This window comes from Streptomyces flavusporus (assembly GCF_046267975.1).
Classification (GTDB): Bacteria; Actinomycetota; Actinomycetes; order Streptomycetales; family Streptomycetaceae; genus Streptomyces; species Streptomyces flavusporus.
In genome coordinates this window covers 3,517,710-3,573,256 of record NZ_CP176503.1, presented here as the reverse complement: position 1 = coordinate 3,573,256, position 55,547 = coordinate 3,517,710, and the positions used below count along the sequence as shown (strand labels likewise).

At 70.7% G+C, this 55,547-nt stretch carries 55 protein-coding genes and 1 pseudogene (2 of these 56 cut by a window edge); 31 read left to right on the top strand and 25 right to left on the bottom strand.

Annotated elements, in window-relative coordinates; translation table 11 throughout:
- Positions 1-1,995: the 5' portion of a S9 family peptidase gene (locus ACKTSN_RS16825; protein WP_409469877.1), read on the bottom strand. 126 nt of this gene lie to the left of the window's left edge; only the first 1,995 of its 2,121 coding nucleotides appear in the window; it begins with the start codon at positions 1,993-1,995; the stop codon falls past the left edge of the window.
- Positions 1,996-2,172: 177 nt separating this feature from the next.
- On the opposite strand from ACKTSN_RS16825, the gene ACKTSN_RS16820 reads away from it, so the two are divergent.
- A complete protein-coding gene (locus tag ACKTSN_RS16820; protein ID WP_385264876.1) occupies positions 2,173-2,367 on the top strand; it encodes a hypothetical protein in 195 nt (64 codons plus the stop codon).
- 184 nt (positions 2,368-2,551) lie between these two features.
- On the opposite strand, the gene ACKTSN_RS16815 is transcribed toward ACKTSN_RS16820, so the two are convergent.
- Together ACKTSN_RS16815 and ACKTSN_RS16810 are read right to left on the bottom strand one after the other, a co-directional pair.
- Positions 2,552-2,755: a DUF397 domain-containing protein gene (locus tag ACKTSN_RS16815; RefSeq protein WP_224734224.1), complete on the bottom strand. Its 204-nt coding sequence runs from the start codon at positions 2,753-2,755 to the stop codon at positions 2,552-2,554.
- Positions 2,752-3,627, bottom strand: a complete 876-nt coding sequence (locus ACKTSN_RS16810; protein ID WP_409469876.1) for a helix-turn-helix domain-containing protein — start codon at positions 3,625-3,627, stop codon at positions 2,752-2,754. The genes ACKTSN_RS16815 and ACKTSN_RS16810 overlap by 4 nt, the downstream gene beginning before the upstream one ends.
- Before the next feature lie 362 nt (positions 3,628-3,989).
- On the opposite strand from ACKTSN_RS16810, the gene ACKTSN_RS16805 reads away from it, so the two are divergent.
- Complete coding sequence (locus ACKTSN_RS16805) at positions 3,990-6,980, top strand: AAA family ATPase (RefSeq protein ID WP_409469875.1); 2,991 nt, start codon at positions 3,990-3,992, stop codon at positions 6,978-6,980.
- A 451-nt stretch (positions 6,981-7,431) separates the two neighbouring features.
- Here ACKTSN_RS16805 and ACKTSN_RS16800 read toward each other — a convergent pair whose 3' ends face one another.
- Positions 7,432-8,439, bottom strand: a complete 1,008-nt coding sequence (locus ACKTSN_RS16800; RefSeq protein ID WP_409467772.1) for an IS110 family transposase — start codon at positions 8,437-8,439, stop codon at positions 7,432-7,434.
- Positions 8,440-8,534: 95 nt separating this feature from the next.
- Between ACKTSN_RS16800 and ACKTSN_RS16795 the strand changes: the two genes are divergently transcribed.
- Positions 8,535-9,098, top strand: coding sequence for a WD40 repeat domain-containing protein (locus ACKTSN_RS16795; protein ID WP_409469874.1), 564 nt, complete (start codon positions 8,535-8,537; stop codon positions 9,096-9,098).
- A gap of 8 nt (positions 9,099-9,106) precedes the next feature.
- Here ACKTSN_RS16795 and ACKTSN_RS16790 read toward each other — a convergent pair whose 3' ends face one another.
- Positions 9,107-9,406 (bottom strand): NIPSNAP family protein, encoded by a 300-nt coding sequence (locus ACKTSN_RS16790; RefSeq protein ID WP_409469873.1) that lies wholly within the window; start codon positions 9,404-9,406, stop codon positions 9,107-9,109.
- 303 nt (positions 9,407-9,709) lie between these two features.
- Here ACKTSN_RS16790 and ACKTSN_RS16785 point away from each other — a divergent pair.
- The 6 genes and pseudogenes from ACKTSN_RS16785 to ACKTSN_RS16760 form a co-directional block, all read left to right on the top strand.
- A pseudogene (locus ACKTSN_RS16785) lies at positions 9,710-10,003 on the top strand (helix-turn-helix domain-containing protein); the annotation flags it as partial.
- Between the two features lie 72 nt (positions 10,004-10,075).
- Positions 10,076-11,011, top strand: coding sequence for a hypothetical protein (locus tag ACKTSN_RS16780; protein WP_409474847.1), 936 nt, complete (start codon positions 10,076-10,078; stop codon positions 11,009-11,011).
- A gap of 263 nt (positions 11,012-11,274) precedes the next feature.
- Complete coding sequence (locus ACKTSN_RS16775) at positions 11,275-11,868, top strand: hypothetical protein (RefSeq protein WP_409469872.1); 594 nt, start codon at positions 11,275-11,277, stop codon at positions 11,866-11,868.
- A 54-nt stretch (positions 11,869-11,922) separates the two neighbouring features.
- Entirely contained in the window at positions 11,923-12,780 is an 858-nt protein-coding gene (gene mshB / locus ACKTSN_RS16770; protein ID WP_409469871.1) for an N-acetyl-1-D-myo-inositol-2-amino-2-deoxy-alpha-D-glucopyranoside deacetylase, read from the top strand.
- Positions 12,777-13,187 (top strand): DUF6113 family protein, encoded by a 411-nt coding sequence (locus ACKTSN_RS16765; RefSeq protein ID WP_409469870.1) that lies wholly within the window; start codon positions 12,777-12,779, stop codon positions 13,185-13,187. The genes mshB and ACKTSN_RS16765 overlap by 4 nt, the downstream gene beginning before the upstream one ends.
- Before the next feature lie 158 nt (positions 13,188-13,345).
- Positions 13,346-15,625 (top strand): hypothetical protein, encoded by a 2,280-nt coding sequence (locus tag ACKTSN_RS16760; protein ID WP_409469869.1) that lies wholly within the window; start codon positions 13,346-13,348, stop codon positions 15,623-15,625.
- Between the two features lie 78 nt (positions 15,626-15,703).
- Here ACKTSN_RS16760 and ACKTSN_RS16755 read toward each other — a convergent pair whose 3' ends face one another.
- Positions 15,704-16,555, bottom strand: a complete 852-nt coding sequence (locus ACKTSN_RS16755) for a transglutaminase-like domain-containing protein (RefSeq protein WP_409469868.1) — start codon at positions 16,553-16,555, stop codon at positions 15,704-15,706.
- A 23-nt stretch (positions 16,556-16,578) separates the two neighbouring features.
- Positions 16,579-17,631 carry a GNAT family N-acetyltransferase gene (locus ACKTSN_RS16750; RefSeq protein WP_409469867.1) on the bottom strand — a complete coding sequence of 351 codons (1,053 nt, stop codon included), beginning with the start codon at positions 17,629-17,631 and terminating at the stop codon, positions 16,579-16,581.
- Positions 17,632-17,771: 140 nt separating this feature from the next.
- Here ACKTSN_RS16750 and fdxA point away from each other — a divergent pair, with 140 nt between their 5' ends.
- Positions 17,772-18,092: a ferredoxin gene (gene fdxA / locus ACKTSN_RS16745; protein WP_018089397.1), complete on the top strand. Its 321-nt coding sequence runs from the start codon at positions 17,772-17,774 to the stop codon at positions 18,090-18,092.
- 149 nt (positions 18,093-18,241) lie between these two features.
- Positions 18,242-19,336, top strand: coding sequence for a bifunctional succinyldiaminopimelate transaminase/glutamate-prephenate aminotransferase (locus ACKTSN_RS16740; RefSeq protein WP_409469866.1), 1,095 nt, complete (start codon positions 18,242-18,244; stop codon positions 19,334-19,336).
- Positions 19,337-19,544: 208 nt separating this feature from the next.
- On the opposite strand, the gene ACKTSN_RS16735 is transcribed toward ACKTSN_RS16740, so the two are convergent.
- Positions 19,545-20,003 carry an ATP-binding protein gene (locus ACKTSN_RS16735; RefSeq protein ID WP_409469865.1) on the bottom strand — a complete coding sequence of 153 codons (459 nt, stop codon included), beginning with the start codon at positions 20,001-20,003 and terminating at the stop codon, positions 19,545-19,547.
- A gap of 310 nt (positions 20,004-20,313) precedes the next feature.
- Complete coding sequence (locus ACKTSN_RS16730) at positions 20,314-21,288, bottom strand: heavy metal transporter (RefSeq protein ID WP_409469864.1); 975 nt, start codon at positions 21,286-21,288, stop codon at positions 20,314-20,316.
- Positions 21,289-21,372: 84 nt separating this feature from the next.
- On the opposite strand from ACKTSN_RS16730, the gene dapE reads away from it, so the two are divergent.
- Both dapE and ACKTSN_RS16720 read left to right on the top strand, forming a co-directional pair.
- A complete protein-coding gene (gene dapE / locus ACKTSN_RS16725) occupies positions 21,373-22,452 on the top strand; it encodes a succinyl-diaminopimelate desuccinylase (RefSeq protein WP_409469863.1) in 1,080 nt (359 codons plus the stop codon).
- A gap of 108 nt (positions 22,453-22,560) precedes the next feature.
- Entirely contained in the window at positions 22,561-23,319 is a 759-nt protein-coding gene (locus ACKTSN_RS16720) for a TIGR00730 family Rossman fold protein (protein ID WP_224735858.1), read from the top strand.
- A 110-nt stretch (positions 23,320-23,429) separates the two neighbouring features.
- Here ACKTSN_RS16720 and folP read toward each other — a convergent pair whose 3' ends face one another.
- Positions 23,430-24,290 (bottom strand): dihydropteroate synthase, encoded by an 861-nt coding sequence (gene folP / locus ACKTSN_RS16715; protein WP_409469862.1) that lies wholly within the window; start codon positions 24,288-24,290, stop codon positions 23,430-23,432.
- A gap of 145 nt (positions 24,291-24,435) precedes the next feature.
- Here folP and ACKTSN_RS16710 point away from each other — a divergent pair, with 145 nt between their 5' ends.
- Together ACKTSN_RS16710 and ACKTSN_RS16705 are read left to right on the top strand one after the other, a co-directional pair.
- Positions 24,436-24,786: a DivIVA domain-containing protein gene (locus tag ACKTSN_RS16710; protein WP_409469861.1), complete on the top strand. Its 351-nt coding sequence runs from the start codon at positions 24,436-24,438 to the stop codon at positions 24,784-24,786.
- Complete coding sequence (locus ACKTSN_RS16705) at positions 24,783-25,370, top strand: DNA-3-methyladenine glycosylase I (RefSeq protein WP_409469860.1); 588 nt, start codon at positions 24,783-24,785, stop codon at positions 25,368-25,370. The genes ACKTSN_RS16710 and ACKTSN_RS16705 overlap by 4 nt, the downstream gene beginning before the upstream one ends.
- 110 nt (positions 25,371-25,480) lie before the next feature.
- Here the strand turns inward: ACKTSN_RS16705 and ACKTSN_RS16700 are convergent, their stop codons facing one another.
- Complete coding sequence (locus tag ACKTSN_RS16700) at positions 25,481-26,290, bottom strand: enoyl-CoA hydratase/isomerase family protein (RefSeq protein ID WP_409469859.1); 810 nt, start codon at positions 26,288-26,290, stop codon at positions 25,481-25,483.
- Between the two features lie 377 nt (positions 26,291-26,667).
- On the opposite strand from ACKTSN_RS16700, the gene ACKTSN_RS16695 reads away from it, so the two are divergent.
- Positions 26,668-26,835, top strand: a complete 168-nt coding sequence (locus tag ACKTSN_RS16695; RefSeq protein WP_003966491.1) for a DUF3117 domain-containing protein — start codon at positions 26,668-26,670, stop codon at positions 26,833-26,835.
- Between the two features lie 111 nt (positions 26,836-26,946).
- On the opposite strand, the gene ACKTSN_RS16690 is transcribed toward ACKTSN_RS16695, so the two are convergent.
- The gene (locus ACKTSN_RS16690; RefSeq protein WP_409474846.1) at positions 26,947-27,645 is read right to left on the bottom strand and encodes an O-methyltransferase; all 699 of its coding nucleotides are present in this window, start codon (positions 27,643-27,645) and stop codon (positions 26,947-26,949) included.
- A gap of 181 nt (positions 27,646-27,826) precedes the next feature.
- Here ACKTSN_RS16690 and sigE point away from each other — a divergent pair, with 181 nt between their 5' ends.
- The 5 genes from sigE (at position 27,827) to ACKTSN_RS16665 (ending at position 32,959) form a co-directional block, all read left to right on the top strand.
- Positions 27,827-28,600 (top strand): RNA polymerase sigma factor SigE, encoded by a 774-nt coding sequence (gene sigE / locus ACKTSN_RS16685; RefSeq protein ID WP_224739053.1) that lies wholly within the window; start codon positions 27,827-27,829, stop codon positions 28,598-28,600.
- Positions 28,597-29,592, top strand: coding sequence for an anti-sigma factor family protein (locus tag ACKTSN_RS16680; protein WP_409469858.1), 996 nt, complete (start codon positions 28,597-28,599; stop codon positions 29,590-29,592). Before sigE ends, ACKTSN_RS16680 begins: the two co-directional genes overlap by 4 nt.
- 134 nt (positions 29,593-29,726) lie before the next feature.
- Positions 29,727-31,517: a S1C family serine protease gene (locus ACKTSN_RS16675; RefSeq protein ID WP_409469857.1), complete on the top strand. Its 1,791-nt coding sequence runs from the start codon at positions 29,727-29,729 to the stop codon at positions 31,515-31,517.
- A 165-nt stretch (positions 31,518-31,682) separates the two neighbouring features.
- Positions 31,683-32,114, top strand: a complete 432-nt coding sequence (locus ACKTSN_RS16670) for a sec-independent translocase (RefSeq protein WP_409469856.1) — start codon at positions 31,683-31,685, stop codon at positions 32,112-32,114.
- 188 nt (positions 32,115-32,302) lie between these two features.
- Positions 32,303-32,959: a hypothetical protein gene (locus tag ACKTSN_RS16665; protein WP_409469855.1), complete on the top strand. Its 657-nt coding sequence runs from the start codon at positions 32,303-32,305 to the stop codon at positions 32,957-32,959.
- 90 nt (positions 32,960-33,049) lie between these two features.
- On the opposite strand, the gene ACKTSN_RS16660 is transcribed toward ACKTSN_RS16665, so the two are convergent.
- The 3 genes from ACKTSN_RS16660 to ACKTSN_RS16650 are packed head-to-tail and all read right to left on the bottom strand — an operon-like array spanning position 33,050 to position 36,105.
- A complete protein-coding gene (locus ACKTSN_RS16660) occupies positions 33,050-34,183 on the bottom strand; it encodes an Mrp/NBP35 family ATP-binding protein (protein ID WP_409469854.1) in 1,134 nt (377 codons plus the stop codon).
- A gap of 43 nt (positions 34,184-34,226) precedes the next feature.
- Complete coding sequence (locus tag ACKTSN_RS16655; RefSeq protein WP_409469853.1) at positions 34,227-34,826, bottom strand: DUF1003 domain-containing protein; 600 nt, start codon at positions 34,824-34,826, stop codon at positions 34,227-34,229.
- Complete coding sequence (locus ACKTSN_RS16650; protein ID WP_409469852.1) at positions 34,816-36,105, bottom strand: magnesium transporter MgtE N-terminal domain-containing protein; 1,290 nt, start codon at positions 36,103-36,105, stop codon at positions 34,816-34,818. Before ACKTSN_RS16650 ends, ACKTSN_RS16655 begins: the two co-directional genes overlap by 11 nt.
- Positions 36,106-36,306: 201 nt before the next feature.
- On the opposite strand from ACKTSN_RS16650, the gene ACKTSN_RS16645 reads away from it, so the two are divergent.
- A complete protein-coding gene (locus tag ACKTSN_RS16645; protein WP_409469851.1) occupies positions 36,307-37,059 on the top strand; it encodes a hypothetical protein in 753 nt (250 codons plus the stop codon).
- A gap of 6 nt (positions 37,060-37,065) precedes the next feature.
- Here ACKTSN_RS16645 and ACKTSN_RS16640 read toward each other — a convergent pair whose 3' ends face one another.
- Together ACKTSN_RS16640 and ACKTSN_RS16635 are read right to left on the bottom strand one after the other, a co-directional pair.
- Positions 37,066-37,578 (bottom strand): hypothetical protein, encoded by a 513-nt coding sequence (locus ACKTSN_RS16640; RefSeq protein ID WP_409469850.1) that lies wholly within the window; start codon positions 37,576-37,578, stop codon positions 37,066-37,068.
- A gap of 22 nt (positions 37,579-37,600) precedes the next feature.
- Positions 37,601-38,716, bottom strand: a complete 1,116-nt coding sequence (locus ACKTSN_RS16635) for a magnesium and cobalt transport protein CorA (protein ID WP_409469849.1) — start codon at positions 38,714-38,716, stop codon at positions 37,601-37,603.
- A gap of 462 nt (positions 38,717-39,178) precedes the next feature.
- On the opposite strand from ACKTSN_RS16635, the gene ACKTSN_RS16630 reads away from it, so the two are divergent.
- The 4 genes from ACKTSN_RS16630 to ACKTSN_RS16615 all read left to right on the top strand — a co-directional run bounded on the left by ACKTSN_RS16630 (position 39,179) and on the right by ACKTSN_RS16615 (position 42,297).
- Positions 39,179-39,763, top strand: a complete 585-nt coding sequence (locus tag ACKTSN_RS16630) for a suppressor of fused domain protein (RefSeq protein WP_409469848.1) — start codon at positions 39,179-39,181, stop codon at positions 39,761-39,763.
- Between the two features lie 107 nt (positions 39,764-39,870).
- Positions 39,871-40,512, top strand: coding sequence for a DUF6758 family protein (locus ACKTSN_RS16625; RefSeq protein ID WP_409469847.1), 642 nt, complete (start codon positions 39,871-39,873; stop codon positions 40,510-40,512).
- Positions 40,513-40,777: 265 nt separating this feature from the next.
- Complete coding sequence (locus ACKTSN_RS16620) at positions 40,778-41,635, top strand: PHP domain-containing protein (protein WP_409469846.1); 858 nt, start codon at positions 40,778-40,780, stop codon at positions 41,633-41,635.
- A gap of 56 nt (positions 41,636-41,691) precedes the next feature.
- Entirely contained in the window at positions 41,692-42,297 is a 606-nt protein-coding gene (locus ACKTSN_RS16615) for a MarC family protein (RefSeq protein WP_409469845.1), read from the top strand.
- 120 nt (positions 42,298-42,417) lie between these two features.
- Here ACKTSN_RS16615 and ACKTSN_RS16610 read toward each other — a convergent pair whose 3' ends face one another.
- Positions 42,418-43,680 (bottom strand): IS701 family transposase, encoded by a 1,263-nt coding sequence (locus tag ACKTSN_RS16610; RefSeq protein WP_409467247.1) that lies wholly within the window; start codon positions 43,678-43,680, stop codon positions 42,418-42,420.
- A 312-nt stretch (positions 43,681-43,992) separates the two neighbouring features.
- Positions 43,993-44,145, bottom strand: a complete 153-nt coding sequence (locus ACKTSN_RS16605) for a hypothetical protein (RefSeq protein WP_129801357.1) — start codon at positions 44,143-44,145, stop codon at positions 43,993-43,995.
- A 216-nt stretch (positions 44,146-44,361) separates the two neighbouring features.
- Here ACKTSN_RS16605 and ACKTSN_RS16600 point away from each other — a divergent pair, with 216 nt between their 5' ends.
- Positions 44,362-45,264, top strand: coding sequence for an NYN domain-containing protein (locus tag ACKTSN_RS16600; RefSeq protein ID WP_409474845.1), 903 nt, complete (start codon positions 44,362-44,364; stop codon positions 45,262-45,264).
- On the opposite strand, the gene ACKTSN_RS16595 is transcribed toward ACKTSN_RS16600, so the two are convergent.
- Positions 45,261-46,130, bottom strand: coding sequence for an alpha/beta fold hydrolase (locus ACKTSN_RS16595; RefSeq protein ID WP_409469844.1), 870 nt, complete (start codon positions 46,128-46,130; stop codon positions 45,261-45,263). The two genes, ACKTSN_RS16600 and ACKTSN_RS16595, sit on opposite strands and share 4 nt — an antisense overlap.
- 94 nt (positions 46,131-46,224) lie before the next feature.
- Positions 46,225-48,639, bottom strand: a complete 2,415-nt coding sequence (locus ACKTSN_RS16590; protein ID WP_409469843.1) for a DEAD/DEAH box helicase — start codon at positions 48,637-48,639, stop codon at positions 46,225-46,227.
- A gap of 330 nt (positions 48,640-48,969) precedes the next feature.
- Between ACKTSN_RS16590 and ACKTSN_RS16585 the strand changes: the two genes are divergently transcribed.
- The gene (locus ACKTSN_RS16585; RefSeq protein WP_224735562.1) at positions 48,970-49,722 is read left to right on the top strand and encodes a ferritin-like fold-containing protein; all 753 of its coding nucleotides are present in this window, start codon (positions 48,970-48,972) and stop codon (positions 49,720-49,722) included.
- Positions 49,723-49,785: 63 nt separating this feature from the next.
- On the opposite strand, the gene ACKTSN_RS16580 is transcribed toward ACKTSN_RS16585, so the two are convergent.
- From ACKTSN_RS16580 to ACKTSN_RS16565, 4 genes are all read right to left on the bottom strand, one after another.
- Complete coding sequence (locus ACKTSN_RS16580; RefSeq protein WP_224735561.1) at positions 49,786-50,055, bottom strand: hypothetical protein; 270 nt, start codon at positions 50,053-50,055, stop codon at positions 49,786-49,788.
- A 194-nt stretch (positions 50,056-50,249) separates the two neighbouring features.
- Positions 50,250-50,477: a DUF3107 domain-containing protein gene (locus tag ACKTSN_RS16575; RefSeq protein ID WP_129802277.1), complete on the bottom strand. Its 228-nt coding sequence runs from the start codon at positions 50,475-50,477 to the stop codon at positions 50,250-50,252.
- 146 nt (positions 50,478-50,623) lie between these two features.
- Entirely contained in the window at positions 50,624-51,271 is a 648-nt protein-coding gene (locus ACKTSN_RS16570) for a TetR/AcrR family transcriptional regulator (RefSeq protein WP_409469842.1), read from the bottom strand.
- Between the two features lie 197 nt (positions 51,272-51,468).
- Positions 51,469-51,693 carry a hypothetical protein gene (locus ACKTSN_RS16565; RefSeq protein ID WP_409469841.1) on the bottom strand — a complete coding sequence of 75 codons (225 nt, stop codon included), beginning with the start codon at positions 51,691-51,693 and terminating at the stop codon, positions 51,469-51,471.
- 219 nt (positions 51,694-51,912) lie between these two features.
- Between ACKTSN_RS16565 and ACKTSN_RS16560 the strand changes: the two genes are divergently transcribed.
- From ACKTSN_RS16560 to ACKTSN_RS16550, 3 genes are all read left to right on the top strand, one after another.
- Positions 51,913-52,935: an alpha/beta fold hydrolase gene (locus ACKTSN_RS16560; RefSeq protein ID WP_409469840.1), complete on the top strand. Its 1,023-nt coding sequence runs from the start codon at positions 51,913-51,915 to the stop codon at positions 52,933-52,935.
- Between the two features lie 110 nt (positions 52,936-53,045).
- Positions 53,046-54,278: a DUF3152 domain-containing protein gene (locus ACKTSN_RS16555; protein WP_409469839.1), complete on the top strand. Its 1,233-nt coding sequence runs from the start codon at positions 53,046-53,048 to the stop codon at positions 54,276-54,278.
- 207 nt (positions 54,279-54,485) lie between these two features.
- On the top strand, positions 54,486-55,547 hold the 5' portion of the coding sequence (locus ACKTSN_RS16550) for a DUF3492 domain-containing protein (protein WP_409469838.1). It continues 681 nt past the right edge of the window; only the first 1,062 of its 1,743 coding nucleotides appear in the window; the start codon lies at positions 54,486-54,488; the stop codon falls past the right edge of the window.

Genomic DNA, 55,547 nt, shown 5'->3' with positions numbered 1-55,547 from the left:
GGCCAGAAGGGCGGTGGACAGTCGCAGCGAGTGGGCCACGACCACGTTGTCGTCGGCGAAACCGTGGACGATCATCATCGGCCGGGCCGGCTCCCCGGCGTCCACCAGCCCCGCGTCGTCGACCAGCGAGTTGCGCCGGTAGACGTCCGGCTGCTCGTCCGGGTGGCCGAGGTAGCGCTCCTGGTAGTGGGTGTCGTAGAGCCGCAGATCCGTGACCGGCGCGCCCACGATCCCGGCGTGGAAGACGTCCGGCCGGCGCAGCACCGCGAGCCCGGCCAGATAGCCGCCGAAGGACCAGCCGCGGATCGCGACCCGGCCGAGGTCGAGCGGGAAGTCGGCGGCGAGGGCCTGGAGCGCGTCCACCTGGTCCTGGAGGACCACCGCCGCCAGGTCGTCCCGGACCGCCTTCTCCCAGGCGGGTGAGCGGCCCGGGGTGCCCCGTCCGTCGGCGACGACGACCGCGAACCCCTGGTCGGCGAACCACTGCGAGGTGAGATACGGGTTGTGCGCGGCGACCACCCGCTGGCCGTGCGGTCCGCCGTAGGGGTCCAGGAGGACCGGCAGGGGAGTGTCACCGGGGTAGTCCTGCGGCATAAGCACGGCGCACGGAATCCGCCGTGCGCCCCCCTCGGTGAGAGTCACGCGCGGGGACAAACCGGGATCCTCGGCGTACGAGGGGATGGTCGCCGCCGGCTTTCCGTCGTGCAGCACCTGCACCCGTGCCCCCGGCCGGTCGAGCGTCGCCGACACGAGGACGGTCACCTCCCCGGCGCGCACCGCGGAGTGCACGCCGGGCTCCTGCGACACTCGCTCCAGGCCGAGTTCGTTGACGCGATAGACGTGCACCTCGCCGATCTCCGGCTCGGCCGCTTCCTCGCCCGCCGAGGCCGAGACCAGTACGTCGTCGTCCGACACGTCGAGCACCGCACGCACATGCAACTGCGGGCCGGTCAGCGGACGTTCACCCACCGCGAGCACCCGCGCGCCGCCCTCGTCGGCGATCCGCACCAGCTGCCCGGAGGGGGTCCAGCACGGCACTCCGGGGAAAAGATCCAGCCAAATCGGATCTTCGTCGGCGTGCACCATCCGGGTCGCCCCCGTGCCCGGATCCACTGCCAGGTACAGCTGGCTGCGCTGGTCACGGGCCTGCACCAGAACCAGTGGCGCACCCGCCGCTGACCAGTGCACTCGCGCCAGATACGGGTAGCGCGCCCGGTCCCAGACGACCTCCGTGCGCACCCCGTCCAGGCCGATCACGAACAGCTGTACGTCCGCGTTGCGGGTGCCGGCCGCCGGATAGGGAACGTGTCGTGGGTCACGCTCCGGATGGGCCGGATCGGAGATCCACCACCGCTGCACCGGCGTGTCGTCCACCCGCGCCACAAGCAGCCGGTCCGACTCCGGCGCCCACCAGAAGCCCCGGTCACGGTGCATCTCCTCGGCCGCGATGAACTCGGCCAATCCATAGGAAACCGACTCCGACTCCGGCTCGGCGAGCGCCCGGTCGCCCGCACCCTCGGCGCCCACGACCCGCAGGGCGCCGCCGGCGACGTACGCGATGTGCCGGCCGTCGGGGGCCGGGCGCGGGTCGATCACCGGTCCGGGGACGGGGAGTTCACGGGCGGTGCCGGCCCGTAGCTCCGCCGTGAAAAGCCGCCCTGACAAGGCGAAGGACGCCAACTCGACGGCGGTGTCGGTGGCGTAGCCGACGATGCCGGCGCCACCCTCACGGCTGCGTTCACGGCGCGCCCGCTCCTCGGGCGAGAGGTCTTCCGCGGCCCCGCCCAGCAGCGTGCGCGGGTCGGCCGCCATGCGTTCCGCGCCGTCCGCGAGGTCGAGGACCCACAGCGCGTTGGCCCGGTCCGTACCGGACCCCGAGCGCAGGAACGCGACACGGGAACCGTCGGGGGCCACGGTGAACGAACGCGGCGCGCCGAGCGTGAAGCGCTGGGTGCGGGCGTGCCGTCGGGGGAAGGAGACAGGCTCGGTCGTCATGCCACGACCATATTGGCCATGCGCCCCCTTGTGCGGCCGTGCGCCGATCGATGCGCACGTACGGATAGTTATGATCACTAGCGCTGCGTGGGTATGAACCTGCTGGCTGCTGTATGGATTTACACGTTCCCTCGCACTGTTTCCCCGACGATCCCGGGTTCTTGGAGGTGAGCCGCCGTGGCACTCTCGATTTCGGCGGTGGTGCTGCTGGCGATCATCGTCTTCCTGCTGATCAGGAAGTCTGGACTGAAGGCGGGCCATGCGGTCGTCTGCGTCCTGCTCGGGTTCTATCTGGCCTCGTCCACGATCGCGCCCACGATCAGCGAGCTGACGACCAACATCGCCGGGATGATCAGCAGCATCAAGTTCTGACCGGCGCCTGCACGTGGGCTCCGGGCCGTCAGCGACCGGAGCCCGCCCCTGGCCGACCTGTCAAGGCAGCGCCCGCTGACCCGCGCCACCTCGACGACTTCGTGGCGGCCTGTCGGCCGGCGAGCCCCGGGTTCCTGGGCGGCGAGGTCGACGTACCGGAGGGCGAGGTCGAGTAACCGGTCGGTCAGCCTTCGGACGCGTAGGGCAGGAAGTGGGCCCAGGCCTCCGGCATGAGGGCGAGTCGGGGGCCAGCATCGCGGTACTTGGAGTCGCGGATGTGGACGGTGCCGGGGGTGGTGGCGATCTCGACGCAGCTATCGCCCTCGCTGCCACTGCTGTAGCTGCTCTTGAACCACGCCAGGTCGGAAGCCGACGTGTTGCGGATCATGTTTCCCCCAGCAGTTGCTCGATGAAGGCTGCTGACTCACGCGGGGTGAGAGCCTGAGCCCGGATGATGCCATACCGCAGTTCAAGGATACGAAGCTGCCTCGGCTCGGACACCGGTCGGCCGCCGGCCACCACTGATGAGCGCCCCACCGCCGAGCCGTCAGCGAACTTCAGCACCTCGATGCCGCCATCCACACCGGCGTGCTCCTCGCGGTCCATCGGCATCACCTGAAGCTCAACGCTGCGCAACTGCCCTGCTTCCAGCAGGTGTTCAAGCTGAGAACGCAGCACCGCCTTCCCGCCCAGTGGGCGCCTCAGCGTCCACTCCTCCAGGACGAAGCTCAATTCGGGAGCCGGGTCGCGCTCGAAGACGGCCTTGCGGGCCACTCGTGCCGTGATGAACCTCTCTACCTCTTCCTGGGTGTACGCGGGGCGCCGCATCAGGAGCAGCGCTCGCGCGTACTCCGGGGTCTGCAGCAACCCGTGGATGTTCAACGGGTCGTAGAGCTGCAGCTCGACTGCCTGGGCCTCCAGCTTTGCCAGGTCCCGAACCTTCTTCGGGTACCGGACCTTCTTCATGTCCTCCTTCATCGCGGCGAGCAACCCGCCCGCCTCCAACACCTCGTCCGCCATGTCCAGGTACTCGGGCCGGGGAATCCGCTTCCCGCTCTCGATCTTGTAGACCATGTCCTCGCCGTACCCGACCACATCCCCGAACTCGGCGGCCCGCATCCCCCTCGCCTCGCGCCGCAGCTTCAGCTGCCGCCCGACGGTAGCGACGACCGCCACGCCCCAGTCGTCATCCGGGTCCACCTCCCAACCAGGCTCGTCCGCTTCATTCTTGAGTCGCCCCGCGTGCGCTTCCACCGACATCCCGCACCCCTCCGTCGTACGACCGTGCCGCCCGACGCCCTACCCCTAAGGCCCTTCTCGATAGCGCGGACACGACCGGACAACGTCCGGACAGTCACGCACCGCATCGGCGTCGTCACCGTTCACGGTAGGCAGGCGCCGCCACACCGCGTGACGTGATCCACGAAACCAGTGCCGCTGAAGGTTTCTGTTGGACCTGGTCCACCCCTGCGCATGGCCGAAAGCGGTACGCACCGTTGAACGCTCCTGGGAGGCCCCAGAAGATGGTCATGGGCGGATGATGCGATGCCGGCCTTTCGGGTGCGGTGGAACGGGGGTTGAGCGGTGCTGGTGGGTGGCGGCGCGGTCATTCGTGGTGTCCGATGAGGAACCGTGTGCAGGTCGGGCTCCAGATCATGCTGGCACTGCTCGCCTGCTTACTCGGGATCGTCACCAACTACGCGACCAGCACCGACAACGCTCCCTGGGCGCTGGAGGCGATTCGACGACTCTCCGTTCCGGCCATCGGCGTGCTGATCGTGGCGCTTGTGGTCGGGCAGGTCGTCGTCTATCGGCTGGAGAATCCCGCACCGCCCCGGATCGAGTGGCCGCGTGAACGGGTGCCGTACCCGGGGCTCGACGCATTCGACGAGGACGAGGCAGCCGTCTACTTCGGCCGGGAGGCGCAGGCCGCTGAACTGACGCGTAGGCTGCACGCCACCGCGGCCCGTCCTGCAGAGCGGTTCCTGGTGCTGGTCGGGGCGTCCGGGAGCGGAAAGTCCTCGCTGGTCAGGGCAGGGGTGATGCCTCGGCTTCGGGAACGCCGCTGGACGGTCGTGCCGGCCTTCGCCCCCGGCGCCAACCCGCTGGGCGCCCTCGCGGGTGCACTGACGGCTGCCGCCGACGGGCAGGAACCGGCGAGCGCCGTGCTGCGCAGGCTGCGCCAGGGGCCGGACGCGCTACGAGGTGAGCTGTCGCGACTGCGCGGTGGCCGGTTCCGGCGGGTGCTTCTCGTGGTCGACCAGTTCGAGGAGGTCGTCACCCTGACGGGGGAGCGTGAACGTGCCCAGTTCCTCGAAGCGCTGCGTGCCTGCGTGGAACAGGACCCGGCGGTCCGCGTACTGGTCACCCTCCGGGTGGATCTGCTCGGCAGGCTCCTCGGCAGTGGGCAGGCGGATCTCTTCCAGCACCCTGTCGCCATCGGCACATTGGGCAGAGCACAGCTCGTCGAAGTCGTGGAGCGCCCCGGGGCTCTCGTCGGGCTCCGCTTCGAGTCCGGGGTCGTCGACTCCATCGTGAGCGAGACCGGCACGGACGACGCGCTGCCGCTGCTCGCCTACCTTCTCCAGGAGCTGTACTTCGCCTCCGGTCCCGGCGGGACGGTCACCGAGGAGCTGTACCGGCGGCTCGGCGGAGTCTCCGGCGCGCTGGCGCGCCAGGCAGACAACACCGTGACCGGGCTCGGTTCAGGCGTGGGCATCGACTCCGTCCTCCGCGTCCTGCTCAGGTTCGTCACCGTCGAAGGCCAGGAGGTGGCCCGCCGCCATGTGCCGTTGTCGGAGCTCGACGAAGGGGACCGACATGTCGTCGATGCCTTCGTCGAGGCGCGGCTGCTGCGCACCGACGTCACCGGCGGTGGCTCCACGAACAGCGGTGAGCCTTACGCGCAGGTGACGCACGAGGCCCTGTTCCGCCAATGGGCCCCGCTACGGCAGGAGGTCGAGGCGCGGGCCGAACGACTGCGTGAGCGCGCCGAACTGGAGCGGTGGGCGGCCGACTGGGAGCGGGCCGGACGCAGCGACGACTATCTCCTCACTGGGGAACGCCTCACGGCGGCCCGGCGCTGGCTCGAAGCACTGGAAGAATCCGGGCAGGCGTCCGCACCTGCCCGCGCGCTCGTCGAATGCTCGCAGCGCCGCGATCTGACCTTCCTCAGCCGGGTCTCCGACAGTATCGGCCGTCAGGTCCTCCTGAGCGCGGAGAGTGAACCAGAGCGTTCCCTGCTGCTCTCACTCGCCGCGCTCGGCGAGTGCACGCCCACGCCCTCGGCCAGGCGGGGGCTGATGGCGGCGCTGGCGGCGAGTCACCTCCGCGCTCGGCTCGACGGACACACTGACACTGTCCGGCACATCGCCTGGTCCCCCGACGGGCGCATGCTGGCCACGGCGTCCAGGGACGGGACGGCTCGCGTTCACGACGCGCGGTCCGGACGCACACTGCTGGTGCTGCCCTGCGACGGTGTCATGGTCGAGTCGGTTGCCTGGTCACCGGACTCCGCGAGGGTGGCGACCGTCGGCCGTGACCGTGTCGTACGGATCTGGGATGCCGCCTCGGGGGAGCCAGTCCGCCTGCTCACCGGCGCCGGAGACCTCAACAGGCAGGTGGCTTGGTCTCCCGACGGCCGGCATGTCGCGGCGAGCTCCAAGGACCGGATCGTACGGGTCTGGGAGGCCGATACCGGGCGGCTCGTGCACGAGCTGCACGGGCACGGCGAGGACGTGTGGGGTGTGGCCTGGTCTCCGGACGGCAACCGTCTCGCCTCCGCCGCACACGACCAGACCGCGATCGTGTGGGACCTGACGACCGGGAGAGCGGCCACCACACTCACCGGGCACTCGGACTTCGTCGAGGGCATCGCCTGGTCACCGGACGGACGGCACATTGCCACCGGCTCCGGGGACCATACCGCCCGCATCTGGGACGCCGGGACCGGCGACCTGCGCCTGTTGTTGCGAGGACATACCGACTACGTGTGGAACCTCGCCTGGTCCCCGGACGGACGGATGCTGGCCAGCGCCTCATCCGACCGCACCGTGCGCATCGTCAGCACAGAGGACGCGAGCATCCTGGCCGTGCTGCGTGGCCACGCCGACACTGTGTGGGGCGTCACCTGGTCACCCTGCGGGACCATGCTCGCCACCAGCTCCACCGACGGCACCGGCATGGTGTGGGACCTGCGCCCGCGTGGCGCCGAGGCCGTACTGGCTGACGGACACCGCGGCCCGGTGAATCAGGCCACGTGGTCCGGCGACGGCGGCCGGTTCGCCACGGCCTCGGACGATGGCACCGTACAGGTGTGGGACGCGGTCACCGGCTTTCCGGCCGGACCGGTGATGGAGTTGGACGACCGGGTCTGGGCCGTCGCCTGGGCGCCGCAGGGGGAACGGCTCGCGATCAGCACCAACGACGGCCTGTTCCGGATCAGCGACGGACGCGGCGGCACGTTGTTCGAACGACACGGCGAGGTCGTCGAGGGGTGCGCCTGGTCCCCGAACGGCGGCCGGATCGCCACCGGTGGCCACGACGGCGCCGTGCGTGTCCTGTCCGCGTCGGACGGGACCGAGCTGCTGAAACTGACAGAACACCACCCATGAGGGCCGGGCCTGTCAAGGGGGCGTAGACGGCCCCCGCCTGCGGCTTTTCGGTGGGATGCCGGGGCGTTTTTCCTTGCGGACCTTCCTCGCGGTCTTTGTGGGGGGCCGCCGCGTGGGAGGGGTCCAGTTGGAGCGCCCGGAGCCCCGCGAGGGACGAGCGGGGCGAGGACGAACGAGCTGGACGCCGACGAGCGGCGGCCGAGAATGGAGGCCGAGGAAGCGTCACGGATGTTGGCAGAAACGGTCGTTGTCATCCCCGGTACCGGCTGGTCGGCGGAGTGGTCTCACACACACCCATTCGGCGTCCGGCCGCAGGCCGGCGCCATGACCATGGTGCGGGGATCCGGGTTGCTCAGTCAGGTCATCGAGCGCGGCCACAGGGCCGTCTCATGGTGTTTTGCGAGCTCGCCCGGGGTTTGCGACCGCCTGTGGCGGTTGTCGTGTGCTGCTGTCATCGCGCCCCCCGGTGGTCCTGCCGGGCCGGGACGGCGCGCAGCAGGTGGTAGGCGTGGGTGAGCAGTTTTCGGGCGATCGCGGTGGTGGCGATCTTCTTGCCGCGGCGGCGGGCCAGGCGCTGGTAGGCGGGGGCGAACTGCGGGGACCGCTTGGCGCTCTGTGCGGCCTCGCACAGGATCCATCGCAGCCAGTTGGAGCCCTGCTTGGAGATGTGTCCGTGCCGCACGGTCAGGTCCGAGGCGCGGACGGTGGGGGTCAGTCCGGCCCAGGCGGCGAGCTTGCGGGCGGAGGGGAAGCGGGTGACGTCACCGATCTCGGTGACCATGACCTGCGCGGTGAGTACGCCCACCCCCGGCAGCCGGGTGAGCGCTTTGATGCGGGGGTCGCCCCGTGCGGTGGCGAGCAGCTGCCGGTCCACCGTGTCGATCGGCTCCTTGAGGGCGTCCATCAGGACCAGGAGGTCGTCGACCACGCGGCGCGAGGCGTCGGGCAGATCAAGGCTGTCGAGCCAGATGCGGCCCGGAGCGGTGAAACAGCTGCCGGGACGGTCGCAGCCGTAGTCCGCCAGGACGGCGTGGACCCGGTTGCGCAGCAGGGTGCGCAACCGCACCAGCTGGCAGCGGTGCCGCACCAACGCGCGCTGCTGCCGCACATCCAGCGGGGCGATCCACGCCTCCGGCAGCAGATCGGCGCGCAGCAGCTGGGCCAGGGTGGCCGCGTCGACCTTGTCGTTCTTCAGCCGCGCGGAGGCGATCGCCTTGCAGCGCAGCGGGTGGACCAGATGCGGCTCGAAGCCGTAGTCCTCCAGCAGCTGAACCAGCCAGCCCCAGCCGTAGGCGGCCTCGAAGGCGACCGGGGCGCCGATCGGCAGATCCCCGATCACCGACAGGACCGGTTCGACCCCGTTGGGCACGTTGCGGTTGGCCCGCACCGCACCGTCGTCCTCGACCACCGCGATCTGTGACCGCTTGCGGTGCACGTCGATACCGACGTAGACAGACATCGAGGGCCTCCTTCCTGAGCCCGTACATACCCGGACGATAGGTATCGCCGGGCTGAGCAGGGAAGGGGGCCCGGCCCTCATAGGGTCAGGACTGGGTGGGGCGCGTGGCCTGGTCACCCTGCAGGACCATGCTCGCCAGCTGCTCCGACGACCGTACGTGCCGCCTGTGGGACATCGGGGAGGGGCGGCAGTTCACGGTGCTGCGCGGCCACGACAACTACGTGGAGGACGCGGCTTGGTCCCCGGATGAGACGAGGATCGCCACCGCTTCCGGCGACTGGACGGCCGCCGTGTGGGACATCGTCACCGGACGGCGCATCGAGGTGCTGAAGGGGCACGAGGGACGGCTTCGCGCTGTCGCCTGGTCACCCGACGGCCGGTACATCGCCACCGGCGCCGACGACCGCACCATACGGGTCTGGTCCGCCACCACCCTCGAGGAGATCGCCGTCGTCGGCGTGCACCAGGACAAGGTGACCTCCGTGGCCTGGTCACCGGACGGCACACGGCTGCTCACGGGATCGGCCGACGGGACGGCGCGCGTGTGGCGAGCGGAGCCGGATTACGACCGGCTGGAGGCGACTGCCCGAGGAAGGGTCTTCCGCACGCTCACCCAAGAGGAACGGCGGCAGCACTTGCTGCCGCTCGACTCCGCGTGACCGTGTGATCAATAGACACCTTCGACCGTGCGGTCGTCGGTGTGGACGAGGTAGTCGTCCGGGTTCAGGCCCATGGCCTTGCGCTCGGGCGACGACCAGTACAGCGCGTTGCGCTCGGCGAAGGTCTCCGGGCCCTCGTACGAGATCAGCCAGATGAACTGGTTGCTCTCCCGGTCCACCCAGGCCCCTCCGATCGCGAACCCCAACTCCAGTCGCAACGGCACGATTTCCTCCCGCCACCGCTCCACCCACTCGTCGAGCAGGCCGTCCCGGACGGTGTACGTACGCAACTGTGTGGTCTTCGGCATGGCCGACATCCTCTCCGAGCAGAGGGCTGTGGCGCCATGGGCCGGCGTGGAGACGGACATGATCCCTATCGCCTCCCGGCATGACGCTTCACTCGTCAAGTGGCCTGTAATCGAGGAGGGTTGGATTCCCGTAACGCCGAATACCGACCCTCACCCACGCGAGTGAACATCACCAACTCGGCTGGATGCGGGAGCCGTTGCCTGCCCTACGCTCAGCGCAACAACCGCAGACATGCGACGGCCCCCGCCGGGACGGCAATCCCAGTGCGAGGGCCTGACCACCGAGGAAGAGAGAGCTTCCCGATGGATACGCAGGACCCTAGCGTGCCCCCGCACGCCCAGTCCCGCCCTGCCGCCAACAAACACCCGAACCGGCGGTGCCCCTGCTCCGGATCCGGCGGATGGTCCACGACGACACCCGTCACACCACCCGCTTCAGGGTGATCGGCAATCACCTCGCCCAGCACGAGGAGCTGTCCCTCCTCGCCATCGGCCTGGCCGTACACATCCAGTCGCTGCCCGGGCGCCCGCGTTGACATCAAGTCTCTCGCCGCTCGCTTCCCTGAGTGCGCGACCCGCATCGAGGCAGCGGCCCGAACCCGGCCGCTGCCGCGACTGCCAGGCCCTGTCACCTGCGCCCGTCTGACGAGCCCCAGAGCAAGGACCCACATGGTCAGCCCGCCTCACGAGGCAATGCATCGCATCTTCCAGGAGTATCCGGGACTGTTCACCGGCGTCTCCCGAGCCCTTGACCTCCAATTCGCCCCGCCCTCGTCCGTCAGGGTTCTGCCGACGGATCTCACCGAGGTCCGGCCTGTCGAGCGCCGCGTGGACACGCTGCTGCGCTTCGACTCCGACCGCGACGGCTCGTTCCTGCTGGCCGTCGAGTCGCAGGGCAAGAAGGATCCGGACAAGCCTTCCAGCTGGGCCTATTACTTGTCCTTCCTGCACGCCAAGTACAAGATTCCGGTCTTGTTGCTCGTCGTCTGCCAGGACCGGGCGACGGCCGAGTGGGCCGCCCAGCCTGTGTCCCTCAGCCCCCGGCAGTGGCCCGCGCTCTTGCTGCGTCCCCTCGTGGCGGGTCCGCACAACATGCCGGTGATCACCGACCCGGACGCGGCCCGCGCCGACCTGCCGCTGGCCACGCTGTCCGCCATCACCCACGCGAAGGATCCGGAGGTCGATGTGATACTGAAGGCCCTGTCCACCGCTCTGCAGGGCGTGCCCGAAGCCGTCGCCGACCCGATCATCGAATTCACCGCACAAGGGCTTGGCAGTAACTGCCGGGCCGCAGAACTCTGGAGGAACCTGGTGGCCGTGGACCTCTCCTTCTACACGTCGTACCTCGCCGAGGAGATCCGGAACGAGGTGCGCGAGAAAGTCTTCGCAGAAGCTCGCGAAAAATTCTCCGCAGAAGCTCGTGTCGAGAGCCGTGCCGAGGACGTCCTGCTCGTCCTGGAGGCGCGCGGCATCGAGGTCCCTGCCGAGATCCGCGAACGCATCACTGGTTGCGACGATCCAGACCTCCTCCGCCGCTGGCTCACCCGGGCTGCCACCGCCCCATCGGCCGAAGAGATCTTCACTGACGTGGCGGAAGACGGCTGAGCCCTGCGGGAGCCGTCTTGGCCTGCACCCGTCGGCCCCGGTGGCTCCCGCATCCGGAGAAACGTGATCCGGAAACCGAAGGACCGGAATCGGCCACCTTCCTCTGAGCAGCCCCTTCTCGCTTGACTGACCCCCGTACCGCTCGGGAATCGTGCACGTAGAGATCGTGACGGAGAGTTCCTCGGGGGTCACCCATGGCCGTTCCCAGACCGCAGACGCGTCAGTTCGAGGCGTTCATGACGAACCTGTCGTAGGCCCGGCGCATGGTCGAAGCGGGCCGGATGCTGACCCCTTTCAAGTCGCCCACGATCGACATCGACGACTTCTACCGGGCGGCCTGGGTCCAGGCGGTCGCCGCAATCGACCACTGGCTGCATGAGGAGGTGCTGCGCCGGGTCGCCGAGCTGGCGGCCAAGGACAGCCCCGAGATGCCGTACCAGCTGAGGGTCTATGAATTGCCGTTGCACAGGGTCGAAGCGGTGCAGCGAGGTGACGTCACCCTTCCCGAAGCTGTCGTCGATCACCTGCGCGACAAGCTTGCGGGCCAGTCACTCCAACACCCCGGAAAGATCTCCGAGGTGCTCAAGCTCGTGACGGACAAGAAGGTCTGGTACCTGTCCGCAGGGTGGATCAACACGATGTTCTTCCAGGGGCAAACCTCGCTGAACGAGAAGGCGCTTCGCAGTCGCTATCTGGAGATCACACAGCGACGCAACAAGATCGCGCACGACGCCGACCTGAGCGATGGCGATCTCAAGCAGCGTCGCCCCATCGACGAGGCCGCCGTGAACGACGCCATCGACTGGATCGAGCGCATCGCGCTCGCCATCGCCCATGTGCTCGACGACGAGAGGTGACGGCGGGCGGGGATGGTGACTGGGTGGAGGACCGTCGCCTCGTAGGCTGGCCCCATGACGGAACTGCCCGCCCGGCGTCTGCTGCTGGTGCATGCGCACCCGGACGACGAGTCGATCAACAACGGCGCGACCATGGCCAAGTACGCGGCCGAGGGTGCGCATGTGACCCTGGTCACCTGCACCCTCGGTGAGCGTGGCGAGGTCATTCCGCCGGAGCTCGCCCACCTGGCCGGCACCGCCCTCGGTGAGTACCGGCTGCGGGAGCTCACCGCCGCCATGTCCGAGCTCGGTGTCGAGGACTTCCGTCTGCTCGGCGGCGTAGGCCGTTACCGGGACTCCGGGATGATGGGCCTCGCCGACAACGACGATGCCGCCTGCTTCTGGCAGGCCGACGTCGACGAGGCCGCCGCCCGCCTCGTCGAGGTGATCCGTGAGGTACGCCCCCAGGTTCTGATCACGTACGACCCCGACGGCGGCTACGGCCACCCCGACCACATCCAGGCCCACCGCGTCGCCCAGCGTGCGGCCGAGCTGGCGGCCGCCGAGGGCCTGCCGATTGCCAAGATCTACTGGAACCGCGTACCGCGCACGGTCGCCGAGAAGGCCTTCGCCGGCCTCCAGGAGGACCTGTCCGGCCTCCCCTTCCCCCGGGCCGCCACCCTCGACGACGTACCGGGCGTCGTGGACGACGAGCGCGTCACCACCGAGATCGACGGCACCGCGTACGCCGCCGCCAAGGCCGCCGCGATGCGCGCGCACGTCACGCAGATCGATGTCGCCGAACCGTACTTCGCGCTGTCCAACGAGCTCGCTCAGCCCGTCTTCACCACGGAGTACTACGAGTTGGTGCGCGGCGAGCGCGACCGGGCGCGGGAGACGGATCTGTTCGCCGGGATCGAGGAGGCGTCATGAAGGACCAGGGCTCGATGCTCGCCCAGCCGCTGCAGCGCCCCTCCGCCGGGCGGATCGTCGCCCACCTGGGGCTGTTCGTGCTCGGCCTGGTGGTCGGCGCCGCCGGTGCGCTGGTGCAGGCCGGCTGGTTCCCCGGCGGGCTGCTGCTTGCCCTCCTGGGCGGGGCCGGGCTGTTCCTGGGCGGGGCGTGGGGCACCGGAGGCAGAAGCGGAGCGGTTTCGTCCGCCGCGGGCTGGATGCTCGCCGTCATCCTGCTCACCGCCAGCCGTCCCGAAGGGGACTTCCTGTTCGCCGCGGGAGCCGGCTCGTACCTCTTCCTCCTCGGCGGCATCGGTGTGGCTGTGATGTGCGCCACCCTTGGGCGGGGGCGGCAACCCGGCGGCCGGTCCGTCCGACTTGGCAAGTGACGTACCACTTCGCCGTCCCGCGCGCGTGCGAGTCCCGTGTGGGTTTCCCAGCGGTCGCGGGATACCCGACGGGGGTGGCCAGTATGGTGGTGCCGCCGCCGAGCTGCCCGAGCATGTGAGGTCGTAACGGGCGGCGGAGCCAACCGGGAGAACCTGCCTTGAGTCGTGAAACTGACAGTCCGTCCTCCGGGCCCAGCGGGCGCGGCGGAGCCGCATACCCCTCGGGCACGCCGCCCTACGGCACCCCCACGGCTTCCGACAGCGGTGCTGGAGCGGGCCGTTCGGCCGCGCGGCCGGAGGAACGCAAGACCGAGACCACGCTGACGACGCGGATCCGGATCAACATCCCCGGGTCGCGGCCCATCCCGCCGGTCGTCGTGCGCCAGCCCGTCGCGGACACCGAGACCGCCGACGACACCGCCGCCGAGGCGCCCCCGGCGGACCCGGCCACCACCGGCACGGTCGAGGCCCCGGCCGAGCATCCCCAGCCGGCCGAGGAGAAGACCAGCGACTGGTTCGCGCCCCGCAAGTCCGGGCCGGCCAAGGGCGGTCAGGGCGGCGGCTCCGCCAACGGGGCCGGGCAGCCCGGCGGTTCCGGCCCGGCCACCGGCGCCCCCGCTGCGGGCGCCGCCGCTCCCGGCGCCCCCACTGCGGCCCGTCCGGGCAGCGGCCGCCCCGGTGGCGTGGTCGGCTCCGTGAACATGCAGGGCGGCTCCCGGCCCGGTGACGCCACCCGCTCCGGCGGAGGCGGTACGAACGGTGCCGGGCTGCCCGGCGCCACCGGCGGCCCCGTGGCTCCCGGGCACGGCGGCGGTACCGGCTCCTTCGACGTCACCGAGGCGCTCGCCGCGGGCCCGCTGGGCAACGGCTCGCCCGCCGCCCCGGGCGGCTCCGGCGAACCCCGCCGCGACGACCTGCCGTACTTCACGGAGAACGGCCAGGGCGGATACGGACATCAGCCCACGCCCAACGGCCAGAACGGCCCCAACGGCCTGAGCGGCCCCAACGGTCAGAACGGCTCCGTCGGCCTGAGCGGTCACGGCGGGCTGGGCGGACCGGGCAGCCACGGCGGCCAGGGCAGCCCGCAGGGCCCCGCGGGCCCGACCGGCGGCCCGGTCACCGGCGACGGCCCGCTCGTCCCGCCGCCCACGCGCGGCCCCGGCGCATCCGGTAGGCCGGGCACCGTTCCCGGCGGCCCTGGCGCCCCCGGCACCGCCCCGCACACCGGCCGCGGCCCCGGCGGCGGTATGAGCGACGACACTGCGATCCTCACCCCGCAGAAGCAGGTCCCCGAACCGCCCCCCGGCAGCGCCTTCGGCGTTCCCGACAACGTCTCCGGGCACACCGTCACCAGCAGCATCCCCGTCGTGCCGTCCGGCGACCGTGGCACGCCCTTCGCACCCGGCGCTCCCACCGACGGGCCGCTGCCGCACACGCCGCCGAAGCTGCCCGAGCCGGTGCAGCAGAACGTGCCCGCTGCCGCGCCCAAGAAAAAGAAGGGCCGCAACAAGCTGGTCCTGCTCGGCGGCGGCGTGTTCTTCGTCGCCGGAGTCGCCTACGGCGCCGGTCTGCTGATGAACCACTCCGACGTGCCCAAGGGCACCACCGTGCTCGGCGTCGACATCGGCGGCGGCACCCGCGACGACGCCGTCAAGAAGCTCGACGATGCCCTCGGCGACCGCATCGACAACCCGCTGAAGCTGTCCGTCGACGGCGACACCGTCTCGCTCAGGCCGGACCAGTCGGGGCTCCAGTTCGACGTCGACTCCACGGTCGGCGCCGCCGCGAAGAGCGACTACAACCCGGTCTCCGTGATCGGCTCGCTCTTCGGGCAGGAGCGGGTCGTCGAACCGGTCATGCCGGTCGACGAGGAGAAGCTGAAGGCGTCCCTGGAGGACGCGGCGGGCGGCGCCGGCACCGCGACCGACGGCACGATCAGGTTCGAGTCCGGCAAGGCCGTCGCCGTCTACGGCAAGGCCGGTAAGGGCATCGCCGTCGACCAGGCCACCGACGCCGTCGAGGAGGCCTACCGCACCCAGGTCGAGACCGGCACGTCCACGCCGGTGCAGCTGCCGACGACCACCCGGCAGCCGACGGTCTCCAATGCCGAGGTCGACCGGATGATGAAGGAGTTCGCCGAGCCGGCGATGTCCGCCCTCGCCACGGTCCAGACCGACGCAGCACACAAGATCGACTTCGGCCCCGTGTCACTGCCCAAGATCCTCGGCTTCAAGGCAGTCGACGGCAAGCTCGTGGAGACGTACAACCTCAAGGCGCTCGAGCAGGCGTACGGCAGCACCTTCGACGGCGTGCAGATCGAGGGCGCGAGCGGGAAGCGTGCCGTCCAGCCGGCGGACGTCGCCTCCGCGCTGCGCAAGGCTCTGCGCGGCAAGACGTCGGCGGAGCGCACCGCAGTCATCGACACCACCCCCAACTAGGGGCTCGCTGACGCAGCGGAGGGGACGTCCGGCCACCGCCGGGCGTCCCCTCCGTCGTACGACCCCACCAGCGAACCCCTAATTGAGCATCGCCCGAGCCGCCGAAGCCTCCCCCCGCATCCGCTCGGCCGCCCCCTTGTCCACCGCACCCACCACCTCCGCATACGCGTCCAACTCCCGTGCCCCTTCCAGGAAATCCCCCCGCCGCACCAGCAACTGCGCCCGCTCGTACCGCAACCGCGCAGGATGCGCCGGCAGCAACAGCGACAGCTCGACGGCCCACAACGCCACATCCGTCCGCTCGGCCCGCGCAGCCGCCCACGCCCGGATGTTGTTCAGGACCCGCAGTACGACATCCAACGGCGCCGCGGGCACCAGCATCGAGGAATCCAACGGCGCCCCCGTGGCCCCCACGACCAGCAGCTCCGCGTCGTGCCCGGTCAGCACCCGCCCACCCTCGAACGGGTCGGCGAGCACCTGTTCCTCCGGCTCCCCGAACCCGACCACGAAGTGCCCCGGCAGCGCCACCCCGTACACCGGAGCCCCTGCTCGCCGCGCCACCTCCACCCACACCACCGACAGCAGAATCGGCAGCCCGCGCCGCCGCCGCAGCACGGCATGCAGCAGCGAGGATTCCAGACGCTGGTAATCGCCCGGTGTGCCGTGGAACCCGTACCGCTCCCCGAGCAGTTCACGCAGCGCCTCGGCCCAGGCGCGCGGCCCACCCGGCCGGAAGGGCAGCCGCCCGGCCAGCTCGTCCAGCTCCACCTGCGCGGCGTCGATCCCGACGTCGTCCAGCGCCCCGTCGGCCTCCGCGCCGACGAGCAGACACAGCGTGGCCAGATCGGGCCGCTCGGACCGCGCCTCCTCGGCGAACCGCAGCCGCAGCTCGGCGGACCGCTCCGGCGGTGGGGGGAAGGGGGGTTGCATGACCACCTGCCGACCTCCCGCTGTCAGTGCCCAGGCGCGCCGGACGCCTGCGGCTCCCGGTAGTGGTGGTACGCGTGATGCGCGCTGAAGCCCATCCCGGCGTACAGCGCCCGTGCCCCCACATTGTCCGTCTCGACCTGGAGCCACGCCGCCGATGCGCCCTCGTCGAGGGCCTGCCGGGCCAGCGCGGCCATCACGGCGCCGGCCAGTCCCTGCCGCCGTAGCGCCGGATCGACCTCGACGGCGGCGAACCCGGCCCACCGCCCGTCGACCACACACCGCCCGATCGCCGCAGGCGCCCCCGTGCCTGCACCGGGCACGGTCGCGAACCACACCGAGGGCCCTCCCCCACTCTCGGCTTCGCTCGAGCGGGGGGACCCCCATCCCAGCACCTTCAGCGCCACCTCGCTCACGCCCTTGCGCTGATACCGCGCCAGCCAGGTCGCGTCCGCCTCCCGGGACAGCACGACCCCGGCCCCCTCGGCCCGGTCGGCGACCGGCGCGAGTGCCCCGGTCCACAGCTCGGCGGTCACCTCACGCACCCACCCGCGCTCCTCCAGCTCCGCGCACAGCAGCTCCTGCGTACCCTCGGCGCCGGTGGCGGTCTGGACGTACGCGGGCAGGCCGCGGTCGTGGTACCACCGCCGTACGACGGTCAGCGCCTCGTCGAGCGGCATGCCGGGGTCGCCGAGCGGCAGCACGGAGTTGGCCCGCCGGGTGAACCCGGCGGCGGCCCGCAGCTCCCACTCGCCGAGCCGTTCGCTCTCCACCGGCCGCCACGCCCGGGCCGCGACCCGCACGAGCTCCTGGTACGACGCGGACGGCCCACGCCGCCGGGCCGGTGCCGCGGGCACGACCTTGCCCGCGACCAGCGAGGATTCCTCGATCCGGACGCGTTCACCGTCCCGTCGTGTGATCACCAGCACCCCGTTGTTCCAGGATGTGAGAACACCCACCGTGTCGGTGAATTTCTCCTGCGTGACACCAGGGTGGCCCAACCGCCGTACGGAGACCCGTTTGCCCACGTCAGCAGCGGTGATACGGACCTCAAGGCGTCCTATCGACGAGAATTCCACAGGTCAGTCCACCCCTCCTGTTCGGATCATGCCCAAGAACGGAGATACTAGGGGTGGGCATCGACGACGCCGCGCTCCCGCGCGCCAGGCGGCGGAGCCTGAGGAGGCCCGCCAGCGCCCTATCGAGGAGGAACGACAGCGTGACCTACGTCATCGCGCAGCCTTGTGTCGACGTCAAGGACAAGGCGTGCATCGAGGAGTGCCCGGTCGACTGCATCTACGAGGGCTCCCGGTCCTTGTACATCCACCCGGACGAATGCGTCGACTGTGGTGCCTGTGAGCCGGTCTGCCCGGTCGAGGCGATCTTCTACGAGGACGACACTCCGGAAGAGTGGAAGGACTACTACAAGGCGAACGTCGAGTTCTTCGACGAGCTCGGCTCGCCCGGCGGTGCCAGCAAGCTCGGCCTGATCGAGCGCGACCACCCCTTCATCGCCGCGCTTCCGCCGCAGAACCAGTAAGCGGCCCGCTGGGAGGCCCCAGCCGCGGCTTGAGGAGCGTCGCCTCGGTCCCGTACGGCCTGATCGCCCTCATCGCGGTCACCGCCGTACGGGACCGAGGCGTTTGCCGTCCCGAACGGCTCGTACGCACGAGAAAGTGAGCCAGAACCGTGTCCGCAGTCTCCGACCGCCTGCCCACCTTCCCTTGGGACAAATTGGCCCCGTACAAGCAGACGGCTGCCGCCCACCCGGACGGTATCGTCGACCTGTCCGTCGGCACCCCGGTCGACCCGGTCCCCGAGCTGATCCAGAAGGCGCTCGTCGCGGCGGCCGACTCCCCGGGCTACCCGACGGTCTGGGGCACACCGGAGCTGCGTGACGCGATCACCGGCTGGCTGCGCCGCCGCCTCGGCGCCCGGGACGTCACCCACCATCACGTCCTGCCGATCGTCGGCTCCAAGGAACTGGTCGCCTGGCTCCCCACCCAGCTGGGCCTCGGCCCCGGCGACAAGGTCGCCTACCCGCGCCTCGCCTACCCGACCTACGAGGTGGGCGCGCGCATGGCCCGTGCGGACTACGAGGTCTACGACGACCCGACCGAGCTCGACCCGGCGAACCTGAAGCTCCTCTGGCTCAACTCACCCTCCAACCCGACGGGCAGGGTCCTGTCGAAGGAGGAACTGACCCGGATCGTCGCCTGGGCCCGCGAGCACGGCGTGCTGCTCTTCTCCGACGAGTGCTACCTCGAACTGGGCTGGGAGGCCGACCCGGTCTCCGTCCTCCACCCGGACGTCAACGGCGGCTCATACGAGGGCATCGTCTCGGTCCACTCGCTCTCCAAGCGCTCCAACCTCGCGGGCTACCGCGCGGCCTTCCTGGCCGGTGACCCGGCCGTCCTCGGCCCCCTCCTGGAGATCCGCAAGCACGGCGGCATGATGACGTCGGCGCCCACCCAGGCGGCCGTGGTGGCCGCTCTCGGCGACGACGACCACGTCCGTGTCCAGCGCGAGCGCTACGCGGCCCGCCGCACGGCGCTGCGCGAGGCGCTGCTGAACCACGGCTTCCGCATCGAGCACAGCGAGGCGAGCCTGTACCTCTGGGCCACCCGCGACGAACCCTGCTGGACCACGGTCGCCCACCTGGCCGACCTCGGCATCCTGGTGGCTCCGGGCGACTTCTACGGCCCCGCAGGCGAAAACTTCGTACGCGTGGCCTTCACGGCGACGGACGAACGGGTACGGGCAGCAGTGAAGCGCCTCGCCTGACACCGACCTGATACCGCTGTACGGCTGTGGGCAGTCGTTCCGCAGGGCGATGGGGGTCTCCCCGCTCGAGCGAAGCCGAGAGTGGGGGAGGGTGGGCACAGCCTGCAGCGCCGGGCACCGCTACAACCGGCCGTGGCCTCTGCCAACACGCACACAAAACGACGGGGCCCAGGGAACCCCCTGGACCCCACCGCCGCACAACCCGGCGTCAGCCGATCGGCAGCCCCGTAGCCGGCAGCGACTTCTTCGGCAGAGTCTGCGGCAGCCCACCCTTCGTCAGCCCCTCCGTCGGCAGCCCACTCTTGGTCGCCGTGGAAGCGGTGTCACCCACAACCTCCCCGGCCGCCCCGGCAGTGGCACCCGCAGCCTTCTGCACCGCCGGCGTCGCCTTCTTCGCGACCTGGCCACCGGTCTTGCCTGCCTTCGGCACCGACTGCTTGACCGCCTTGCTGCCGGTGTCGCCGGCGATCCCGGTGACATCCTTGGCCGCGCCGTCGACGGTGTTGCCGACGCTCGCCCCGTCCAGGGCGGTCAGCCCGCCGAGGTTGGGGGTGGCGGGCTTTTCGGGGGCCGCGCTGGCGGAGCCGGCCGCACCGACCCCGGCAGCCGCTCCCGCTGCGACGAGCAGCGCGGCACGGGCGATCCGACGGGTCAGAGGGAGGGACATGGTGCTCCTTTGACGGGAGGAAACGATGAAGTGTCCGGCCGTGCCCGGCTGTTGATCCCCGGGCTCGGACGCAGTGACTACCGCTCGAAGCCCCCGAAGGTTGCGGCGGCCGAGTGTAAAGAATTGGCAATGTGTCGCATTATCGGCTCCGGATAAAAACGGGCAAAGGGTGCCTGGTCGCAAAGTCTGCCGAATCCTTACCGCCCTTTGTTTTCAAGGGTTTCGATGGATGTGAGGGTGAGGTCACGAAAACCTGATCACACCGTCACGGGCCGTCCACGCATGTAACCCCTGAGGGGGAGGCCCCGCACTACTGTGCAGCGACGATTCTGACCGCGCTCGCGGCACTCTCCGCCCCGTCGGCGCCCTTCCCGTCGCCGGACGCCGTACGCCACCGGCTGTCGGTGTTCCCGGCCGTCCACTCCCGGCCGGCGTACGAGACGCGCTCGATGTGCAGCGCGGACGCGTTGGCGACCGCCCAGTGCGCGAGCTGCCAGCCGCGCTCCCGGACGCTGCGCCCGTCGGCGCCGGTGTCCGCGGTCACCGGTACGGTCACCGTGCGCCCGCTGGTCTCGGTGGTCAGGTCGCTCGGCGCGGGCGTCGGCGTCGCGCCCACCTCCGCGCCGGCCTGCGCCACAGCGTCCCGCCCGAAGTCCCGTACGAGCGCGGAGCGCACCGCGTCGGGACCGGCGGTCGGGGTTGCGCCCGGCCGTCCCTGACAGGTCAGCGTGGCCGCGGCCCGCCCGGTGAGCGCGGCGGCGAGCAGGGTGGCGTCCGGCTCGTGCTTGGCGTAGGCCTCCGGAAATCCGCTGCGCTGCACGCGCTGCGCGGCCACGGTGAGCGGCAGCCGGGTGTAGCCGGGCACCTCGATCAGGTGGTCGTAGAACATGCCCGCCGAGTAGATCGGGTCCATGATCTCCTGCTCCGTGCCCCAGCCCTGCGACGGCCGCTGCTGGAACAGGCCGAGCGAGTCGCGGTCGCCGTGGTCGATGTTGCGCAGCGCCGACTCCTGGAGGGCGGTCGCCAGCGCGATCGTCACGGCCCGCTCGGGCAGTCCGCGCGCGGTGCCGACGGCGGTGATCGTCGCCGCGTTCACGGCCTGCTCGGGCGTGAACTCGTACGTCGTCCCGTCGCTGTCGGCCGAGACGACCCTGCAGCCCGGGCCGGTGCCTCCGGTGACGTACTGCACCACGAGATAGCCCGCGACCGCGAGCAGGACCACGAAGGCCGCCCCGACACGGAAGAGGCGGCCACGACGCTGAGGAGTAGGGGACGGCTCTGGCATCCGTACAAGGTACTGGAGTTCGTCAAGGCGCCCGCCCCAGGTGTGGACAGTGCTTCAGCGGACCGGCGCGTTAGGGTCGACGGCATGGCCGACACCCCGCTTGACCTCACCCTGGACGCCGCACGGCTCACCGCCCGGCTCGTCGACTTCCCCTCCGAGAGCGGCAGCGAGAAGCCGCTCGCGGACGCGATCGAGGGTGCCCTGCGCGCCCTGCCGCACCTGACGGTCGACCGCTACGGCAACAACGTCGTCGCCCGCACGAACCTGGGCCGGGCGGAGCGCGTGATCCTCGCCGGTCACATCGACACCGTGCCGATCGCCGACAACGTGCCGTCCAGGCTGGACGACGAGGGTGTGCTGTGGGGCTGCGGCACCTGCGACATGAAGGCGGGCGTCGCGGTCCAGCTGCGCATCGCGGCCACCGTCCCGGCCCCGAACCGCGACCTGACGTTCGTCTTCTACGACAACGAGGAGGTCGCCGCCGAGCTCAACGGCCTCAAGCATGTCGCCGAGGCCCATCCGGATTGGCTGCGGGGCGACTTCGCGGTGCTGCTGGAACCGTCGGACGGCCAGGTCGAGGGCGGCTGTCAGGGCACCCTGCGCGTGCTGCTGAAGACCAGGGGCGAACGGGCCCACTCGGCGCGCAGCTGGATGGGCTCCAACGCGATCCACGCGGCGGCGCCGATCCTGGCCCGCCTGGCCGCGTACGAGCCGCGCTACCCGGTGATCGACGGTCTGGAGTACCGCGAGGGCTTGAACGCTGTGGGGATTTCGGGGGGTGTGGCCGGAAATGTCATCCCGGACGAGTGTGTCGTGACGGTCAACTTCCGTTACGCCCCGGACCGCACCGAGGAGGAGGCGATCGCCCACGTCCGCGAGGTCTTCGCGGACTGCGGGGTGACCGACTTCGTCGTCGACGACCACAGCGGGGCCGCCCTGCCCGGCCTGTCCCACCCGGCCGCGGCAGCCTTCATCGAGGCGGTCGGGGGCACCCCGCAGCCGAAGTACGGCTGGACGGACGTCTCCCGCTTCAGCGCTCTGGGCATCCCGGCGGTCAACTACGGCCCCGGCAACCCGCACTTGGCGCACAAGCGGGACGAACGGGTCGACACGGCGAAGATCCTGGCGGGCGAGGAGCGCCTGAGGTCCTGGCTCACGGTGTGAGACCGGCCGGTGCTGTGGCGCTTCATGGCGGACATGCACACGTACCCCGTCCTTAGCCCGCGTAGATCTACGCTGAGGTGGAACGACCCCGCAACGGAGGGAGCGCACATGGCCACCGGCAACCCCGAGGGCAAGAAGCAGCCGCCGGAGGAGCAGCGCCTCGGCCCGGTCCTCCGGCGGCGGAGCCAGGTGACGGCGAGCACGACGGACCAGCGACTGCTGGACGCGGGCGGCCCGTCGGACTGGGTCCACACGGACCCCTGGCGAGTCCTGCGCATCCAGTCGGAGTTCATCGAGGGATTCGGCACGCTGGCCGAACTCCCGCCCGCCATCAGCGTGTTCGGCTCTGCCCGTACGCCGGTGGACTCCTCGGAATACGACATCGGTGTCCGCCTGGGCCGAGGCCTGGTCGAGGCGGGCTTCGCGGTCATCACGGGCGGCGGCCCCGGGGCGATGGAGGCCGCCAACAAGGGCGCGTGCGAGGCGGGCGGCATCTCGGTCGGCCTCGGCATCGAGCTGCCCTTCGAGCAGGGCCTGAACCCCTACGTCGACATCGGCCTCAACTTCCGCTACTTCTTCGTCCGGAAGATGATGTTCGTCAAGTACGCGCAGGGCTTCGTGGTCCTGCCGGGAGGCCTCGGCACCCTGGACGAACTCTTCGAGGCGCTCACCCTCGTCCAGACCCAGAAGGTCACCCGCTTCCCGATCGTCCTCTTCGGCAGCCAGTACTGGGGCGGCCTCGTCGACTGGCTCCGCAGCACCCTGGTGGCCCAGGGCAAGGCCTCGGAGAAGGACCTGCACCTCTTCCACGTCACGGACGACGTGGAGGAGGCGGTGGCGTTGGTCTCGAAGGAGGCGGGCCGCTAGCGCGGGGCTGCTGTAGCAGGTTCACCTCTTGCCCGACAGTAAACGGGTGGTGGGTGGGCACAGGCGGGGGTCCAGGGGGCGGAGCCCCCTGGTACGGCACGGGCAACGCCCTACGCCAGCCCCCGCCGGGCCACCGCAGGCTCCCGGTGGCCCGCGATCGACGCCACCATGTCGAGCACCTGCCGCGTCTCCGCCACCTCGTGCACCCGGTACACCTGCGCCCCGAGCCACGCGGACACCGCAGTCGTCGCCAGCGTGCCGATCACCCGCTCCTTGACGGGCTTGTCCAGCGTCTCTCCCACGAAGTCCTTGTTGGACAGCGACACCAGCACCGGCCACCCGGTCTCCACCATCTCCCCGAGCCTGCGCGTCGCCTCCAGACTGTGCCGCGTGTTCTTCCCGAAGTCGTGCCCGGGATCGATCAGCACCGACTCCCGCGGTACCCCCAGCGACACCGCCCGCTCGGCCAGCCCGACGGTCACCCGCAGGATGTCGGCCATGACGTCGTCGTACGTCACCCGATGCGGCCGCGTACGCGGCTCCGCACCGCCGGCATGCGTGCACACCAGCCCCACCCCGTACCGTGCGGCGACCTCCGCGAGCCGCGGATCCACCCCGCCCCACGCGTCGTTCAGCAGATCCGCCCCGACCTCGCACACGGCCTCGCCGACCTCGTGCCGCCAGGTGTCCACGCTGATCACGACGTCCGGGAACCGCCGCCGGACCTCCGCCACGAACCCGACCGTCCGCCGCGCCTCCTCCTCGGCGGTCACCTCCTCGCCCGGGCCGGCCTTGACCCCGCCGATGTCGATGATCGCGGCCCCCTCCGCCACCGCCTGCTCCACGCGCGCGAGGGCGGGCTCGTCCTGGAAGGTGGCCCCGCGGTCGTAGAAGGAGTCCGGGGTCCGGTTCACGATCGCCATGATCACCGGCTCGTGCGGGTGGAACTCCCGCCTGCCCAGCCTGAGCATCCCCTGTGACCTCTCCTCGTACGTCCTGGCCCGCGGCCTTTCCGGCCGCCTGCGACCCTAACTGTCAGACTCGCATGGCACGATCGGACCCTGACACATTCGACGTCGGTGTAGGCCGGCACACTCCGCGTGGGGACCCTCAGCGATGGTGATGTTCTTGTTCCTGGTCGTGGCCCTCGCCGTCGTCGTCGCGGCGGTGACACTCGCCGTGGTGGGCGGCGGCGAGCACGGCCCGCTGCCCGAGGCCGCACCCGAGCGGCTCCATGACCCGCTGCCCCCGGACCGCCCGGTCGCCCGCGCGGATGTCGACTCACTGCGCTTCCCGCTCGCCGCCCGCGGCTACCGCATGGCGGACGTGGACGACGCCCTGGGCCGCCTTGCCGCCGAGCTCGCCGAGCGCGACGCCCGGATCGCCGACCTGGAGTCCGCCCTGGCCGGCGCCCGGGCCGCAGCCCGCGCCTCCATGGAGAAACACGGGCCGGAGGAGGAGCGGTGAGCGACGGCACGGCCCTGGCAGGCCCGGACGGCGCGCTGCGCTGCCCCTGGGCCCTGTCCACCGAGGACTACGTGACGTATCACGACGAGGAGTGGGGCCGCCCGGTCCACGGCGACGACGCGCTGTTCGAGCGGCTGGCCCTGGAGGCCTTCCAGTCCGGCCTGTCCTGGATCACCATCCTGCGCCGCCGTCCCGGCTTCCGCGCCGCCTTCGCCGGTTTCGAGATCGCCAAGGTGGCCGTTTTCACGGACGCCGACCGCGAGCGCCTGCTCGCCGACCCCGGCATCATCCGCAACCGCGCCAAGATCGACGCGACCCTCGCCAACGCGCGTGTGCTGGCCGACTGGTCCCCGGGCGAGCTGGACACCCTGATCTGGTCCCACGCCCCCGCCCCGACGACCCGCCCGATCCCGAAGACGCTGTCCGACGTCCCGGCGATCACGCCCGAGTCGACGGCCCTGTCCAAGGCCCTGAAGAAGAGGGGTCTGCGCTTCGTGGGCCCGACGACGGCGTACGCGTTGATGCAGGCGTGCGGTCTGGTCGACGACCACCTGGAAGCCTGCGTGGCGAGAAGCGTCCCCTGAGGGGCGCGGGGCTGTGTCGATCTGCGGCTCCTCCCCCACTCTCGGCTTCGCTCGAGCGGGGGACCCCACCGTGGGCGCGATCAACCACAACGGACCCGCAGCCTCAGAACTCACCGCCCCAAATACTTCGGCTTCTCCTTGTTCACAAAGGCCTGCACCGCAATCGCATGGTCCTCCGAGGACCCCGCCCGAGTCTGCAGCTCGTCCTCCTTCTCCAGCGTCTCCGCCAAGGAGTGGGACAGCCCGTACGCCACCGCCTCCTTGATCGCCCCATAGGCCACCGTCGGCCCCTCGGCCAGCGCCCGCGCGACCGTCTCCGCCTCGCCGCGCAGCGACTCCGACGGCACGACCCGGTTCGCGATCCCCAGCTCGTACGCCTCCTGCGCCTTGATGCTCCGCGGGAACAGCAGCAGGTCGGCGGCCCGCCCCGGCCCGACGACGCGCGGCAGGGTCCAGGAGATCCCGGAGTCGGCGGTCAGCGCCACACCGGCGAAGGACGTGTTGAAGGCGGCGGTGTCGGCCACCACCCGGTAGTCCGCGGCGAGCGCGAAGCCGAAGCCCGCCCCGGCCGCGACCCCGTTCACGCCCGCGACCACCGGCTTCGCCATGCCCGTGAGCGCCCGCACGATCGGGTTGTAGTGCTCCCGCACCGTGCTCATCGTCTGCCCTTCGCCCCCGCCCGCCTCCCGGTCGGCGGCCAGCAGCCCGATGTGCTCCTTGAGGTCCTGCCCCACGCAGAACGCCCGGTCCCCGGACGCGGTCAGCAGCACCGCCCGTACGGCGTCGTCGGCCGCCGCGGACTGGACCGCCTCCCTGAGGGCGACCTTGGTCTCGATGTTCAGCGCGTTCATCGCCTCGGGGCGGTTCAGCGTGATCGTCGCAAGCCCGTCGCTCACCTCGTAGAGCACGGTGTCGGCCATGGCGTATCCCCTCCGGAGTCGCGGCTGTGGGCGTACCGGTCAGTACGTCCTGTCTGAGGACAGCATGGCGGAGATCACCGACAACGGCCCCGAGCGGCCATGTGACCTGCGTCAAAGAATTTGTCCCGGCTTCCGCTCCGCGGAAGTCCGTGCGGCTGCGCAGTATCGCAGTTACATCGCCGAATTGAGTGGTTTTGCTCGCGCGCGTTGCCCAAGCGATGCCGACTGATGTTGGTCATCGGGTCGTGAGATGCGGGATAATGGCTTGGAAGCAATGTGTTCGATGCCGGTGTCGCGTGTCCCCTCACGGACCGCGCGTGCCCTTCAGCGGGCCGTCGGCTTTGACGATGAGCTGGTTTTCAGGAAGGGGAACGAGCATGGCGGCCATGAAGCCGCGGACGGGTGACGGCCCGCTCGAGGTGACCAAGGAGGGGCGGGGCATCGTCATGCGCGTTCCGCTCGAAGGCGGCGGTCGGCTCGTCGTCGAGCTGACCCCGGACGAGGCCGACGCGCTCGGCGACGCACTCAAGAAGGTCGTGGGCTGACCCGCAGGCGACCATACCCTTTCAATCGCCCCGGCACTGTATTCGGTGTCGGGGCGATTGTTTGCCCAGGTCGACCGGCCAGGGATTGTCGCTTGGGGCGCTCGCCCGGGGTTATCGCTTCACCGCGCACAGCAACCCGTCGCCCACCGGCAGCAGCGACGGCACCAGCTCCTGGCTCTCGCGCACCGCGCGCAGCAGCTCCCGCAGCCGCAGTACCTCCGTCGGCTGGGGGCCCGAGTCCACCGTGCGGCCGTTCGCGAAGACACCCTCGAACACGACCAGCCCGCCGGGACGCAGCAGGCGCAACGATTCAGCGAGGTACTCCAGCACCTCCAGCCGGTCGCCGTCGCAGAAGACGAGGTCATAGCCGGCGTCCGCGAGCCGCGGAAGGACGTCCAGGGCGCGGCCCGGGATGAAACGGGCGCGATTGCTGGCGAACCCCAAGGCGCGGAAGGCCTGCCGGGCGAACTGCTGGTGCTCGGGCTCGGGATCCACGGTGGTCAGGACACCGTCCGGCCGCATCCCGAACAGCAGATGAATCCCTGACACACCGGTCCCGGTGCCGATCTCCGCGATGGCCTTGGCGTCCACGGAAGCGGCCAGCAACCTCAGCGCGGCGCCCGTGCCGGGCGACACCGAGCGCAGCCCTGCGTCGCGGGCCCGGTCACGGGCCCAGCGCAGCGCTTCGTCCTCGGCGACATAGGCGTCGGCGAACGCCCAGCTCGTCTGCCGGTTGCCGGTAATGACCCTCTCCTGTCCCCGTGGTTGCCTGGGCGTGACTGTATCCGTTGCCGCCGGGAACCCGCAGATGGGACCGGGCGTTTAGAAGGATGGGAGACAGGAGCGGGGGACACAGTTGGATCACGACGACTCGCGGGACGCCGAGCAAGTGCTGACGCAGCCGCATCAACCGCATCAACCGCATCAGCCGTATCAGCACAGATCAATTTCTCGTAAAACCGCTTATCCGGAGCTAACGGACGAGGTGGCTATGGTAGGGGCTCCACTGGACACCACCAGAGCCGACAGGGGAGGTGCGGCTGCGCCTTTGAACCGGGCAGGAGTGCTGCGGCGCTTCCTCGGGTCGGCGGGCAGGCCGAAATCCGTGAACGACACCGCTGCTGACCACAGCCACGCCGCTGACCACGACCGGACCGCGACGTTCTCCACCGACGCGGACGGGCAGGCGTGGACTCCGCCCACGTGGGAGGAGATCGTCAGCACGCACAGTGGCCGCGTCTATCGGCTGGCGTACCGCCTCACAGGCAACCAGCACGACGCCGAGGACCTCACCCAGGAGGTCTTCGTCCGCGTCTTCCGCTCCCTGTCCACCTACACGCCGGGCACGTTCGAGGGCTGGCTGCACCGCATCACCACGAACCTCTTCCTGGACATGGTCCGCCGCAAGCAGCGCATCCGCTTCGACGCCCTCGGCGAGGACGCGGCCGAGCGGCTGCCCAGCCGTGAGCCCACCCCGCAGCAGGTCCTCAACGACGCGCACTTCGACGCGGACGTCCAGCAGGCCCTCGACACTCTCGCACCCGAGTTCCGTGCCGCGGTCGTCCTGTGCGACATCGAAGGACTGTCGTACGAGGAGATCGCCGCGACGCTCGGCGTGAAGCTCGGCACGGTCCGCTCCCGGATCCACCGTGGCCGTTCGCAGCTGCGCAAGGCACTCGCGCACCGCTCGCCGGAGGCGCGCGCCGAGCGACGCTCCTTCGTGGCCCGCGTTCCCGCTCTGGGGGGAGGGGGCGCGTCCGCGTGAGTGGATCACGGCCGAACCCTGCCGAGGGACACCTCGCAGAGCAGCATCTGGGAGACCGACTCGCCGCCCTGGTCGACGGCGAGCTCGGTCATGACACGCGTGAGCGCGTGCTGGCGCACGTGGCGACCTGCCCGAAGTGCAAGGCGGAGGTCGATGCCCAGCGCCGGCTGAAGAACGTCTTTGCGGAGGCCGCCCCGCCGCCGCCCTCCGAGAGCTTCCTGGCGCGCCTTCAGGGGTTGCCCGGGGGAGGTGACGTCGACGGCGGTGTACCGCCGGTCGGGGGAGGATTCGGCGGCGGACTCCCCGGACGCACCGGGACGCCCGGCGTCTTCGGCATGAGGCGAGGCGAGCGCTTCGAGTTCGACTACGTCGCCGCCACTTCCCACGCACCCGTACTCCCGACCTCCGGTGCACAGCGGGGCTTCCGTATCCATGACGTCGGCCGCAGCGAGGCCGAGCGTGCGGCGGCCTCGCGCGGGCGGCGGTTCGCGTTCGTCGCCGCCGGCGCGGTGTCGCTGGCCGCGATCGCGCTGGGCGGCGTGACCACGGGCGCGCCGGGCGACACGGACGCCCGCGGCGGCTCCGGGAACGGCAGCAATGTGACGCCGATGCGTACGCCGGGGGCGGGAGCCACGACGGTGCCCGACAACCAGCGGCGGCGCGGGGTCGGCCCGCTCCTCGTGCAGGGCCAGGGCGGACGGGCCCTCGGGGACACCCCGGTGGCCCCGACGGAGGTGTCCGCGCCGCTCCTGCCCGGAGCGCCGGCACCGCTCGCCGCGCAGGCCGAGGCGCGCCTGCACACGCTCACGGCGCCCGTGGTGGCCGGTGCTGCCGCGATGTCCCCGCTGATACGTCCGCTCTCGACGGCCCCGCCGATCTCCCTGACCACGTGGTCGACGGCATCGGAGATCACGGCCCCCGGCCTGCTCGCGGCGCCCGGTCCCGACGCGAGCCCCGCCCCGTCCTCGTCCCCCTCCGCCACACCCCGCTGACCGGCCGCTGCACCCCGGCGCGTGAACCTGGTTGAATCCAGGGTGAACCGCGCCCGCGTCATGGCGACCGGCGCGGAACCGACGAACTGCGGCCACCAATGACGAGCCGTGCCGCGGCCGGCTGTGGGGAGAGCATGAACGAGGGGAAGCCCGCGCAGGGCCCTGCGTCGCCCTTTGGTGACGCCGGAGGGGGTTATGAGCCGGACCGCTCCGCAGCGGCCCGAAGCGACGCGGCGTCCTCCGAGGGCGACTTCGAACTGAGGCGCCCGGAGGATGTGGCCGAGGGGACGGTGTCTACGGCTCCGGCGTCCGCCGAAGAGTCGGGTTCCGTTCCGGCAGCGGGCGTGGCCTCGGACGCCCCGCCCGCTGCCGAGAAGCCCCTGCACGACCCCGACCCCTACAGCACCCCGCCGTACGGCGAGCCCGGCCCCTGGGCGCCGGCTCCGCCGGTGCAGCACCCGGCGGCCACACCGGCGAACGGCACGGGGATACCGGCGGCCACACCCGCGAACGGCACGGGGATACCGGCGCCCGCTCCGCAGCACGGCATGCCCACGCCGACACCGGTAGCCCCCGTGCCCGGCGCCCCGCCACCCACGCACGGCACAGACCCGTCGGGACCGGCTCCCACAGCAGCCCCGCCCGGCACGCCAACGCCCGCCCACACGCCCCCCACCCCCGACACCCCACCCTCCACCAACCCCTGGCACCGCTACGACCCCTGGGCCGCGGCGGCCGCCCGTCCCGGCGCCGCACCGACCCCCGCCCCCCTTCAGCAGACCGGTGCCGCCGTGCTCACGCAGGAGCAGCGGCACAGGCGGGGTATGAAGGTGCTCCTGGTCGGCATGGTGCTGGTCGCGCTCGTGTCCGGGGGCGTCGGTGGGGCCGTAGGGGCGTATCTGGAGCGGAACGGCGGCGTCGGGGAGGTGGAGTTGCCGCAGGCCGGAAAGGAGCCCGCCGGGAGGGCCGTGGACAGCGTGGCCGGGATCGCCGCGCGGGCCCTGCCCAGCGTGGTCACCCTGCACGTCAGCGGTGCCGACGCAGGTGGCACCGGCACCGGCTTCGTGCTCGACGACCGTGGCCACATCCTCACCAACAACCATGTCGTCGAGCCCGCCGGAGACGACGGCGAGATCACCGTCACCTTCCACAGCGGCGACACCGCGAAGGCCGAGGTCGTCGGCAGGGACGGCGGCTACGACCTCGCTGTCGTGCGGGTGCGCGGGGTGAGCGGGCTCGAGCCCCTGCCGCTCGGCAACTCCGACAACGTCCAGGTCGGCGACCCGGTCGTCGCCATCGGCGCGCCCTTCGACCTGGCCGGCACCGTCACCTCCGGAATCATCAGCGCCAAGGAACGGCCCATCACGGCCGGCGGCGAGAGCGGCGACGGCAGCGACGTCTCCTACGTCGACGCCCTGCAGACCGACGCCCCCATAAACCCCGGCAACTCCGGCGGCCCCCTGCTCGACGCACAGGCCCGTGTCATCGGCATCAACTCCGCGATCCGCTCCGCCGACAGCGGCTCCGACCTCGACGGCGGCCAGGCCGGCTCCATCGGCCTCGGCTTCGCCATCCCCGTCAACCAGGGCAAACGCGTCGCCGAGGAGCTGATCAGCACCGGCAAGGCGACCCACCCGGTCATCGGCGTCACCCTCGACATGAACTACACCGGCGACGGCGCCCGCGTCGGCACCAAGGGCAACGACGGCGGACCCCCGGTCACCCGCAACGGCCCCGGTGACAAGGCCGGCATCGAGGCGGGCGACGTCATCACCGAGGTCGACGGCCAGCGCATCCACTCCGGCGAGGAACTGATCGTCAAGACCCGCGCCCACCGGCCCGGCGACCGCCTGAAGCTGACCGTCGTACGCGACGGCAAGGAGCGGACGATCTCCCTGGTGCTCGGCTCCTCCGACGGCGACTGAGCGAACTCGCACTAATCTCACAGACCGGACTCCGAACCCGCCCCCACAAGGCAAACAACCGGAAAACCGCTCACTTACCCGCACTCGGGGGTCACGGGACGGTACCGGTCGGACAGGATCGGCGGGTACCGTGGATCCGGCCCGGGACATCGCAAGGAGCTTCAGGTGTTCAATGACATAGGACCGCTAGAGCTGGTGACGCTCATCGTCCTCGCCGTGCTCGTCTTCGGTCCGGACAAGCTCCCGAAGGTCATCCAGGACGTGATGCGCACGGTCCGGAAGATCCGCGAGTTCTCGGAGAGTGCGAAGCAGGACATCCGGCAGGAACTGGGCCCGGAGTTCAAGGACTTCGAGTTCGAGGACCTCAACCCCAAGACGTTCATCCGCAAGCAGATGGACAACGACGATCTGGGGCTGAAGGAGATCCGCAACGGCTTCGACCTGAAGAAGGAGATGGCAGAGGTCACGGACGCGGTGCAGGGCCGTGACACCGAGACGTCCACCGCCCCGTCGGCTTCCCCGGCTTCCTCGGGCGCCCGCGTCGACATGACGAAGAAGCCCGACGAGCGCCCGCCCTTCGACGCGGACGCCACCTGATCCCCCGAGCCCGTATCCCCCGCGCCCGCGCGGCCTGAACGCGCCCCCGGGCGACCCACGCGCCGGGCGCATTCCCTGCGGCCCGCAGCGGTGTGGATATGCTGCCGAGTTGTTGTGCGGACCGGACGAGTACGTCCGAAGGGGGGCGGGCCGCCCGGTCCGACGAGAGCGAGGAGGCGTCCGGGCACATGGAGACGACGAGTCGGGCAGTCGCACAGGCGCCGGCCGCGGAGGGCGGACAACAGCACCCCTCGGGTCGGCGTACGGTCGACGGCTACCTGCGCGCGCCCTTCCCTTGGTACGGCCTCGACGAGGCGTTCACGGGCCCGCGCTGGCTGATGCAGGTCGGTACGACGGCCGACGGGGCCGTGGAGCACGGTTCCATCGGCCATGGTGACGAGCCCTCGGTGCGGGGTGGGACGGCGGAGGACCGGGAACGGTTCGCGGTCGTGGTGACCGTCGCGGCCAACCCGGTGCGGCGGAGCGCGGACGGCACGGGGCTCCTGGAAGCCACGTCGGTCTCCTCGGCGGCCTGGCTCGCCGGGGTGGGGCTGCTGTCCTTCACCTGGCCCGCGCAGATGGACCACACCCTGCGGGACGACTGGCTGGAGCAGCAGACGGAGACGGCGTGGGTCCTCGCGGACGATCTCGCCGGCGAGGACTGGTCGACGCTGTCCCTGCCGGTGGACGGCGTTCCCACGTCCTTCCACTATCGGGAGTCCGAGTTCGGGTGGGTGCTCGCGGGGACGACGGAGCAGGGACTCCACCTGGGGGCGTACGGCCGGGGTATGAGCGCGTACGGTCTGGGTTTCGCCGTGATCAAGGACATCGCGGAGTACACGTAACTATCGCGGAGTACGCGTAACTAAGGATGAAGAGGTCGGGGCGCCGTCTGTGCAGACGGCGCCCCGACCTCGTACCACTTCCGGAAAATTCTAGAACTTGTTGCGCGGCGTGATGCCCAGCGACATGCCCGACAGACCCCGCTGCCGGCCACCCAGCTTGCCCGCGATCGAGCGCAGGGCCGCGCCCGCCGGGGAGTCCGGGTCGGTGAGGACCACCGGCTTGCCCTCGTCGCCGCCCTCGCGGAGGCGGACGTCGATGGGGATGTTGCCGAGGACGGGGACGCTCGTGCCCGTGGTGCGGGTGAGGCCGTCCGCCACCGCCTGGCCGCCGCCCGTGCCGAAGACGTCGACCATCTCGCCGCAGTGCGGACAGGGCAGGCCGGACATGTTCTCGACCACGCCGACGATCTTCTGGTGGGTCTGTACGGCGATGGAGCCGGCCCGCTCCGCGACCTCGGCCGCGGCCTGCTGCGGGGTCGTCACGACCAGGATCTCGGCGTTCGGGACCAGCTGGGCCACGGAGATGGCGATGTCGCCGGTGCCGGGCGGCAGGTCCATCAGCAGGACGTCCAGGTCGCCCCAGTAGACGTCCGCCAGGAACTGCTGCAACGCCCGGTGCAGCATCGGGCCGCGCCACACCACGGGCGCGTTGCCCGGCGTGAACATACCGATGGAGATGACCTTCACGCCGTTCGCGGACGGCGGCATGATCATGTTCTCGACCTGGGTGGGACGCCCGTCGGCGCCCAGCATGCGCGGCACGGAGTGGCCGTAGATGTCGGCGTCGACGACACCGACCTTCAGACCGTCCGCCGCCATCGCCGCCGCCAGGTTGACCGTGACGGACGACTTGCCGACGCCGCCCTTGCCGGAGGCGACCGCGTACACGCGGGTCAGCGAGCCCGGCTTGGCGAAGGGGACCTCGCGCTCGGCCTGGCCGCCGCGCAGGGCGGTCGCCAGCTCGCGGCGCTGCTCGTCGCTCATCACGTCGAGCGTCACGTCGACGCGAGTGACGCCCTCGACCCGGGAGACCGCCTCGGTCACCCGCTGGGTGATCGTGTCACGCATGGGGCAGCCGGAGACCGTCAGGTACACGGCGACCGCGACCGTTCCGTCCGCGCCGATCTCCACCGATTTGACCATCCCGAGCTCGGTGATGGGCCGGTTGATCTCGGGGTCGTTCACCGTCGCCAGTGCTTCGCGCACCGCGTCTTCCGTAGCCATAAGGACGATGGTACGGCGCCCGACGGGGACCTCGGAAAGCCCGTCAGCGGTCGTCTACGTCACGTATCCCTGACCGTTCTGCCGGGAATACGCGATGACCGTCGTGGTGTCCGTCCTGCAGCTCCTTGACCAGGTCCTGGAGTTCGGAGCGCATCCAGTCCCGCGTCGCCACCTCCCCGAGGCCGATGCGCAGGGCGGCGATCTCCCGGGTCAGGTACTCGGTGTCCGCGATCGACCGCTCGTTCTGCTTGCGGTCCTGTTCGAGATCGACCCGGGCGCGGTCGTCCTGCCGGTTCTGTGCGAGCAGGATGAGCGGGGCCGCATACGACGCCTGCAGGGACAGGGCGAGCGTCAGGAAGATGAACGGGTACTCGTCGAAGCGCAGGTCGCTGGGCACGGATATGTTCCACAGCACCCACACGATGACCACGACGGTCATCCAGACGAGGAACCGTCCGGTGCCGATGAAGCGCGCGATGCGCTCCGACAGCCGCCCGAAGGCCTCCGGGTCCCACTCGGGCAGGATCCGGCGCCGGGGCGTGCGCGGCTGGTCCAGGCGGGCGCGCGGGCGCGTGGTCGCCGTGGCGCCCACCGGAATGCGCTCCCGGACTATCTCACGCGCCGTCTCTCGCTCAGGAGCCATGGGCGACCACCCCTTCGCCCTCGTCGAGTTCGAACTCCGTCTCCCGCCAGTCCTCGGGCAGCATGTGGTCCAGTACGTCGTCCACGGTCACCGCGCCCAGCAGCGACCCGGACTCGTCGACGACGGGCGCCGCGACCATGTCGTACGTCGCGAAGAACCCGGCGACCAGGGGCAGCGCCGCGCCCGGGGCGAGGGGCTGCAGGTCGTCGTCGACGAGCGAGCTGACCAGGGTGTACGGGGGGTCGCGCAGCAGCCGCTGGAAATGGACGGTACCCAGGTACTTGCCGGTCGGCGTCTCGTCGGGCGGGCGGCAGACGTACACCTGGGCGGCAAGGGCGGGGGAGAGGTCGGAGTTGCGGACCCGGGCGAGGGCGTCGGCGACGGTGGCGTCGGGGCGCAGCACGATCGGTTCGGTGGTCATCAGACCGCCGGCGGTGTGTTCCTCGTACGCCATCAGGCGCCGCATGTCGGCCGCGTCGGCGGGCTGCATCAGGCTCAGCAGCCGCTCCTTCTCCTCCTCCGGCAGCTCGGAGAGCAGGTCGGCCGCGTCGTCCGGGTCCATCGCCTCCAGGACGTCGGCGGCACGCTCCTCCTGGAGCTTGCCGAGGATCTCGATCTGGTCGTCCTCCGGGAGCTCTTCGAGGACGTCGGCCAGGCGGTCGTCGTCGAGGGCGGCGGCGACCTCGGCGCGCCGCTTGGGTGAGAGGTGGTGCAGGACGTTCGCCAGGTCGGCGGGGCGCAGCTGCTCGAAGGTGGCGAGCAGGCTCTCGGCGCCCTGCCCGTGCTCCTCCAGGGAGAAACCGGTGACGGCGGACCACTCGACGGTCAGCGTCTCGCCCTTGGCCCGCCGGAAGGCGCCGCCCTTCCTGCCCTTGCGCACGAAGACACGGTCGACCTCCCAGTCGCGGCGGGCCGGCAACTGCTGCACGGACAGATCGAGGACGGTGACCTCCTCGCCGGTCTCGACGAGCCTGACGCGCCGGTCGAGGAGTTCACCGAACACGAGTCGCTCCGTGGGACGCTGCTCGAAACGGCGGACGTTGAGCACACCGGTGGTGATGACCTCGCCGGACTCGATGCTGGTCACCCGCGTCATGGGCAGGAAGATCCGGCGGCGGGTGACGAGTTCGACGACCAGCCCGAGCAGCCGCGGGGGCCGGCGGCCGACGCGCAGCATGACGACCAGATCGCGCACGCGGCCCACCTGGTCGCCGTTCGGATCGAAGACGGCGACGCTGGACAGGTGCGAGACGAAGATCCGGGGGGCGCCCGCGACCATGGCTGCGCCTCCTTTTCATACCGTGCGTTGCTTTTGCTCTGTTCTTGTCGAATTGCTCGCTCAGTTGGGCTTCAGGCTAGCCCGTCCCGATCGGATACGCCCTGGTGAGCGGTTCGGACGGACTGGCTCCGCCTGGTGCGCACAGCCCCGGTACGCTGCGGTACGCCGCTCAGGACCCACGTCAGAAAGGCAGCACCACCTGTGACTGCGATGCCCCAGGGCCGTACCCGCCGGACCGTGCTGGCGAGCGCGATGTGCGCACTGGTCGTGACGGGGACGGCGCTGACGGGGTGCAGCGAGGAAGATCCGAACGCGGGCACGAACGGGGTGGGCAAGCTCCCCGCCGACAAGATCCAGGCCCAGACCCGCACGGCGGCGGAGTCTGCCGCCGCTGTCCGGCTGTCGGGGACGGTCGTCGCCGGCGGGAGCACGTACAAGCTCGACATGCGCCTGAAGTCGGACGGCGGCAGCGGGTCGGTCACCGGGGAGGGGGCGACGTTCAAGCTGCTGCGGGTCGGTGAGGAGCTGTTCCTCATGGCCGAGGCGGAGTTCTGGAACAACGGGAAGGGCGAGGGCGACGAAGGGGACGCGGCCGCGGCCGACAAGCTCGACGGCAAGTATGTGAAGGTGCCGCAGGGCGACCCCTCGTACAAGCGCTTCAGCGGTTTCACCGACAAGGACGTCCTCCTCAAGAGCCTGCTGACCCTGCACGGCTCCCTGCAGACCGACGGCCACCACGAACAGTCCGGCGTCCGCACCATCCGCATCACCGGCGACCGGGGCTCCGGCGGCACGCTGGACGTCTCCCTGGAGGGCAAGCCGTACCCCCTGCGCCTGGTCCGCGCCGGCGGCGCGGGCACCCTCAGCTTCTCCGACTGGGGCAAGGACTTCGCCCTGGAACAGCCGGCGAAGGACGAGACGGTGGACTACGGCCAGCAGCTGCCGACGTCGTAGCCGCCGCTACTTGCGCCGCCGCTTCTTCATCAGCAACCGCGGCAGGCCCGCCGGGATCGGCTCCCGCGTCGTCGCCGGCGTCGGTAGCGGCTGCTCGGCCAGGGAGCCGTCGGGCAGGGGCTGCGTCGTCCCCGTCGGCTCCAGGCGGAGTACCCGGCACTCGCGCCCCCACCGCTCGGTCATCGCCTCACCGTCGGGTGCGTTGAGCCGCTTGCCCTTCAACTCGGCGACGGCGGCCTCCCACGCCTCGGAACCGGGCGTCAGTTCCACGACCTTCGCCGTCCAGGAGACCAGCCGGCCACCCTTGTCCTTGCTGCGGACGGTCACCTCGGCCGTGGCCCCGTCAGCCAGCCCCGGCAGCGGCTGCTCGCCCGGCCCGTCGCCGACGACGCAGGCCGCACCCTCGTGCCACACATGCCACAGGGCACGGGCCGCAGCACCGGGCCCCTTCACCCAGATGAGGCCGGACTTCTTCGTGGCCTCCTCGACGAGGGCCCTCTCGAGCAGCTCACCAGTCATGGGAGAAGCGTAACGAGGCCGCTCACAGCCATCCGTTGCGCTTCAGCGTCCGGTGGATGCCGAAGCAGATCATCGCCGTGATCCCGAGCACCATCGGGTACCCGAACTTCCAGCGCAGTTCCGGCATGTAATCGAAGTTCATCCCGTACACACCACAGACCATCGTCGGTACGGCGATGATCGCGGCCCAGGACGTGATCTTGCGCATGTCCTCGTTCTGCGCGACGGACGCCTGCGCGAGGTTGGCCTGGAGAATGGAGTTGAGCAGCTCGTCGAAGCCGGTCACCTGCTCCTGCACCCGGGCCAGGTGGTCGGCGACGTCCCGGAAGTACTTCTGGATGTCGGGGTCGATCAGCCGCATCGGCCGCTCACTGAGCAGCTGCAGCGGCCGCATCAGCGGCGACACCGCCCGCTTGAACTCCATGACCTCGCGCTTGAGCTGGTAGATCTGTCCGGCGTCCGTACCGCGCGGCGTCCCCTTGCGTCCCGGTGAGAACACCTCCGTCTCCACCTCGTCGATGTCGTCCTGCACCGCGTCGGCGACCGCGATGTAGCCGTCCACGACGTGGTCGGCGATCGCGTGCAGCACCGCCGAGGGCCCCTTGGCGAGCAGCTCGGGGTCGTCCTGCAGCCGGTGCCTGAGCGCACGCAGCGAGCCCTGGCCGCCGTGCCGGACGGTGATGAAGAAGTCCCGGCCGGTGAAGCACATCACCTCGCCGGTCTCGACGACCTGGCTGTTGGCGGTGAGTTCGTCGTGCTCGACGTAGTGGATGGTCTTGAAGACGGTGAACAGGGAGTCGTCGTAGCGCTCCAGCTTCGGCCGCTGGTGCGCCTGGACGGCGTCCTCGACCGCCAGCGGGTGCAGCCCGAACTCACTGGCGATACCGGCGAATTCGGCCTCGGTCGGCTCGTGCAGACCGATCCACACGAAGCCCCCGTCGCGCCGCACCCGGCGCATCGCCTCGTGCGGGGTCAGCGGCTTCGACGACTCGACGCGGGCGCCGTCGCGGTAGATGGCGCAGTCGACGACGGCGGAGGTCGTCCCGGGGTCGCGCGTGGTGTCGTACGCGCCGGTGTCCTTGCGCAGCATGGGACGCGACGGACGGACCGCAGCTCGGAGGTCGCGGATCATCGACATGGCAGGCTCCTTCGCAACGAGCAGCGAAAGTCCGCTGCGACGGGTGGAACTGCCCGGAATGGGGACGTCCTGACTCGCGGGATGTTTGGCACGTCCACAAAGCGGGGAGCACCGCACCGTCGCGGTGGTGACCTTCGTTGCTGATTCAGCTGCTGATGCAGGTCAGACAGATCAGGCAAAGCGAAACGAAGTGCTCTTCCGCGTGGAGATACGCAACGAGAGGTGGCAGCCGGCAGAGCCAGAGCTACGTCAGCGGTCGGAAGAGCGGGTGGTACTGCACGGTCGACTTCGGTCCATTGCAGCCCCACCTCCTCCGGCCGGTCCCTCGTAAGGGAGTGTCGTCGGCGTCAGGACTTGACCGCGACGCTTCTGCGTGCTGCCCCGAACCTGGCCAAGAGTATCAGCCGACTGCAGTGTCAAGGCGCTCGTTTGCCCGGTCCTGACGAGTTCTATGCTCGCTGCATGGCTGATGTTCTCCCTTTGGTCGAGGCCCGGTTGCGCACCGCGCTGGGTGAACCGGACGCGCGCGCCGCGGTCACCTTCCTCGGTACGGACCGCATCGAGGTGCTGCGTTTCCAGGAGGGGGACGTCGTCCGTTACGCCACGCTCGGCATGTCCGCCCAGCCCATGGCCGACCCCACCGCGGTGCTCGCCGACCCGGTCAAGGGGCCCCGCGCCGAGCTGGTCCTCTCCGTGCGGTCCGGTGTCGCCGACACCGACAAGGTGCTCCGTCCGCTCGCCGTGCTCGCCGCGTCTCCGCAGGTCGAGGGCGTGGTCGTGGCACCCGGCGCCTCGCTCGACGTCGGCGAGCCGCTGTGGCCCGGCGCCCCGTTCACCTCCGTCCTGGTGGCCGAGCCCGGCGGGCTGGTCGAGGACCTGGAGCTGGACGAGCCCCTCGATCCCGTACGGTTCCTGCCCCTGCTGCCCATGACTCCCAACGAGGCCGCGTGGAAGCGGGTGCACGGCGCGCAGGCCCTCCAGGAGCGGTGGCTGACACAGGGGACGGACCTCAGGGACCCGGTCCGCAAGTCCGTTGCACTGGACTGAATCCGGAGTGAGGAAGCTCACCCAACCCCTTTTCCCGGCCCGGGTGTTCCGCCCGGACGGGTGATCGTCCTTGACGTGGCGCAGTCGGGGTAGGACCGTGGGGCCCTATGAGGGGCGAACCCAGTTGCCCGAAGTGTGGTGGCCGGGTCAGGGCTCCCGGACTCTTCGCCGATTCCTGGCAGTGCGATGTCCACGGCACCGTGCATCCGCTGCAGCCCGTGATCCCGCCCAGCGTCGAGGCCCTCAGTGTCGTGGTGCATCGCACGCAGGTACCGGTGTGGATGCCGTGGCCGCTACCGGTCGGTTGGCTGTTCACGGGCGTGGCCTGCGCCGGTGACGACCGAAGTGGCGGCCGCGCCACGGCCGTGGCCTGCTCCGGACCCGGCCCGCTCGGCGGCATAGGCGAACTGATCCTGGTCGCCGAGGAACTCGGCGTCGGCCTCGGCGCGCGGTACGCGGGCATCGACGGGCCGGACCCGGGGCCGTACATGGACGTCGGCAAGCCGCCCCAGGCCAAGGTGCTGGCCGCCGGCCGCCCCACTCCGCTCTGGCATGTCTCCGGCAGTCCGGCCGACCGCGCGGTCTTCGCGGGCGAGGCGCGCGGGCTCTGGCTGTGGGCGGTCGTCTGGCCCGAGCAGTCGGGGCTGTTGATGTACGACGAGCTGGTGCTGACGGATGTGCGGGACGCGGGGGCCGAGGTGGATCTCGTGCCGTGCGGGGCACTGTCGCCGCGCTTGCTTGAGCCGTAGGTGCGGGTGAGGTTCGGGGGCGTTTAGGCCGGTGGCCGACTGCGTGTTGTCGTGGGTTGATCGCGCCCACGGTGGGGGTCCCCCCGCTCGAGCGAAGCCGAGAGTGGGGGAGGAGCCGCACGATGTCACAGCCCCGCGCCCCTCAGCGGCGCTTATCAGCCGTCGGTAGGGGGCGCAGCCCTGTTGCGGTTGTGACATGAGCCGGGGCGGTCACCCGCTATCCTTAGGTGTCCCATCCGTCCCGTCATCGCCTGGAGTCCGCGTCGTGCGCATAGATCTGCACACCCACTCCACTGCTTCCGACGGTACGGACACCCCGGCCGAGCTTGTGCGCAATGCCGCCGCGGCCGGACTGGACGTCGTTGCGCTGACCGACCATGACACCACCCGGGGGCACGCCGAGGCGATCGCCGCGCTGCCGGAGGGGCTCACTCTTGTCACCGGCGCCGAGCTGTCCTGCCGTATCGACGGCATCAGCATGCACATGCTCGCCTACCTCTTCGATGCCGAGGAGCCCACGCTGCTCGCCGAGCGCGAGCTGGTGCGCGACGACCGGGTGCCGCGGGCCAAGGGCATGATCGCCAAGCTGAACGAGCTGGGCGTGCCGGTCACCTGGGAGCAGGTTGCCCGGGTCGCCGGTGACGGCTCGGTCGGCCGGCCGCACGTTGCTTCCGCGTTGGTCGAGCTGGGTGTCGTACCGACCGTGGGCGACGCGTTCACGCAGGACTGGCTGGCCGACGGCGGGCGGGCCTTCGTGGAGAAGCACGAGACCGATCCCTTCGAGGCGATCCGGCTGATCAAGGGTGCGGGTGGCGTTGCGGTGTTCGCGCATCCCGGCGCCGCCAAGCGGGGGCGTACGGTGCCGGAATCGGCGATCGTCGAGATGGCTGCCGCCGGGCTCGACGGCATCGAGGTCGACCACATGGACCACGACCCGGACACCCGGGCGCGGCTGCGCGGGCTGGCCAAGGAACTGGGGCTGCTGGTCACCGGTTCCAGCGACTACCACGGCAGCCGCAAGACCGTCTCGCTGGGCGAGTACGCGACCGACCCCGAGGTGTACGGGGAGATCACCCGGAGGGCGACCGGGGCGTTCCCGGTGCCGGGGACCGGCGGGGCCTGAGGCGCACCACCCCCACGCTCACGTCCGTTCACTTCTTGCAAGGCCTGTACTTCCCCATGTTCGACGTCGCCGTCTTCGGCTCTCTCTTTCTGACCCTTTTTGTCATCATGGATCCCCCTGGGATCACCCCGATCTTCCTCGCCCTGACCGCGGGGCGGCCCGCCAAAGTGCAGAAGCGGATGGCGTTCCAGGCCGTCTGTGTGGCCGGCGGTGTCATCACCGTCTTCGGGGTGCTCGGGCATCAGATCCTCAACTATCTGCATGTGTCGGTGCCCGCGCTGATGATCGCCGGCGGGCTGCTGCTCCTGTTGATCGCGCTCGACCTGCTCACCGGCAAGACGGACGAGCCCAAGCAGACCAAGGACGTCAACGTCGCCCTCGTACCGCTGGGCATGCCGCTGCTGGCGGGACCCGGTGCGATCGTGTCGGTCATCCTGGCCGTGCAGAAGGCGGACAGCGTGGGCACGCAGGTGTCGGTGTGGACCGCGATCCTCGCCATCCATGTCGTGCTGTGGCTGGTGATGCGGTACTCCCTGGTGATCATCCGGATCATCAAGGACGGCGGTGTCGTCCTCGTGACGCGGCTCGCGGGGATGATGCTCTCCGCGATCGCCGTGCAGCAGATCATCAACGGGGTCACCCAGGTGATCCAGGGCAGCTAGTAGGGCTTTGTTAGGTCCTGTGGTGGGGTTCGGGTGCTGGTGCGGGTTGGCCGCATATCGAGCAGGCGCCGGTCCAGGTGGCCAGGAGGGCCTGGAGTTCGCGGAGGACCGCGTAGAGGGTCAGGCCGGCGCAGGGGCTTTTGGGTCGAGCCTGAGCATGGTGCAGAAGGCCTGGGCGAGGGACGCGAGGGTGACGTGGCGGTGCCAGCCGAGGTAGTTGCGGCCCTCGAAGTGGTCCAGGCCCAGACCGTCCTTGAGCTCGCGGTAGTCGTGCTCAACTCGCCATCGGATCTTGGCGATTCGTACCAGTTCGCGCAGTGGGGTGTCGGCGGGAAGCGTCGAGAGCCAGTAGTCGGTTGGCTCGGCGGAGTCGGGTGGCCACTCGACGAGCAGCCAGCAGTCGGGCAGGGAGCCGTCGGCGGCGCGGCGGATGGTGCGGTTGGCCGGTCGGACCCGCAGGGCCAGGAACTGCGAGCGCATCTCGGCGTTCGGGTTGCGTCTGGTGGCCTTGCTGCCCTGGCGCCAGGTGACGGTGCGGGTGGCCGCTCGGCCGACGGCCAGGGCCAGGGCGCGCAGGGTGGTGTGCGGTTGGGGGTAGGCGGACACGGGAGGGCGGCCCTGCCCGGAGTACGGCGGGCGTTGGGGTGTGGCATTGCCGGGGTGCGCGGTCGTGGTGGCTTTGACCGCGACCGCGTAGGTCAGGCCGCGCTCGGTCAGGCCCTCGCGAAAGCCGGTGGCGTCGCCGTATCCGGCGTCGGCGGCGACCGGAAGGTCGGGCAACTCCCAGTTGTCGCGCACCTCGTCGAGCATGTCCAGCGCCAGGCGCCACTTCTCCCGGTGCCGCTCGGTGTCCGGGATTCCCGCCTTGGCGCGGCGGCGCCGGATCGCCTCGGCCATCAGCGCGTCCTCGCCGTACTTGGTGTCGTCCCAGCTCTCGGGCAGGAACAGGCGCCAGTCGACAGCCGATGACGCACGGTCACTGACCAGGTTCACACTGACGCCGACCTGGCAGTTGCCGCGCTTACCCAGGGCGCCGCAGTACATCCGCGCCACCCCCGGTGAGTCGTAGCCGTCCTTGGGGAAGCCGACATCATCGATCGCGTACGCCTCGGGAGAAATGTGCGCGGCAGCCCAACGGGCCAGCCGCTCACGGACCTTGGAGTAGTCCCAGGTGGACGATGAGACGAACTGCTGCAGCTGCTGGTGGTCCACGCCCAGGCGCTCGGCCATCGGCTGCATGGACTTGCGCTTGCCGTCCAGCATCAGCCCGCGCAGATACAGCTCGCCCTTGGCCCGCTGGTCCCGACGCGCCAGCGAACCGAGCATCTCCGCCGCGAACGCCTCCAGGCGCGGGCGGACCGTCTCCATCTCCTCAGGTGTCACACCTGACAGAACATCACAATCTACCTGACGATGATCAATCGGGGTACCTAACAAAGCCCTACTAGTGCCGCGGCAGGCAACGTTTGCCCGTCAAGGAGCGGCGTCCGGTGCGTGCTCTCGGCGTGCCGGCCGGAAGTCCTCGTACTGGACGTACTTGGGCTTTCGGCCGGTGCGGCGAGAGGGCGTGCCGGGCGTCGCGACGGGGCGAACGTTGCCTGCCGCGGCACTAGCGCTGTCCTGCCCCGGCGGCAACAGCAGGGCCCCGTACGGTGTGACCGTACGGGGCCCTGAAGCTTGGATGGGTGATCCGTGTTATGAAGCCGAGGTGTCGGCCGGACGGATCCACAGTCGCTGTCCGATGGCGGCGGCTTGCTGAACGATCCGGTTGACGGAGGCGGCGTCCACGACGGTCGTGTCCACGGGCGTGCCGTCCACGTCGTCGAGTCGCATGATTTCGAAGCGCATGGCTTCTCCCTTCGTCTGGTCATCCTCCTGAGGAGAACTACTGATGGAGAGCCCATGGGGCGGATGTGCCCCAGGTTCCACAGATATGGAACAGCACGCCTGTTACAAACATTCCCTACGCTAAAGAAAATTTTCGAACGGCTAATTACTGTCCGGTAAGGCGCTGGTTCGAGACTAACCGGGACTGGTTGTGTTCGCAGCGTGACCAGCGGGACAATGGAGTCAATGAACGACGACCTCGCGGCCCTGTCCGCCCGTATCGACCGCACGAACGAGCTGCTGCAGCGCATGCTCGCCGAGGTGGCGAAGACACCCTCGACCCACGCCATCTTCGTCGACGCCGGGTATCTGTACGCGGCCGCGGGACGGCTCGTCGCAGGCACCGAGGACCGGCGGGCCTTCGACCTCGACGCCGAAGGGCTGATCGACGCGCTCATCGACCGGGCCCGCACGGTCTTCGCGGACAGCCGGCTGCTGCGGGTCTACTGGTACGACGGCGCCCGGCGCCGTATCCACACCGCCGAGCAGCAGTCCATCGCCGAACTGCCCGACGTGAAGGTCCGCCTGGGCAACCTCAACGCCAACAACCAGCAAAAGGGCGTCGATTCACTGATCCGGACCGACCTGGAGTCCCTCGCCCGGCACCGCGCCATCAGCGACGCGGCCCTCCTCGGTGGCGACGAGGACCTGGTGTCGGCGGTCGAGGCGGCGCAGGGATACGGCGCGCGGGTGCACCTGTGGGGCATCGAGGCGCCCGAGGGCCGCAACCAGGCGGATCCCCTCCTCTGGGAGGTCGACAGCCAGCGCACCCTCGACCTCGAATTCTTCAAGCCGTACGTCTCCCGGCGCACCGCCGCCTACGAGGTCACCGCCGCCACCCGGCCCACCCGGGAGGACGTCCGCTTCGTCGGCGCGCAGATCGCGGCGAAGTGGCTGGCCGCGCGAGGGCGGGAGGCCCTGGTGGAACTGCTGCCCGGCCATCCGTATCTCCCCGGCTCCGTGGACCAGGACCTGCTGGTGGAGGCGGAGGGCATCCTTCAGTACTCGCTGCGCGGCCAGGCGGACCTGCGCCGGTCACTGCGAGACGGGTTCTGGAACCACCTGCAGACGCAGTACTAACGGGGTACGCGATCCCAGAAGTCGGCGATCGCGCGGGCCGTCGGCAGGGGCTGGTCCGCGTTCGGTGAGTGTTCGGCGCCCTCCACGACCGTGCGGTGCGCACCCAGTCGTGCGGCCATGTCGTCCAGCAGCGGCACCGGCCAGGTGTCGTCGCGTGCACCCGACAGAACGTGGAACGGCAGTGGAACCGCGGCGAGTTCGGCGACCCGGTCCGGCTCCGTGCACAACTGGCGTGCCGTCGCCATGAGTTGGGCCGGTTTGTTGCCGAGCCAGCGGCGGCGCAGCAGTTCCGGACCGCCGAGGCCACGGGCCGGCCCGCCGACGTCCTCCGGTGGGCCCATGGCCTGGATCGCCTCCCACACCTCGGTCATGTTCATCACGGCGAGCGCGTCCCGCAGCAGCTTCACGCGCTGCTGCTGGGAGACGGAGATCTGCGCCGGGCCCGAGGCCATGAGGGTGAGCGAGACGAAGGGGGAGTGGTCGAACAGGACCGCGGCCCGGGCGATCTGCCCGCCCAGAGAGTGCCCGAGGAGATGCACCGGCGTGCCGACGGCCTCGGCCTGGGCGAGCACGTCCCGCGCCAACTCGGGCTGCGTGTAGGCCGATTCGTCGTCCGCTGGCCCGTCCGACTCGAACTGCCCCCGCCCGTCCACGGCCACCGTCCGGTACCCACGCTCGGCGAGCGGCCCCTGCATCAGACGGAAGTCCTCCTTGCTGCCGGTGAAACCGGGCAGCAGCAACGCCGTTCCCTTGTGCTCGACGCCGGGTGCTACGGGCATGTCGACGACGGCGAAACCCCCGCGCGCGGTGCGCAGGGGGTAGGCGCGGGCGCCGGGGGGAGGGGAGAGGTGGGCGGGATCGGTCACGGGGTGAGGGTAGCGGGCGGGGCGTATCGGGGGCGTCAGAATGCCGACGGCCCGGTCCCACCCTGAGTGGGACCGGGCCGTCGTACTGCGGTGATCAGCTGTCCACGGACTCCACGGCGGCCGCCGCCTTACGGGTGCGACGGCGCGGCTTGGTCTCCGGCTCCTGCGTCGCCTGCGCCGGAATCTCGGCGGTCACCTCCGGGACGGAGGCGGCCGCCTTGCGGGTCCGGCGCGCCTTCGGCTTCGCTTCGGTGCCGTCGGCGGTGTCGACGGTGGCTGTGGCGGTTGCCGTGGCCTTGCGGGTGCGCTTGGGTTTGGCCTCCGTGCCTTCGGCGGTGTCGACGGCAGCCTCGGCGGTGGTTGCCGTGGCCTTGCGGGTGCGCTTGGGCTTGGCGTCGGCGTCGTCCGTGGTGGTGGTCGCCTTGCGGGTGCGCTTGGGCTTGGCCTCCGTGCCCTCGGCGGTGTCGACCGCTGCCTCGGCGGTCGTCGTGGCCTTCCGGGTGCGGCGCGGCTTGGGCTCCGCCTCCGGTGCCGGTGCGGTCTCGGCGGTCTCCGCGGGCTCGGCCGTCTTGCGCGTACGGCGGCGGGGCTTGGCCTCCGTGCCTTCGGCGGTGTCGACGGCAGCCTCGGCGGCGGTCGCCGTGGCCTTGCGGGTGCGGCGGCGCGGCTGGGGCTCCTGCGTCTCCGGGGCGGACGAGGCGGTCGCGGGGGTTGCCTCGGCCATGTCGGCCGCTGCCTCGGCGGGAGCGGCCTCCACCGACTTGCGGGTGCGGCGGCGCGGCTTCTCCGGCATCTCGGGGACGTCCACGGTGGCCGGGCCCTCGGCCGTCGCCACGGCGGTCTCCGCGGCCTCGGTTGCCGTGGGCTCGGCCGCTGCTATGGCCGTCGCCTCCGCCGGGGCACCGCTACGGGTGCGGCGCCGACGGCGCAGGGTGCGCGGCGCGGCGGCCTCCTCGGCGGGGGTGTCCGTCTCCGGCGTGACCCCGGTGGTCTCGGTCGCGTCCAACGGGGTCCCGCCGCGCGTACGGCGGCGGCGTCGCGGCGTACGGGAGGGACGCTCGCGGTCGGCGGAACGGGACTCGTCCCGGCCACCCCGGCCACCGCGACCGCGCGGACCGCGGCCGCCCGGCTCGCCCAGGTCCTCCAGCTCCTCCGCGTCGAGCCCGGCGCGCGTACGCTCCGAGCGCGGCAGGACGCCCTTGGTGCCCTCGGGAATGCTGAGGTCGGCGAACAGGTGCGGGGACGTCGAGTACGTCTCCGGCGGGTCGTTGAAGTCCAGCTCCAGCGCCTTGTTGATCAGCTGCCAGCGCGGGATGTCGTCCCAGTCGACCAGCGTGATCGCCGTACCGGACGCGCCCGCGCGGCCCGTACGGCCGATGCGGTGCAGGTACGTCTTCTCGTCCTCGGGGGACTGGTAGTTGATGACGTGCGTCACGCCCTCGACGTCGATGCCGCGGGCGGCGACGTCGGTGCAGACGAGGACGTCGACCTTGCCGTTGCGGAAGGCGCGCAGCGCCTGCTCGCGGGCGCCCTGGCCGAGGTCGCCGTGGACTGCGCCGGAGGCGAAGCCGCGCTGCTTGAGCTGGTCGGCGAGGTCGGCCGCGGTGCGCTTGGTGCGGCAGAAGACCATGGCAAGTCCGCGGCCGTCGGCCTGGAGTATGCGGGCGACCATCTCGGGCTTGTCCATGTTGTGCGCGCGGTAGACGTGCTGCGAGATGTTCGCGACCGTCACACCCTCGTCGTCCGGCGCGGTGGCGCGGATATGCGTGGGCTGCGACATGTAGCGACGGGCCAGGCCGATCACCGCGCCGGGCATCGTCGCCGAGAACAGCATCGTCTGGCGGCGCGCCGGAAGCATGTTGATGATCTTCTCGACGTCGGGCAGGAAGCCCAGGTCGAGCATCTCGTCGGCCTCGTCGAGGACCAGGCACCTGACGTGGTTCAGGTTGAGCTTCTTCTGGCCGGCCAGGTCCAGCAGCCGGCCCGGGGTGCCGACGACCACGTCGACGCCCTTCTTCAGGGCCTCGACCTGCGGCTCGTATGCCCGGCCGCCGTAGATCGCGGTGACGCGCACATTGCGCACCTTGCCCGCGGTCAGCAGGTCGTTGGTGACCTGCGTGCACAGCTCGCGCGTGGGGACGACGACCAGGGCCTGGGGGGCGTCGGTGAGCGCCTCGGGCTTGGCGCGGCCGGCCTCGACGTCGACGGGAACCGTGACGCGCTCGAGGAGCGGAAGGCCGAAGCCCAGCGTCTTTCCGGTGCCGGTCTTGGCCTGGCCGATGACATCCGTGCCGGAGAGGGCGACGGGGAGGGTCATCTCCTGGATGGGGAACGGGGTGACGATGCCGACGGCTTCCAGGGCCTCGGCGGTCTCGGGGAGGATCCCGAGCTCTCGGAACGTCGTAGTCAGGGTGCTGCCTCTTCTGTGTGTGCGGTGCGAGGCGAGCGCGGGGGTCGTGTCTGACCGTGCCGGGGACGTCGGCTGCCGCGGGGGCGAGCCGTAGGACACGGGACCTCTGCCAACGCTCAAGAGCCTGCGTACCGCTGAGGGCCCCTCCGATCGTCGTACGCACACTTGCGTACGGTCAGGGAGGGCTGTCGGGTCGGAGCCGATCGGGCCACCGACCGGGCATCCTCATACGTGCGGCCTGTCGAGGTACAACAAATTCGGTCGTACCAGCAGGCGCATTACCACCATACCCCGGATTCGCGCACATGCGATGGCCGATTCGGTCACGTAGTCGTCGTCACACCCGTGGACGCAGTCCTTCGCGTCGTCGTGGTCACACTGATTGACCAGGGACTTCCTCCGTGCGGTAAGCGGGCTATTGTGCGCTTCATGACGACCTCTGACAAGCCTGACAACGCCGCCGAGACCCCCGACGCCGCCGAACACACCGGGGTCGCCGCCCAGGACTGGGCGACCGCCTCCGCCGATCCGCAGTACCGGGCCGCGGTCGTGGACCTGCTCGGTGCGCTCGCCTACGGGGAACTCGCGGCGTTCGAGCGGCTCGCGGAGGACGCCAAGCTGGCGCCGACGCTGGAGGACAAGGCGGAGCTGGCGAAGATGGCGTCGGCCGAGTTCCACCACTTCGAGCGGCTGCGTGACCGCCTCACGGAGATCGGCGAGGAGCCGACGGCGGCCATGGAGCCGTTCGTCGCCGCGCTGGACGGCTTCCACAAGCAGACCGCGCCCTCGGACTGGCTGGAGGGGCTCGTCAAGGCCTACGTCGGCGACTCGATCGCCAGCGACTTCTACCGCGAGGTCGCCGTACGGCTGGACTCCGACACCCGCTCCCTGGTGCTGGCCGTGCTCGACGACACCGGGCACGCCGGCTTCGCCGTCGACCGGGTGCGCGCGGCCATCGACGCCGACCCGCGGGTGGGCGGGCGGCTCGCGCTGTGGGCGCGCCGGCTCATGGGCGAGGCCCTGTCGCAGTCCCAGCGGGTGGTCGCGGAGCGGGACGCGCTGTCCACGATGCTCGTCGGCGGTGTCGCCGACGGCTTCGACCTCGCCGAGGTCGGCAGGATGTTCTCCCGCATCACCGAGGCACACACCAAGCGGATGGCGGCCTTGGGGCTTGCCGCCTAGATCTGAGGCTCTGGGGCTGGCCCTAGGTGTGAGGTCGCCCGCGACTGCGGCCTCGGCGGCGGCTCAGGCCGTCGCCGAGCGTCGGCGGAGTCTTCCCGCCGGGCGCAGCAGCAGCGACAGGGAGGCGACGGAGAGGACCGCCGCGCCGACCAGGATCGGCAGGAAACCGCCGGCCTCCAGCGCGCTGTGGGTGACGAAGGCGCCGAAGAGGGCTCCGGCGACGCCGGTCGACAGGACGAGCGGGCGGGCGGGGAGGCGATGCGGCAGGCGCACGGCGTAGACCCATGCGAGGGCCAGGCCGAGGATCGCGGAGCTGAGCGCTTCCAGGAGCATGTCAGGGTCCTCCCACACGGCCGGCCTGCCCGAAACGGTCGTAGCCCGTCTTACCCCTGACCTGCGGAATGCAATCCCCCCTGTGAGCGGGATGTGCTCCGTTTGTGGAGGCGGACGGAGAGCGGAAACGACAGGGCCCGGCGGCTTCTGCAAGCCGCCGGGCCCTCCCGTTCACGTCTGTCCGCAGCGTCCGCCTACAGCGCGCCGAAGCCCACCTTGCGCGGGGCCGGCTCGCCGAGCTCGACGTAGGCGAGACGGTCGGCCGGGACCAGGACCTTGCGGCCGTGCTCGTCCACGAGGCTGAGCAGCTGTGACTTCCCGGCCAGCGCCTCGGCCACCACGCGCTCGACCTCCTCGGAACTCTGACCGCTCTCCAGAACGATCTCGCGCGGCGCGTGCTGAACGCCGATCTTGACCTCCACGGCTATGTCCCTCCGAACGGTCAGTGAAGTGCGCGGGCGTCCGCGCCGTACCAGCACACATTAGCCCGGCGAGGGGACGCGCACCCTCCACGCAAGAACGCCAGGAGCGAACAGCGCACGGGAACAAAACGTCCCGGCCTCCGGCCTCAGTGCTGCTGCTGCTCGTTGCCGTGCAGCGGGAAGCCCGCGATACCCCGCCAGGCCAGCGAGGCCAGCAGCTGAACCGCCTGGTCGCGCGGGACGCTGCGGTCGCTGTGCAGCCAGGAACGGGCCACCACCTGGGCGAGGCCGCCGAGGCCGGAGGCGAGCAGCATCGACTCGGCGCGCGACAGCCCGGTGTCCTCGGCGATCACGTCGCAGATCGCCTCGGCGCACTCGTTCGTGACCTTGTCGACGCGCTCGCGCACGGCGGGCTCGTTCGTCAGGTCCGACTCGAAGACGAGGCGGAAGGCGCCGCCGTCGTCCTCGACGTACGCGAAGTACGCGTCCATCGTGGCTCGTACGCGCTGCTTGTTGTCGGTCGTCGACGCGAGCGCGCCCCGTACGGACTGGATCAGGGACTCGCAGTGCTGGTCCAGCAGGGCCAGGTAGAGGTCGAGCTTGCCCGGGAAGTGCTGGTAGAGCACCGGCTTGCTGACGCCGGCGCGCTCGGCGATGTCGTCCATCGCGGCCGCGTGGTAGCCCTGGGCCACGAAGACTTCCTGGGCGGCGCCCAGGAGCTGGTTCCGACGGGCACGGCGCGGCAGGCGCGTACCCCGCGGGCGTGCCGCCTCTGTCTGCTCGATGGCTGTCACGCCGCCTCCCAAAATCGTCCACATGCGGTGTGCGCCGCGCGGCCATCGTACTTTTCGGTAACCGTGACGTGCGCGCTGAGAGCGCAGAATTTCACGGACCGGACGGCTACGAAAGCCGTGGAAAAGGTTTCGAACGGGTGCAGAGCGGGCAAAAGACCGCCTCATTCCTGCTCAACGGAGCCGGGTGTGCCCATGGGTCACCGGTAGTCGTCCTCGTCGAGGGAGACGACCCGGGCCTGCTCCACGAGGTCGGCCTCGTTGGCCCGGGCGGGGTCGACGCCGGTCAGCGGGTCGTCGCGGTTCGGGGTGACGTCCGCGTGCTGCTCGGCCGCGTCGACATCGGGGGCCTCGACGTCGTGCTCCAGGGCTTCCTCGGTGTCCTCGTCCTCGAAGGTTTCGGGATCGGTCGGGTCAATGGCCATGGTGGGCTCCCTTTCTACGAACGTCCCTGGAAGAAGCAGGGGCCACACGCGGGTGCCCTCTCTATGAGCCTAGGAGACACCCGATTCGGACGCTATGCGATCCGCGTCCGGAACGTCACGGGCTGCGCATCCGTCGGTCTGCGCAGATCTGGTGCCATCCTGCGTGTCTGTGACGGCGAACACATGAACCATGACGTGATCACCTCGTAACATTGCCGCATGTCTTCGACCGAGCTGCCGTATGTGCCCAGCGCCAACGTGCTCCCGAAGGTGGCGCCCGTCAGGGTCGCGGAGGGCGAGCGGCTGCGATCGGTCCAACTGCCTGGCATGACACTCACGGTGCGTTCGAGGCCTCCCGCGCGCGAGGGGCTGCCCCCGGCGCTCTGCGTCCACGGCCTCGGCGGTTCCTCGCAGAACTGGTCGGCGCTGATGGAACTGCTCGACGCGGACGTCGACTGCGAGGCTGTCGACCTGCCGGGCTTCGGCGACTCCCCGCCACCGGACGACGGCGACTACTCGGTCACTGCGCACGCGCGCGCGGTCATCCGTTACCTCGACGCCTCCGACCGTGGTCCGGTGCACCTTTTCGGCAACTCCCTCGGCGGCGCGGTCACCACCCGCGTCGCCGCAGTCCGGCCCGATCTCGTCCGGACGCTCACGCTGGTGTCGCCCGCGCTGCCGGAGATCCGGATCCAGCGCACCGCCGTCCCGACCGCACTGCTGGCAGTGCCCGGCGTGGTCTCGCTCTTCACCCGGTTCACCACCGGCTGGACGGCGGAACAGCGGGTCCGGGGCGTTGTGACGCTCTGCTACGGCGACCCCGGGCGGGTGTCGCACGAGGGCTTTCGCAACGCCGTGGAGGAGATGGAACGGCGCCTGCAACTGTCGTACTTCTGGGACGCGATGGCGCGCTCCGCGCGCGGGATCGTCAACGCGTACACCCTGGGCGGCCAGCACGGGCTGTGGCGCCAGGCCGAACGCGTCCTCGCCCCCACACTCCTCGTCTACGGCGGCCGGGACCAGCTCGTCCGCTTCCGTATGGCCCAGAAGGCCGCCCGCACCTTCCGCGACTCCCGGCTTCTGACCCTCCCGGACGCCGGGCATGTGGCGATGATGGAGTACCCGGAGACGGTGGCGAAGGCGTTCCGTGAGCTCCTCGTGGAGGTGGGATCCGACGGCGCGCCCCCAGGGGCGTCCCGGGTGTCCGCCGGCGGGGCCGAGTCCGCGAGCACGGGGAGCTGAGGCGCGAGGTGGGACGCCACAGCCGCCGTGGCCCGGCACCCAAGGGTGCGGCCGCGGACAACGGGGCTCGTCGGCCGGCGCCGGGGCCCTCGGGAGGTCGACAGACGCCGATGCCCGACGGCACTCCCGCGCATGGGTTTCCCCGCCTGCCGGACGGCACGCCCGCTCACGGCACGCCCCGTTTTCCCGACGGCACGCCCGCTCACGGCATCCCCCAGGTCCGCGGCGGCCACCCCGAGCAGCGTGAAGGGGGCGGTGGCTGGGGTGAGTTGAGGGGTGGGCCAGGTGGCGGGCAGGGGGTCGCCGTCGGACCGGGCGTTCCGCGGCAGCGGTACCTGTCCCCGGGTCCGCGTCAGGAGTACGTCGACGCGTTCGACGAGGACGACGACGTCTTCACCCGTCGTACGCACGCCTCCTCCGCACCCGCCGGGGACCCGTACGCATCCGTCACCAGCTGGGACACCGACACCCGGACCGGCACCGACGCCGGCATCGACGACGACGCGCCGCCGACCGGCGAGCCCGTCCCGGTCAAGGGTGCCAAGGGCCGCACGTTCACCGGGATCGCGGCCGCCGCCGTGACCACCGTGCTGGCCGTGATCGTCGCCGGTCAGGTCACGGACGCGGGCGACGACACCGGCGTACAGTCGCAGTCCGCCGCCGACCAGGCCCGGGACGCCCGGGACTCCGCGTCGCGCGGGGACGGACGACCGACGCCCTCCGATTCGCCGAGCGCGGTGCCGCTGACGTACGAACAGAAGATGGGCAGGAGGTACGAGCTGAGCGCGACGCTCGACGGTTCGGGGGAGTTCGACGCGATCGCCGGGATCGACAAGGCGCCGGGCGCGGGGCAGAAGTACACGTATCGCGTGGACGTGGAGCAGGGCCTCGGCCTCGACGGGGAAATTTTCGCGCAAGCCGTGCAGAAGACGCTCAACGACGATCGCAGCTGGGCCCACAACGGCGGCCGCACCTTCGAACGGATCCACTCCGGCAAACCCGACTTCGTGATCACCCTCGCCAGCCCCGGCACCACCGCCGACTGGTGCGCCAGGTCCGGCCTGGACACCACGGTCGACAACGTCTCCTGCGACTCGGCCGCCACCGAGCGCGTGATGATCAACGCCTATCGCTGGGCGCAGGGTTCGAAGACGTACGGCGACGAGATCCACGCCTACCGGCAGATGCTGATCAACCACGAGATCGGTCACCGCCTCGGCTACCACCACGTCACCTGCGGCAAGGACGGCGAACTCGCCCCCGTCATGCAGCAGCAGACGAAGTTCCTCGATCACGACGGGATCAGTTGCAAGGCCAATCCATGGCCGTACCCGGGCAGTTGAGCACGCCCCGCGGAACGTGGCCCTCCGTGCCTGCGTGATCTCCTAGCGCGACGAAACGCGCCCTGCGCGGGAAAGTTACGACCGTTCACCCCTTTTGGTGGCGCGATGGACAACCGTCCGTCGCGCCACCGGCTTGTCCGCATACGTTCGTCCCGCTGCGAGTCGCCGGACAACGGTGGCTCCCCATACGGGAGATCGGGGGTGCACATGCGCATCGGACTGCTTACGGAGGGTGGCTATCCGCATGTGAGCGGTGACGCCAGGCTCTGGTGCGACCGGCTCGTGCGCGGACTCGCGCAGCACGAGTTCGACGTCTACGCGCTCAGCCGCAGCGAGCGACAGGAGGACGAGGGCTGGATCCCGCTGCCGTCGCAGGTCGTCCGGGTGCGAACGGCACCGCTGTGGACTGCCGAGGAGGACCGGGCGGTGGTGGGCGACGGGCGGGCGTACGGGCGCCGCGCTCGCCGGCGGTTCGCCGAGTGCTACGGGGAGCTGGCGGGCGTCCTGTGCGCGGGCGCCCCGGGGGAGGCGTCGGCGGAGGCGCCCGCTGCTGAGGCGGACCGTTTCGCCAACGCCCTGTACGGGCTCGCCGAACTCGCTCGCGAGGAGGGCGGCCTGGTGGGGGCGCTGCGCTCCGAAGCGGCCGTACGCGCCCTGGAACGCGCCTGTCGCGCGCCGGGAGCGCCGCGCACGGCGCACGAGGCGCGGGTGCCCGATCTGCTCGCCGTCGCCGCGCACCTGGAACGCGCCCTGCGCCCCCTCTCGCTCGACTGGTACGAGGACGACGGGCTCGGCTCCGTCGACCTGTGCCACGCGGCGTCCGGCGGCGCGGCGGCCCTGACCGGGCTGCTGGCCCGTCACTTCTTCGGCGTGCCTCTGCTGGTGACCGAGTACGGGGTGCAGCTGCGCTCGCACTATCTGGCCGCCGCCACGGAGTCCTCGCCCGCCGTACGGTCCCTGCTCGCCGCCTTTCACGGGCGGCTCGCCGCCGAGATCTACCGGCAGGCCGACTGCATCACGCCCGGCAACGCACACGCCCGCCGCTGGCAGGAACGCTGCGGCGCCGACCGTACGAAGCTGCGCACCGTGTACCCCGGCATGGACGCCGGGCCCTTCGCGGAGGTGGGGGAGTCGCCGGAGCTCGCGGAGCCGGACACGCTGGTCTGGGTCGGCCGCGTGGAACCGACCAAGGACCTGGTCTCCCTGCTGCACGCCTTCGCGGAGGTCCGGGAGCTCCGCAAGGGCGAGCCGGGCGCGCCCCGGACCCGG

Bases quoted from the DNA above. Each gene is read 5' to 3' on its own strand.
- ACKTSN_RS16650 (WP_409469852.1), bottom strand. From the start codon at position 36,105: ATGGTCGCGGGCGCCCCCCGGATCTTCGTCTCGCACCTGTCCAGCGTC.
- ACKTSN_RS16790 (WP_409469873.1), bottom strand. From the start codon at position 9,406: ATGCCGAAGACCACACAGTTGCGTACGTACACCGTCCGGGACGGCCTG.
- ACKTSN_RS16700 (WP_409469859.1), bottom strand. From the start codon at position 26,290: ATGGCCGACACCGTGCTCTACGAGGTGAGCGACGGGCTTGCGACGATC.
- ACKTSN_RS16665 (WP_409469855.1), top strand. From the start codon at position 32,303: ATGGAGACGACGAGTCGGGCAGTCGCACAGGCGCCGGCCGCGGAGGGC.
- ACKTSN_RS16765 (WP_409469870.1), top strand. From the start codon at position 12,777: ATGAAGGACCAGGGCTCGATGCTCGCCCAGCCGCTGCAGCGCCCCTCC.
- ACKTSN_RS16675 (WP_409469857.1), top strand. From the start codon at position 29,727: ATGAACGAGGGGAAGCCCGCGCAGGGCCCTGCGTCGCCCTTTGGTGAC.
- ACKTSN_RS16775 (WP_409469872.1), top strand. From the start codon at position 11,275: ATGGTCGAAGCGGGCCGGATGCTGACCCCTTTCAAGTCGCCCACGATC.
- ACKTSN_RS16735 (WP_409469865.1), bottom strand. From the start codon at position 20,003: ATGTCCCTCCCTCTGACCCGTCGGATCGCCCGTGCCGCGCTGCTCGTC.
- ACKTSN_RS16625 (WP_409469847.1), top strand. From the start codon at position 39,871: ATGAGGGGCGAACCCAGTTGCCCGAAGTGTGGTGGCCGGGTCAGGGCT.
- ACKTSN_RS16655 (WP_409469853.1), bottom strand. From the start codon at position 34,826: ATGGCTCCTGAGCGAGAGACGGCGCGTGAGATAGTCCGGGAGCGCATT.
- ACKTSN_RS16615 (WP_409469845.1), top strand. From the start codon at position 41,692: ATGTTCGACGTCGCCGTCTTCGGCTCTCTCTTTCTGACCCTTTTTGTC.
- sigE (WP_224739053.1), top strand. From the start codon at position 27,827: ATGGTAGGGGCTCCACTGGACACCACCAGAGCCGACAGGGGAGGTGCG.
- ACKTSN_RS16695 (WP_003966491.1), top strand. From the start codon at position 26,668: ATGGCGGCCATGAAGCCGCGGACGGGTGACGGCCCGCTCGAGGTGACC.
- dapE (WP_409469863.1), top strand. From the start codon at position 21,373: ATGGCCGACACCCCGCTTGACCTCACCCTGGACGCCGCACGGCTCACC.
- ACKTSN_RS16560 (WP_409469840.1), top strand. From the start codon at position 51,913: ATGTCTTCGACCGAGCTGCCGTATGTGCCCAGCGCCAACGTGCTCCCG.
- ACKTSN_RS16635 (WP_409469849.1), bottom strand. From the start codon at position 38,716: ATGTCGATGATCCGCGACCTCCGAGCTGCGGTCCGTCCGTCGCGTCCC.
- ACKTSN_RS16755 (WP_409469868.1), bottom strand. From the start codon at position 16,555: ATGCAACCCCCCTTCCCCCCACCGCCGGAGCGGTCCGCCGAGCTGCGG.
- ACKTSN_RS16630 (WP_409469848.1), top strand. From the start codon at position 39,179: ATGGCTGATGTTCTCCCTTTGGTCGAGGCCCGGTTGCGCACCGCGCTG.
- ACKTSN_RS16605 (WP_129801357.1), bottom strand. From the start codon at position 44,145: ATGCGCTTCGAAATCATGCGACTCGACGACGTGGACGGCACGCCCGTG.
- ACKTSN_RS16600 (WP_409474845.1), top strand. From the start codon at position 44,362: ATGGAGTCAATGAACGACGACCTCGCGGCCCTGTCCGCCCGTATCGAC.
- ACKTSN_RS16720 (WP_224735858.1), top strand. From the start codon at position 22,561: ATGGCCACCGGCAACCCCGAGGGCAAGAAGCAGCCGCCGGAGGAGCAG.
- mshB (WP_409469871.1), top strand. From the start codon at position 11,923: ATGACGGAACTGCCCGCCCGGCGTCTGCTGCTGGTGCATGCGCACCCG.
- ACKTSN_RS16805 (WP_409469875.1), top strand. From the start codon at position 3,990: ATGAGGAACCGTGTGCAGGTCGGGCTCCAGATCATGCTGGCACTGCTC.
- ACKTSN_RS16810 (WP_409469876.1), bottom strand. From the start codon at position 3,627: ATGTCGGTGGAAGCGCACGCGGGGCGACTCAAGAATGAAGCGGACGAG.
- ACKTSN_RS16710 (WP_409469861.1), top strand. From the start codon at position 24,436: ATGGTGATGTTCTTGTTCCTGGTCGTGGCCCTCGCCGTCGTCGTCGCG.
- ACKTSN_RS16800 (WP_409467772.1), bottom strand. From the start codon at position 8,439: ATGTCTGTCTACGTCGGTATCGACGTGCACCGCAAGCGGTCACAGATC.
- folP (WP_409469862.1), bottom strand. From the start codon at position 24,290: ATGCTCAGGCTGGGCAGGCGGGAGTTCCACCCGCACGAGCCGGTGATC.
- ACKTSN_RS16730 (WP_409469864.1), bottom strand. From the start codon at position 21,288: ATGCCAGAGCCGTCCCCTACTCCTCAGCGTCGTGGCCGCCTCTTCCGT.
- ACKTSN_RS16640 (WP_409469850.1), bottom strand. From the start codon at position 37,578: ATGACTGGTGAGCTGCTCGAGAGGGCCCTCGTCGAGGAGGCCACGAAG.
- ACKTSN_RS16780 (WP_409474847.1), top strand. From the start codon at position 10,076: ATGGTCAGCCCGCCTCACGAGGCAATGCATCGCATCTTCCAGGAGTAT.
- ACKTSN_RS16565 (WP_409469841.1), bottom strand. From the start codon at position 51,693: ATGGCCATTGACCCGACCGATCCCGAAACCTTCGAGGACGAGGACACC.
- ACKTSN_RS16660 (WP_409469854.1), bottom strand. From the start codon at position 34,183: ATGGCTACGGAAGACGCGGTGCGCGAAGCACTGGCGACGGTGAACGAC.
- ACKTSN_RS16585 (WP_224735562.1), top strand. From the start codon at position 48,970: ATGACGACCTCTGACAAGCCTGACAACGCCGCCGAGACCCCCGACGCC.
- ACKTSN_RS16580 (WP_224735561.1), bottom strand. From the start codon at position 50,055: ATGCTCCTGGAAGCGCTCAGCTCCGCGATCCTCGGCCTGGCCCTCGCA.
- ACKTSN_RS16815 (WP_224734224.1), bottom strand. From the start codon at position 2,755: ATGATCCGCAACACGTCGGCTTCCGACCTGGCGTGGTTCAAGAGCAGC.
- ACKTSN_RS16555 (WP_409469839.1), top strand. From the start codon at position 53,046: ATGCCCGACGGCACTCCCGCGCATGGGTTTCCCCGCCTGCCGGACGGC.